The 51,847-nt window shown below is 65.9% G+C and carries 54 protein-coding genes and 1 riboswitch (1 of these 55 only partly in view); of the genes, 29 read left to right on the plus strand and 25 right to left on the minus strand.

Annotated elements, in window-relative coordinates; genetic code table 11:
• Nucleotides 1-2,139: the 5' portion of a serine/threonine-protein kinase gene (locus ACFYOW_RS34405; protein ID WP_387294229.1), read on the minus strand. 99 nt of this gene lie to the left of the window's left edge; 2,139 of the gene's 2,238 nt are visible here — the first part of the coding sequence; the start codon lies at nucleotides 2,137-2,139; its stop codon lies beyond the left edge, outside the window.
• Nucleotides 2,136-4,697 (minus strand): serine/threonine-protein kinase, encoded by a 2,562-nt coding sequence (locus ACFYOW_RS34410; protein WP_387294230.1) that lies wholly within the window; start codon nucleotides 4,695-4,697, stop codon nucleotides 2,136-2,138. Before ACFYOW_RS34410 ends, ACFYOW_RS34405 begins: the two co-directional genes overlap by 4 nt.
• Before the next feature lie 410 nt (nucleotides 4,698-5,107).
• Between ACFYOW_RS34410 and ACFYOW_RS34415 the strand changes: the two genes are divergently transcribed.
• Nucleotides 5,108-6,478, plus strand: a complete 1,371-nt coding sequence (locus ACFYOW_RS34415) for an amidase (protein WP_387294280.1) — start codon at nucleotides 5,108-5,110, stop codon at nucleotides 6,476-6,478.
• On the opposite strand, the gene ACFYOW_RS34420 is transcribed toward ACFYOW_RS34415, so the two are convergent.
• The 3 genes from ACFYOW_RS34420 to ACFYOW_RS34430 all read right to left on the minus strand — a co-directional run bounded on the left by ACFYOW_RS34420 (nucleotide 6,475) and on the right by ACFYOW_RS34430 (nucleotide 10,264).
• Nucleotides 6,475-7,365: a LysR substrate-binding domain-containing protein gene (locus tag ACFYOW_RS34420; RefSeq protein ID WP_063042803.1), complete on the minus strand. Its 891-nt coding sequence runs from the start codon at nucleotides 7,363-7,365 to the stop codon at nucleotides 6,475-6,477. The two genes, ACFYOW_RS34415 and ACFYOW_RS34420, sit on opposite strands and share 4 nt — an antisense overlap.
• Before the next feature lie 437 nt (nucleotides 7,366-7,802).
• Entirely contained in the window at nucleotides 7,803-8,744 is a 942-nt protein-coding gene (locus ACFYOW_RS34425; RefSeq protein ID WP_387294231.1) for an SDR family oxidoreductase, read from the minus strand.
• A complete protein-coding gene (locus ACFYOW_RS34430; protein WP_387294281.1) occupies nucleotides 8,741-10,264 on the minus strand; it encodes an aldehyde dehydrogenase family protein in 1,524 nt (507 codons plus the stop codon). Before ACFYOW_RS34430 ends, ACFYOW_RS34425 begins: the two co-directional genes overlap by 4 nt.
• Before the next feature lie 299 nt (nucleotides 10,265-10,563).
• On the opposite strand from ACFYOW_RS34430, the gene ACFYOW_RS34435 reads away from it, so the two are divergent.
• Nucleotides 10,564-11,856 carry a PucR family transcriptional regulator gene (locus tag ACFYOW_RS34435; RefSeq protein ID WP_387294232.1) on the plus strand — a complete coding sequence of 431 codons (1,293 nt, stop codon included), beginning with the start codon at nucleotides 10,564-10,566 and terminating at the stop codon, nucleotides 11,854-11,856.
• An 11-nt stretch (nucleotides 11,857-11,867) separates the two neighbouring features.
• Here the strand turns inward: ACFYOW_RS34435 and ACFYOW_RS34440 are convergent, their stop codons facing one another.
• The gene (locus tag ACFYOW_RS34440) at nucleotides 11,868-12,119 is read right to left on the minus strand and encodes a DUF2277 domain-containing protein (protein ID WP_387294233.1); all 252 of its coding nucleotides are present in this window, start codon (nucleotides 12,117-12,119) and stop codon (nucleotides 11,868-11,870) included.
• 108 nt (nucleotides 12,120-12,227) lie between these two features.
• On the opposite strand from ACFYOW_RS34440, the gene ACFYOW_RS34445 reads away from it, so the two are divergent.
• Entirely contained in the window at nucleotides 12,228-13,061 is an 834-nt protein-coding gene (locus ACFYOW_RS34445; RefSeq protein ID WP_387294234.1) for a DUF1266 domain-containing protein, read from the plus strand.
• On the opposite strand, the gene ACFYOW_RS34450 is transcribed toward ACFYOW_RS34445, so the two are convergent.
• Nucleotides 13,041-13,988 (minus strand): hypothetical protein, encoded by a 948-nt coding sequence (locus tag ACFYOW_RS34450; protein WP_387294235.1) that lies wholly within the window; start codon nucleotides 13,986-13,988, stop codon nucleotides 13,041-13,043. The genes ACFYOW_RS34445 and ACFYOW_RS34450 overlap by 21 nt on opposite strands.
• Nucleotides 13,989-14,344: 356 nt before the next feature.
• Between ACFYOW_RS34450 and ftsH the strand changes: the two genes are divergently transcribed.
• The 17 genes from ftsH to ACFYOW_RS34535 all read left to right on the plus strand — a co-directional run bounded on the left by ftsH (nucleotide 14,345) and on the right by ACFYOW_RS34535 (nucleotide 29,786).
• Nucleotides 14,345-16,726 carry an ATP-dependent zinc metalloprotease FtsH gene (ftsH, locus tag ACFYOW_RS34455; RefSeq protein ID WP_387294236.1) on the plus strand — a complete coding sequence of 794 codons (2,382 nt, stop codon included), beginning with the start codon at nucleotides 14,345-14,347 and terminating at the stop codon, nucleotides 16,724-16,726.
• Nucleotides 16,727-16,925: 199 nt separating this feature from the next.
• Nucleotides 16,926-17,516 carry a GTP cyclohydrolase I FolE gene (gene folE, locus ACFYOW_RS34460; RefSeq protein WP_387294282.1) on the plus strand — a complete coding sequence of 197 codons (591 nt, stop codon included), beginning with the start codon at nucleotides 16,926-16,928 and terminating at the stop codon, nucleotides 17,514-17,516.
• 80 nt (nucleotides 17,517-17,596) lie between these two features.
• The gene (folP, locus tag ACFYOW_RS34465; RefSeq protein ID WP_387294237.1) at nucleotides 17,597-18,424 is read left to right on the plus strand and encodes a dihydropteroate synthase; all 828 of its coding nucleotides are present in this window, start codon (nucleotides 17,597-17,599) and stop codon (nucleotides 18,422-18,424) included.
• Nucleotides 18,425-18,447: 23 nt separating this feature from the next.
• Entirely contained in the window at nucleotides 18,448-18,855 is a 408-nt protein-coding gene (gene folB, locus ACFYOW_RS34470) for a dihydroneopterin aldolase (protein WP_387294283.1), read from the plus strand.
• Nucleotides 18,856-18,928: 73 nt separating this feature from the next.
• The gene (folK, locus tag ACFYOW_RS34475) at nucleotides 18,929-19,465 is read left to right on the plus strand and encodes a 2-amino-4-hydroxy-6-hydroxymethyldihydropteridine diphosphokinase (protein ID WP_387294238.1); all 537 of its coding nucleotides are present in this window, start codon (nucleotides 18,929-18,931) and stop codon (nucleotides 19,463-19,465) included.
• A gap of 2 nt (nucleotides 19,466-19,467) precedes the next feature.
• Nucleotides 19,468-19,938, plus strand: a complete 471-nt coding sequence (locus ACFYOW_RS34480) for a DUF3180 domain-containing protein (RefSeq protein ID WP_387294284.1) — start codon at nucleotides 19,468-19,470, stop codon at nucleotides 19,936-19,938.
• 70 nt (nucleotides 19,939-20,008) lie between these two features.
• A complete protein-coding gene (locus tag ACFYOW_RS34485; RefSeq protein ID WP_387294239.1) occupies nucleotides 20,009-21,064 on the plus strand; it encodes a DUF6779 domain-containing protein in 1,056 nt (351 codons plus the stop codon).
• A 335-nt stretch (nucleotides 21,065-21,399) separates the two neighbouring features.
• Nucleotides 21,400-22,344, plus strand: coding sequence for a Rossmann-like and DUF2520 domain-containing protein (locus ACFYOW_RS34490; RefSeq protein ID WP_387294240.1), 945 nt, complete (start codon nucleotides 21,400-21,402; stop codon nucleotides 22,342-22,344).
• A 125-nt stretch (nucleotides 22,345-22,469) separates the two neighbouring features.
• Complete coding sequence (panC, locus tag ACFYOW_RS34495; protein ID WP_387294241.1) at nucleotides 22,470-23,447, plus strand: pantoate--beta-alanine ligase; 978 nt, start codon at nucleotides 22,470-22,472, stop codon at nucleotides 23,445-23,447.
• A 14-nt stretch (nucleotides 23,448-23,461) separates the two neighbouring features.
• Entirely contained in the window at nucleotides 23,462-23,881 is a 420-nt protein-coding gene (gene panD / locus ACFYOW_RS34500; protein ID WP_040686161.1) for an aspartate 1-decarboxylase, read from the plus strand.
• Nucleotides 23,881-24,675: a type III pantothenate kinase gene (locus ACFYOW_RS34505; RefSeq protein ID WP_387294242.1), complete on the plus strand. Its 795-nt coding sequence runs from the start codon at nucleotides 23,881-23,883 to the stop codon at nucleotides 24,673-24,675. Before panD ends, ACFYOW_RS34505 begins: the two co-directional genes overlap by 1 nt.
• Before the next feature lie 179 nt (nucleotides 24,676-24,854).
• Nucleotides 24,855-25,487: a cysteine dioxygenase gene (locus ACFYOW_RS34510; RefSeq protein WP_387294243.1), complete on the plus strand. Its 633-nt coding sequence runs from the start codon at nucleotides 24,855-24,857 to the stop codon at nucleotides 25,485-25,487.
• Between the two features lie 8 nt (nucleotides 25,488-25,495).
• Nucleotides 25,496-25,918 carry a rhodanese-like domain-containing protein gene (locus ACFYOW_RS34515; RefSeq protein WP_364489266.1) on the plus strand — a complete coding sequence of 141 codons (423 nt, stop codon included), beginning with the start codon at nucleotides 25,496-25,498 and terminating at the stop codon, nucleotides 25,916-25,918.
• 309 nt (nucleotides 25,919-26,227) lie between these two features.
• On the plus strand, nucleotides 26,228-27,694 hold the full coding sequence (gene lysS / locus ACFYOW_RS34520) for a lysine--tRNA ligase (protein ID WP_387294285.1): 1,467 nt from the start codon (nucleotides 26,228-26,230) through the stop codon (nucleotides 27,692-27,694).
• Between the two features lie 115 nt (nucleotides 27,695-27,809).
• Entirely contained in the window at nucleotides 27,810-28,169 is a 360-nt protein-coding gene (locus ACFYOW_RS34525; protein WP_040686163.1) for an Lsr2 family protein, read from the plus strand.
• A gap of 251 nt (nucleotides 28,170-28,420) precedes the next feature.
• Nucleotides 28,421-28,981, plus strand: coding sequence for an FHA domain-containing protein (locus tag ACFYOW_RS34530; protein WP_245672443.1), 561 nt, complete (start codon nucleotides 28,421-28,423; stop codon nucleotides 28,979-28,981).
• A gap of 136 nt (nucleotides 28,982-29,117) precedes the next feature.
• Nucleotides 29,118-29,786 (plus strand): DUF1772 domain-containing protein, encoded by a 669-nt coding sequence (locus tag ACFYOW_RS34535; protein WP_387294244.1) that lies wholly within the window; start codon nucleotides 29,118-29,120, stop codon nucleotides 29,784-29,786.
• A 71-nt stretch (nucleotides 29,787-29,857) separates the two neighbouring features.
• Here ACFYOW_RS34535 and ACFYOW_RS34540 read toward each other — a convergent pair whose 3' ends face one another.
• The 4 genes from ACFYOW_RS34540 to ACFYOW_RS34555 are packed head-to-tail and all read right to left on the minus strand — an operon-like array spanning nucleotide 29,858 to nucleotide 30,972.
• A complete protein-coding gene (locus ACFYOW_RS34540; RefSeq protein ID WP_387294287.1) occupies nucleotides 29,858-29,989 on the minus strand; it encodes a hypothetical protein in 132 nt (43 codons plus the stop codon).
• On the minus strand, nucleotides 29,944-30,525 hold the full coding sequence (locus tag ACFYOW_RS34545; protein ID WP_387294245.1) for a DUF6545 domain-containing protein: 582 nt from the start codon (nucleotides 30,523-30,525) through the stop codon (nucleotides 29,944-29,946). Before ACFYOW_RS34545 ends, ACFYOW_RS34540 begins: the two co-directional genes overlap by 46 nt.
• A 48-nt stretch (nucleotides 30,526-30,573) precedes the next feature.
• On the minus strand, nucleotides 30,574-30,828 hold the full coding sequence (locus ACFYOW_RS34550; RefSeq protein ID WP_387294246.1) for a hypothetical protein: 255 nt from the start codon (nucleotides 30,826-30,828) through the stop codon (nucleotides 30,574-30,576).
• A gap of 12 nt (nucleotides 30,829-30,840) precedes the next feature.
• On the minus strand, nucleotides 30,841-30,972 hold the full coding sequence (locus ACFYOW_RS34555) for a hypothetical protein (protein WP_387294247.1): 132 nt from the start codon (nucleotides 30,970-30,972) through the stop codon (nucleotides 30,841-30,843).
• A 129-nt stretch (nucleotides 30,973-31,101) separates the two neighbouring features.
• Between ACFYOW_RS34555 and ACFYOW_RS34560 the strand changes: the two genes are divergently transcribed.
• The 3 genes from ACFYOW_RS34560 to ACFYOW_RS34570 all read left to right on the plus strand — a co-directional run bounded on the left by ACFYOW_RS34560 (nucleotide 31,102) and on the right by ACFYOW_RS34570 (nucleotide 35,629).
• On the plus strand, nucleotides 31,102-32,040 hold the full coding sequence (locus ACFYOW_RS34560; protein WP_387294248.1) for an esterase/lipase family protein: 939 nt from the start codon (nucleotides 31,102-31,104) through the stop codon (nucleotides 32,038-32,040).
• A gap of 252 nt (nucleotides 32,041-32,292) precedes the next feature.
• Nucleotides 32,293-34,854 carry an ATP-dependent Clp protease ATP-binding subunit gene (locus ACFYOW_RS34565; protein ID WP_387294249.1) on the plus strand — a complete coding sequence of 854 codons (2,562 nt, stop codon included), beginning with the start codon at nucleotides 32,293-32,295 and terminating at the stop codon, nucleotides 34,852-34,854.
• Between the two features lie 127 nt (nucleotides 34,855-34,981).
• Nucleotides 34,982-35,629 carry a VWA domain-containing protein gene (locus ACFYOW_RS34570; RefSeq protein WP_387294250.1) on the plus strand — a complete coding sequence of 216 codons (648 nt, stop codon included), beginning with the start codon at nucleotides 34,982-34,984 and terminating at the stop codon, nucleotides 35,627-35,629.
• A 110-nt stretch (nucleotides 35,630-35,739) separates the two neighbouring features.
• Here ACFYOW_RS34570 and ACFYOW_RS34575 read toward each other — a convergent pair whose 3' ends face one another.
• The 5 genes from ACFYOW_RS34575 to ACFYOW_RS34595 all read right to left on the minus strand — a co-directional run bounded on the left by ACFYOW_RS34575 (nucleotide 35,740) and on the right by ACFYOW_RS34595 (nucleotide 38,840).
• Nucleotides 35,740-36,582: an LLM class flavin-dependent oxidoreductase gene (locus ACFYOW_RS34575; protein ID WP_387294251.1), complete on the minus strand. Its 843-nt coding sequence runs from the start codon at nucleotides 36,580-36,582 to the stop codon at nucleotides 35,740-35,742.
• Nucleotides 36,583-36,681: 99 nt separating this feature from the next.
• The gene (locus tag ACFYOW_RS34580; protein WP_387294252.1) at nucleotides 36,682-36,969 is read right to left on the minus strand and encodes an SHOCT domain-containing protein; all 288 of its coding nucleotides are present in this window, start codon (nucleotides 36,967-36,969) and stop codon (nucleotides 36,682-36,684) included.
• A 132-nt stretch (nucleotides 36,970-37,101) separates the two neighbouring features.
• Nucleotides 37,102-37,542, minus strand: coding sequence for an OsmC family peroxiredoxin (locus tag ACFYOW_RS34585; protein ID WP_040686169.1), 441 nt, complete (start codon nucleotides 37,540-37,542; stop codon nucleotides 37,102-37,104).
• 293 nt (nucleotides 37,543-37,835) lie between these two features.
• The gene (locus ACFYOW_RS34590; RefSeq protein WP_063042772.1) at nucleotides 37,836-38,156 is read right to left on the minus strand and encodes a multidrug efflux SMR transporter; all 321 of its coding nucleotides are present in this window, start codon (nucleotides 38,154-38,156) and stop codon (nucleotides 37,836-37,838) included.
• 39 nt (nucleotides 38,157-38,195) lie between these two features.
• Complete coding sequence (locus tag ACFYOW_RS34595) at nucleotides 38,196-38,840, minus strand: FMN-dependent NADH-azoreductase (protein WP_387294253.1); 645 nt, start codon at nucleotides 38,838-38,840, stop codon at nucleotides 38,196-38,198.
• A 102-nt stretch (nucleotides 38,841-38,942) separates the two neighbouring features.
• On the opposite strand from ACFYOW_RS34595, the gene ACFYOW_RS34600 reads away from it, so the two are divergent.
• Nucleotides 38,943-39,548, plus strand: coding sequence for a TetR/AcrR family transcriptional regulator (locus ACFYOW_RS34600; protein WP_387294254.1), 606 nt, complete (start codon nucleotides 38,943-38,945; stop codon nucleotides 39,546-39,548).
• A 53-nt stretch (nucleotides 39,549-39,601) separates the two neighbouring features.
• Here the strand turns inward: ACFYOW_RS34600 and ACFYOW_RS34605 are convergent, their stop codons facing one another.
• Together ACFYOW_RS34605 and ACFYOW_RS34610 are read right to left on the minus strand one after the other, a co-directional pair.
• Complete coding sequence (locus tag ACFYOW_RS34605; protein ID WP_387294255.1) at nucleotides 39,602-40,462, minus strand: ABC transporter permease; 861 nt, start codon at nucleotides 40,460-40,462, stop codon at nucleotides 39,602-39,604.
• Nucleotides 40,459-41,361 (minus strand): ABC transporter ATP-binding protein, encoded by a 903-nt coding sequence (locus tag ACFYOW_RS34610; protein ID WP_387294256.1) that lies wholly within the window; start codon nucleotides 41,359-41,361, stop codon nucleotides 40,459-40,461. Before ACFYOW_RS34610 ends, ACFYOW_RS34605 begins: the two co-directional genes overlap by 4 nt.
• A gap of 269 nt (nucleotides 41,362-41,630) precedes the next feature.
• Between ACFYOW_RS34610 and ACFYOW_RS34615 the strand changes: the two genes are divergently transcribed.
• Complete coding sequence (locus ACFYOW_RS34615) at nucleotides 41,631-42,923, plus strand: sensor histidine kinase (protein ID WP_387294257.1); 1,293 nt, start codon at nucleotides 41,631-41,633, stop codon at nucleotides 42,921-42,923.
• The gene (locus ACFYOW_RS34620) at nucleotides 42,920-43,612 is read left to right on the plus strand and encodes a response regulator (protein WP_387294258.1); all 693 of its coding nucleotides are present in this window, start codon (nucleotides 42,920-42,922) and stop codon (nucleotides 43,610-43,612) included. Before ACFYOW_RS34615 ends, ACFYOW_RS34620 begins: the two co-directional genes overlap by 4 nt.
• A gap of 76 nt (nucleotides 43,613-43,688) precedes the next feature.
• Here the strand turns inward: ACFYOW_RS34620 and ACFYOW_RS34625 are convergent, their stop codons facing one another.
• The 4 genes from ACFYOW_RS34625 to mhuD all read right to left on the minus strand — a co-directional run bounded on the left by ACFYOW_RS34625 (nucleotide 43,689) and on the right by mhuD (nucleotide 45,769).
• Nucleotides 43,689-44,159 (minus strand): hypothetical protein, encoded by a 471-nt coding sequence (locus ACFYOW_RS34625; RefSeq protein ID WP_387294259.1) that lies wholly within the window; start codon nucleotides 44,157-44,159, stop codon nucleotides 43,689-43,691.
• 36 nt (nucleotides 44,160-44,195) lie between these two features.
• Nucleotides 44,196-45,020 (minus strand): CbtA family protein, encoded by an 825-nt coding sequence (locus ACFYOW_RS34630; protein WP_387294260.1) that lies wholly within the window; start codon nucleotides 45,018-45,020, stop codon nucleotides 44,196-44,198.
• Complete coding sequence (locus tag ACFYOW_RS34635) at nucleotides 45,011-45,205, minus strand: CbtB-domain containing protein (RefSeq protein WP_040686176.1); 195 nt, start codon at nucleotides 45,203-45,205, stop codon at nucleotides 45,011-45,013. The genes ACFYOW_RS34630 and ACFYOW_RS34635 overlap by 10 nt, the downstream gene beginning before the upstream one ends.
• A gap of 30 nt (nucleotides 45,206-45,235) precedes the next feature.
• Nucleotides 45,236-45,389, minus strand: a riboswitch (cobalamin riboswitch).
• 65 nt (nucleotides 45,390-45,454) lie between these two features.
• The gene (mhuD, locus tag ACFYOW_RS34640; RefSeq protein WP_040686177.1) at nucleotides 45,455-45,769 is read right to left on the minus strand and encodes a mycobilin-forming heme oxygenase MhuD; all 315 of its coding nucleotides are present in this window, start codon (nucleotides 45,767-45,769) and stop codon (nucleotides 45,455-45,457) included.
• A 249-nt stretch (nucleotides 45,770-46,018) separates the two neighbouring features.
• Here mhuD and ACFYOW_RS34645 point away from each other — a divergent pair, with 249 nt between their 5' ends.
• Entirely contained in the window at nucleotides 46,019-46,771 is a 753-nt protein-coding gene (locus ACFYOW_RS34645) for an alpha/beta fold hydrolase (RefSeq protein WP_387294261.1), read from the plus strand.
• 174 nt (nucleotides 46,772-46,945) lie between these two features.
• Here ACFYOW_RS34645 and ACFYOW_RS34650 read toward each other — a convergent pair whose 3' ends face one another.
• Nucleotides 46,946-47,830, minus strand: coding sequence for an A/G-specific adenine glycosylase (locus ACFYOW_RS34650; protein WP_387294286.1), 885 nt, complete (start codon nucleotides 47,828-47,830; stop codon nucleotides 46,946-46,948).
• A gap of 147 nt (nucleotides 47,831-47,977) precedes the next feature.
• On the opposite strand from ACFYOW_RS34650, the gene ACFYOW_RS34655 reads away from it, so the two are divergent.
• Nucleotides 47,978-48,601: a carbonic anhydrase gene (locus tag ACFYOW_RS34655; protein WP_387294262.1), complete on the plus strand. Its 624-nt coding sequence runs from the start codon at nucleotides 47,978-47,980 to the stop codon at nucleotides 48,599-48,601.
• Between the two features lie 121 nt (nucleotides 48,602-48,722).
• Nucleotides 48,723-49,403 carry a hypothetical protein gene (locus tag ACFYOW_RS34660; protein ID WP_387294263.1) on the plus strand — a complete coding sequence of 227 codons (681 nt, stop codon included), beginning with the start codon at nucleotides 48,723-48,725 and terminating at the stop codon, nucleotides 49,401-49,403.
• A gap of 26 nt (nucleotides 49,404-49,429) precedes the next feature.
• Here the strand turns inward: ACFYOW_RS34660 and radA are convergent, their stop codons facing one another.
• Nucleotides 49,430-50,836, minus strand: a complete 1,407-nt coding sequence (gene radA / locus ACFYOW_RS34665) for a DNA repair protein RadA (RefSeq protein ID WP_387294264.1) — start codon at nucleotides 50,834-50,836, stop codon at nucleotides 49,430-49,432.
• Between the two features lie 103 nt (nucleotides 50,837-50,939).
• Nucleotides 50,940-51,662, minus strand: a complete 723-nt coding sequence (locus ACFYOW_RS34670; RefSeq protein ID WP_387294265.1) for a hypothetical protein — start codon at nucleotides 51,660-51,662, stop codon at nucleotides 50,940-50,942.
• Nucleotides 51,663-51,847 lie beyond the last annotated feature (185 nt).

The following is a 51,847-nucleotide window of genomic DNA, read 5'->3' on the forward strand; positions in this document are numbered from 1 at the left end:
CACGCTGAGCACCCGCACCGAAACGATCACCAAATCCAGATCGGCGGGCTCGACGAAGGTCGCACTCGCCACCCCGAGCAGCGGAACCGATGCGGCGACGCCCAGATAGAAGTTGCCGCGCTTGGCGAGTTTGCGCAACTGCTGCTCGTCCTCGGCGCCGATACCACCGCGCACAAGCAGCTGTGGATAAATCGAACGCACCGCGTAAACCATGATCGGGAAGAACGGATACGCCAGCGCGATCGCGGCGCACACCACCTGCGCGGCGAAGAAATGCAGAAAGGTCGCGCGTGGTAGCTCGACCCCGAAGAAGACCGGCGCCAAAGGCCACACCAGCCCGGCGAGCAGCCAGAACCCGAACGGCACCCAGACCGCCCAGTCACCCATCTGCAGGGTGTCGCGCCGGGCGGCGGCCAGCGTGCGCGGGGAGTATTCGCGACCGCGGGCCAGCCGGAATCCGATGGTCAGCGGGCGGCGGGTGAGGAAAAGCAGCAGCAATCCGGCGATCGGAAAGGCGATGAGATTTGTGATCAGGCCGCCCGTGGCGAACCGTTCCTGGTCGGCCGCCGTCATCCGATCGATGATCAGTGAGTTGTTCAGGTTGATGTTGTAGACGCTGGCGAGGAAATTCGGCACGCCGACGCACAGCGTGAGGATCGGTATGAGCCAGCCTCGCGACCGGTACGCCAGGCTGGACGGTGCCGGATCGACCAGTTCCCTGGCGCGCTCGTCGAGGCACAGATCGAGTTGCGCGGCTAGTTCGGTGCCATTGCGCCAGCGGCGCTGCGGATCGGCCCGCAGACACTCCAGCAGCACCCGTCGCAGCGCATTAGGGGTGTCCGTGGGCAGTTGCTCCAGCGTCTCCGCGGTGACGCCGCGCTCGCGCAGGACGACCATGGTCGCGATGGTTTCGGCGCGGGCGTCCGGATCGGCGGGCATCGGCGGATCGTCGAACGGCATCGCGCCGGTGAGCATTTCCCAGAGCAGCGCGCCGAGGGAGTAGATATCGGTGCTCGAGCCGGGCGGCGGTGCGGCTGGATCGAGGAGTTCGGCGAGTTGTTCGGGGGACCGGTACGGCAGCGAATCCGGTTCGGCGGCCAGCGGATTCGCCGCCGTGCGAGGTGCCGCCGTGCGCGCGGCGAAATCGGCGAACTTGGGAATACCCTCCGCGGTGAACAGCACATTCGCGGGTTTGATATCGCGATGCAGTACGCCGTGCTGCTCGGCGTAATTGAGCGCGTCGGCCAGTCGTCTGCCGATCCAGGCCACCGTCTCCGGCCAACTGAGTGCGGCGATTTCGGCGCGCACACTCGAATCCGACGGCCGGATCTCGCCCTTAGCCTCCATGGCGGCATCGACGGCGCGCAGCAGCAGGGCGCCGCCCTCGGATTCCGGGCCGCGCCGCCGCTCGGCGAGCACTCCGGCAGCCGTACCGCCGGGCAGGTACTGCATGTAGACCAGCCGGGTCGATGCGGGGGCCTCCGGTGTCGCGGCAGTGACCAGGCGCTGATCGAAAACCCGCACCAGATGTGGATGATCCAGTTGCGCCATGCTGTGCCCGCCGGCCGCGCGGCCCGCCGAAAGCCGCACGGCGACAAGACGTTGCATGGAGCGCTGCCTCGCGAGGAAGACCCGGCCGAGGGTGCCGGTGCCCAGATCGGTGAGCAGATCGAAGTCATCGATCCGATGACCCGGTGTCAGACCGGCGACCAGCGCGGCGGCTCGTTCGGTATCGGCCGCGGTATCGTCGTCGGCGTAAACGGCCAGCCGCGCGCGCACATCCTGGGCCAGCTCCGGATATTCGGCGAGGAAATCCGCCAGTTCCAGCGAGCCGTACCGGCGTCGAGCCAGGAACTCCTCGCAGAGCAGATCGACCAAATCCGCACTGTGCTCGACCTCGGGAAATTCCTTGCGGTACTCGGCGATGCGTTTGCCGAGGCCCTCCCGATCCCAGCGGTGGCGCAGATCGATGCGAACCAGATCGGTGAGTACCGCCACCCGCACCTGGGTGCCGTCGGGGATGTACTCCGCGATAGGAGGTGGTTCGGTCCGCTCGCCACGCAGGCAGTGCTGCCAATCTTCGGTGAATCTGGTTATGGGGTCGGTCTCGCCTCGATGCGCGAAATCGGCGGCTGTCACGATCGCGGCTCCGGCACGGCCGGCCTGCCGCGCTCCCGGTCCGCCGAAACATGATCGCGGTCAAGGGAATCCGCTGGCGCGACGACCCGCTCCAGTGCACGCAGATCGGCCTCCAGTGCCCGGAAGAGCAGGTAGGAGCCGATGAACGCGATGATGCCGCCCACACAGAGCACGCGCACCGCGGCGATCACCATCGGAATATCGCCGGGCGGCAGGAAGGTCACGCCCGCTACCGCGAGCAACGGCACCGAGGCCGCGACCGCCAGATATCCGTTGGCGCGGCGATCCAGGCCGCGCAGCCACACCGCGTCCTCGGTACTGATTTCTCCGTGCCGCAGGAAGATCGGATAGATGCAGCGGACCATGAAGAAGCACACGAGGAAGAATGGGTACGCCATCGCGATCGCGCCGCACACCACGATCGAGGTGAGGAAGTGCACCACCGCGCGGGCGGGCACATCCCCGGCCGCCAGTTGCAGCGCGATCGGGAAGGTGAATCCGGCGAGCACCCACAGCGAGAAGACCACCCACACCGCTCGGTCGCCGAACAGCAGGGAATCCGCCCTGGCCAGCCGCAGCGTCTCGGCATCGTAGCGGCGGTGGCGGCGCAGCCCGTGCGGCACTGTGAGCATCCTTCGGGACATATAGAGGATCAGCGCCGCGCCGAGCGGGAAGAAGATTCCGTTCACCGCGGTGGTGATGATCATGAAGGTGCGCCCGGCGTCCTCGGGGAGCCGGTCCACGATCAGATGCTGGTTGTGCTGGATGTTGTATGCCGAGGCGAGGATATTCGGGATGCCGATGGCCAGCGACACGATCACCAGCCGCCACGACCGCAACTTCAGCCGCCAACTGCCGGGCGGCGGGTCGACCAGATCCCGGGCCCTGGGGTCCATGCACAGGTCGAACTGTTTGGCCAGCACCCCGCCATTGGCCCAGCGCCGCGTCCGATCCGATTCCAGACAGGTCAGCAGCACCCGCCGCAGCGCCGCCGGGCAATTCGCCGGAACGCGTTGCAGCGCAATGTCGTCCACGCCGGCGGTGCGGCGTTCGAGCATGCCTTCCAGCGCCGTATCGTCGCCTTGTTCGGTCGCGGTGGCATCGTCGAACGGTTTCGCGCCGGTGAGCAATTCCCACAGCACCACGCCGAGGGAGTAGATATCGGAGCGGGTGTCCAGATCCTCGGCCGTGCGCTCGCGGCCGGGATGGCAGGCCTCCAATTGTTCGGGCGACATGTACGCCAGCGAGCCACCGAAATACGCCACCGGACTGGTGCCCGCCACATTGCGGCTGAAGCTGATATTGAAATCGGCCAGTTTCGGCACCGCCTCGGCGGTGAGCAGGATATTGGCCGGTTTCACATCGCGGTGCAGTACGCCGTGCGCGGAGGCGTATTCCAGCGCCTCGGCCAATCTGCGGCCCAGCCAGGCCACGGTTTCGGGCCAGCTCAGTCCGGCGATCTCGGCGCGCACGCTGGAATCGGTCGGGCGGATTTCGCCCTTCTCCTCCATGGCCGCGTCGACCGCGTCGAGCAGCAGTTGTCCGCTGCGTTCGGCGGTTGGGGTCGCGCGTACCCAGCGCAGCACGCCGAGCAGGGTGCCGCCGGGCAGGAACTGCATGTACAGCAGCCGGAGTCGGCGCATGGCCGGATCGCGGGCGTCATCGGAGCCGAGCAGCCGCTGATCGAAGACGCGCACGATGTAGTCGTGGTCGAGTTGGGCCAGAGTCTGCGGTTCGGTGCCGTGGTCGGCGGAGATCTTCACCGCGACCAAGCGCTGCAATGATCGCTGCCTGGCCAGGAATACCCGGGCGAAGGCGCCGCTGCCGAGTCCGGTCAGCAGGTCGAAGTCGTCGATGGATTGGCCGATCTCGATCCGGTCGAGGGCGTCGAATTTCCCCGGACCGGTTCCGCTCGTGGTCGGAATGGCGGTCGCCGTCTCGGTCGGATCGACGGTCGTGCGCGTCACGTCAGTATTACGAACGGACTGCTGGGTTCGGTTCAGTCCGACGGTTTGATCGGCTTGCACGGTTCGGCTCAGTTCGGCCGCCGCGCGGGTATTGGCGAACTCGGTCAGCACCGAATCCTCGAGCGCCGCCCGGCGGGTGCTCTGGTCGATGTCGTCGGCATTGAGCAGCGCGCGCAATTCCGCCGCTTGTTCCGGATATTCCCGCAGATAATCCTTCGGATCGACACGTTCACCGCTGTGTCTGCGGATGACGAACTCTTCGTACACCAAACCGGCCGGAATCCCGCCCGGTTCGAGTTCCGGAAACTCGGCGCAGTAGTCGAAAAGCCGTTTGCGCGGCGTCGGCGTCTCGGGCAGCCGGATCCAGCGATGTCGCAGGTCGACGCGGATCAATTCGATCAGGGCGGCCCGGCGCAGGGATTCGGCATCGGGCAGAAAGTCAGCGATCTCGGGTGGCCGGCGCGCCGATTCCCATGCGGTCGAGAAGGCCTCGACCACATCGTTCTCGGTATGCGACGCCGACTCGCCCCAGTCTCTGGTCGGCTCGGTGTCGAGATCGGTTCGGTGCGTATTTTCGGGATCAGCACTCATTTTCGGACCTACCTGCTGAGCGGATGTCGAGTATCCGCAGTGGCCGTTCGGTGGATGTGCCGCTGAATTTCCGCCACACCCGACGACATCGTCCCCCGAGCAGTAATCGAAATGATAACTTGCGCCACAACAGCGGATCACCCGATTTCGACAACGATGCGACGGGGAAGAACCAGCACATGAACAACACTGCGGCGCGAGCGACGGGCGCGGAGGCGGTAGCGGAGCGTGACCACGGAAAAACCCGGGAACAGCGCCGTAAATCGAATACCGTGACGGCCGCGGCGGGTGGCGTCGCGGCGGCCGATCCGACAGCGACGGATTCGACCGCTCCGGAGGCTGCTGAAGCCCCGGAGGTGCAGGCCGCCCGTGGGGTCGCGGTGGGCGGGACCGACGCCGTACATGCTTCGATGGATTCCAGCATGCCACGCGAAACCAGCCTGTCACGAGGTCCGGCGGCGGCAATCGCGGCGAGTGTGCGTGACGGCTCGCTGACGCCGACCGAAACCGTCGATACCGCCCTGGATCTGATCGCCGCCGAGAACCGAAAGACGAATGCGTTCACGGTCGTTCGCTCCGCTAAGGCACGGGCCGAAGCACTCGCGCTGGAACAGCGTTCCGATCTGGATCTGCTGCCGCTGGCGGGGGTGCCGATCGCGATAAAACACAACATCGCGGTCGAGGGTGAATCGATCCTCGCCGGTTCCACCGCGACCGATACCCGCCCGGCAACCACCGACCATCCGGTGGTGTGCAGGCTGCGGGCCGCGGGCGCGGTGGTGGTCGGGCTTACCGCGGTCCCCGAACTGGGCCTGTGGGCGACGACCGAGAGCGAGGGCCGCATCGGTCGGAACCCGTGGAACTCCGCCCACAGCTCCGGCGGCTCCTCCGGCGGTTCGGCCGCGGCCGTGGCGGCCGGGTTGGTGCCGGTGGCACACGGCAACGACGGGTTCGGTTCGGTGCGCATTCCCGCGGCCTGCTGCGGGGTGTTCGGGATCAAACCGGGCCGGCATACCGTACCGGCCGAGGTAGGCGTCGATTCCTGGTCCGGGATGGTCGAAAACGGTGTGCTCGCAACGACAGTCGGCGATGCCGCGCTCATGCTGTCCGTGCTGGCCGCGCGCCCGGACCTAGCCGAGTTGGAGGCGCCGGGCCGACTACGCATCGGGCTGGCCGTGGCGCCACCGTCCCGGATGTTCCGGGTCGATCGGCACTGGACCGCGGCGGCCCGCACCGCTGCTTCGGCCGCCGCCGCGGCCGGGCACCTGGTGGAAGCGGTGACACTGCCCTACGGCGAATCGCTCGTTTCGGTCGGCCTGCGCTGGTTGGCATGCGGCGCGCGGGAGGCCGTGAATCTCATCCGCCCCGAACGTCTGCAGCGGCGCACCCGCCGCCACATCGCACTCGGTCGGCTCGTCCAGCGGCTGCGGCTGGTGCGACCGGCGCAGGTGGACCGGGTCGAGGCGCAGCTGCTGGATTTCTTCGAGCGCTACCACGTGGTGATCACCCCGACGCTCGCCGCGCCGCCACCGCGGGCCAGGGCCTGGCACACTCTCGGTTGGCTCGCGAATGTTGTTGTCAGCGCTCGGTATTCACCGTTCACACCGCTGTGGAATCTGGTCGGCTGGCCCGCCGCGTCGATCCCGATGGGAATGCACCCGAGATCCAAAACGCCCGTCGCCGCCCAACTCACGGCACCGCCCGGCAGTGAATCGATCCTGCTGCGCCTCGCGGCTCAACTCGAGTCGATCCACCCCTGGAAGCGAACGGTGAACGACTAACCCGCGATCGCGGGCTGATGCTGCACTGCGAAACCACCGTCCACCGCACGTGCGGCGAACTCGAGAATGGTGGGCCGATTGTCGTCGGCGCGCCAGGCCACCGCCAATTCGCACGGGGCGAGTCCGGCGAGCGGTCGGGCGGTCAGACCCGGCCAGCGGTACATCGGCACATTGTTCTCGGCCAGCAGGCAGACGCCGAGGCCGAGGCTCACGGCCTCCAGCTTGTCCTCGGGGGTCGCCGCCTCGGCACCGATCTTGGGCTGACGGCCGTTGCGGGCATCGTTGCCGAGCCAGAAGTCGCGCACCGCACCGGCCTCGGTGGGCAGTGCGATGAACGGTTCGTCCAACAGGTCGGCGAAGTCGATGGTGTCGTTCTCGGCCAGCGGATGGTTCTCCGGCAGCAGCACCCAGCGCGGCTCGGTGCGCAGCACCTGCCAGCGGTATCTGTTCGGATCGGGTAGCGGAAGCCAGACCAGGGCGAGGTCGGCCTGTCGACCGGCCAGACCACTGGACGGGTCGGTCCAGGAGGCGGCGTGCAGCGCCAAGCGGTGCCCGCTCGCGCTCTCCAGATCGTTGAGCAGCCCGCGGCCGAGCGCGGATTGGATGCCGACGCGCAGCACCTCACCCGCCTCCTGCAAGGAGACGTTGGTGACCTCCCACAGCTCCAGGATCTTGCGGGCGCCTTCGAGCAGTTCCTTACCCGCGACGGTCAGCGCGACGCTGCGCTGGTTGCGGTCGAACAGGACCACGTCGAGCTGACGTTCCAGCTGACGAATCTGACGCGACAGGGTGGGTTGAGCGATGTGCAGCCGCTGAGCGGCGTTGGTGAAGTGCAGTTCCTCAGCGACGGCGACGAAATACCGCAGGTCGCGCAAATGCGGGTCCATAGCCCCTTGCTATCAGAATCAGTCCTGAATTTCCAGCCTATTAAGGCCGGAAAGTCTGGATATGGCAGCCGAAACAGTCGGCAGGTTTGTTAGACACAGCATATGGCTTGTCATGGTCATTTGCATCATCGACTCCGCGAATCTCCAGCACTCGCGACCCGTACTGCCGCGCGCAAGTTAATTGGGCATATGACCAGCAACGATGCGGCGACGACTTGGTCTACGGACCGCGCCGTGGAGGTGCTGAAGTGTGGCCGGTCACTGTGGGGAAACCGGCCCGCAACGAGGGCGATGCGGTTACGGGCGGGTGGAGTGATGTTAGTCACAATTGTGTTTGCTGTCTCGCTCGAACGGTCCGGGGGACGGCAGTCGCGGGGTGTTCGAACGCGCGAAGGCGCCGTGGTCGATAACCCGACCACGACGCCTTCATCGACCGCTCAGAGGCTGCGTGCCCGATCCTCGTAGGCCTTGCGCTTGGCCACGTCCACATCGTCGAGGAAGGCATTGCTCGAACCCAGCGCCCTGGCCAGTCCATCGGCCACCGGCTCGGGCAGCAGATTCACCAACTGCGACAGGAACCCGGCCACCGCCGTGACCCGGACCTTGGACTTCGGCTCGGCGATCAGCGCGACGATGGCATCGGCGATCTCCTCCGGTTCGGCCGGGCGCAGCAGCTTCGGGCCGCTCACACCGGAGCCGAGTTCGGTATTCGTCAGCGTCGGCAGCACCGAGGAGAACGTGACACCCGAACCCCGGTACTCCTCGCGCAGGGTGTCGGTGAAACCGAGCACCGCATGCTTGCTGGCGTTATAGGTCGCCAGTCCCGGGATATGCGTCTCGCCGGCGAGCGAGGCGATATTGATGATGTGTCCGCGCTTGCGCGCGAGCATGCGGGCCAAGCCGAGCTTGGAGCCGAGGATCACGCCGTAGACATTGATATCCAGAATGCGACGGGTGATCTGATCCGGCTCATCGGCGAATCTGCCGGTCGGCATGATGCCCGCGTTGTTGATCAGCACGTCGATCGGGCCGACGGTGCGCTCGACCTCGTCGAGGAAGCTCTCGAACGAGCTGGGATCGGTGACATCGAGCCGTCCGTAGAGCTCGAAATCGCGGGCCGTGCCGGACTCTTTGACGGTGGTCTCGTCGATATCGCCGATCGCGATCTTCGCGCCGAGCGCCTGCAGTGCGGTCGCCGTGGCCAGTCCGATGCCGCGTGCGCCACCGGTGATGACGACGACCTTGCCGCGAACCTTCGCCGCATCTGTGTTCGATTTGCGGAGCTCCCTGTGCCCTCCATGCGCGCGTACTCCTTGCGGGGTGCCGCTCTGACGGCCCCCAGCTTGTGCCTCCGGGCCCTTCGCTCGCTCCGGGGTCACTTGTTGTCTCCCTTGAGTTTCAGAATTGCCGCAATGTCGATGCGCCGCAGTCCGCGAGCTCCCGCGGCACGCATCGCGCCGAGCCCGAACAGCACCTTCGGCATCTGGTACGGGAACCAGAGCAGTTCCTTCTGCTGGGTCGGCAGGATCGGCGTGGTGATCGCCTTCTGCCTGCAGTACTTGCGAACTCCGTTCGGACCGCCCCAGCGTGCGCCGACGCCGGACTGTCCCCAGCCGCCCATCGGCAGCGCGAAGCTGAACAGGTTGACGAAGACGTCGTTGATATTCACGGCGCCGGCTTCGAGGGCACGGGCCACGCGTTCGCCGCGCTCCTTATCGCCGGTCCACACCGAAGCCGAGAGGCCGTAGATCGAATCATTGGCCAGCCGAACGGCTTCGGCCTCGTCGGCGACCTTGATCACCGGCAGGGTCGGGCCGAAGGTCTCCTCGGTAATGCAGGACATGGTGTGGTCGACATCGACGAGCACGGTCGGTTCGAACAGGGTGCCGACGCCGGTACGCTTGCCGCCGGTGGTCACCTTGGCGCCCGCCGTGACGGCCTCGTCGACATGGCGCTGCACGATCTGGACCTGGTTCTCGTTGGCCAGCGCGCCCACATCGTATTTGGACTCGCGACCGTCGAGACCCTGGCGCAGATTCTCGACCGCATCGGTTAGCTTGGCGACGAATTCGTCGTAAACCGGAGCCTCGACATACACCCGCTCCACCGAAATGCAGACCTGGCCCGAGTTGAACATGCCGCCGAAGGCGATGCCGTGCGCGGCCCGATCCAGATCCGCGTCGGCCAGCACAATGGCCGGATCCTTACCGCCCAATTCCAGGCTGTAGGGAATCAACCGCTCGACACAGGCCGCCGCGATCTTGCGCCCGGTCGCGGTCGAACCGGTGAACTGGATGTAGTCGGCATTCTCGACCACCGCGGCACCTGTCGCACCGGCCCCGGTGACCACGGCGAAGACCGGCGGCGCACCGATTTCGGCCCAGCCCCTTGCCAATTCGATCGCCGAAAGCGGAGTCACCTCCGACGGCTTGAGGATCACCGCGGCGCCGGCGGCCAGCGCCGGGATCACATCGATGACCGGCATGGCCAGCGGGAAGTTCCACGGCGTGATCACGCCGACCACCGGATACGGCTTGTACACCGTGGTCAACTTCTTGACCCGGGCCAGCGGGCTGTGCGGTGAGGGATGGTCGTCGGCGAGGAACTTGCCCGCCCGGCGCGCGTAGTAGCCGATGAGATCGGTCGAGAAGGCCGGGTCGATCAGCGCGTCCACCCGGGGTTTGCCCGCCTCGGCCTGCAGCACATCGGCCAGATGCTCGGTGTTGTCGATGATCCAGTCCTGCAGCTTCAGCAGCCATTCCTTGCGCCCGTCGGGGCCGATGGCCTCCCATTCCGGCTGGTACAGACGCAATTCGCGGATCTTGGCCGCGACCGCGTCGGCACTCTCGTCCAGCACGGACCCCACCACCGCCCCGGTGCCCGGATTGCGTACCTCGATCAGTGCCGGAGCGGTTTGCGATTCGCGGCGCTCCCGGGGCGCTCCGTGGTCACCCTCCGCTACCGCCTCCGCGCCCGTCGCTCGCGCCGCGTCTTTTTTCGCCGTTGACTTACGCGCAGTTTTCTTCTCGGCCGCGCCGGGCACCGTATCGGTCACGCTGTTCTCCCACTGACGTTGTGCTGAACACTGTGAATCAGTTCACTGACCTATGATCGTGACACAAGGTTCCCGGACTTTCTTGGCCCGATTTGTCAACGAATGAGGCTGTTTTTGTTCTCTGAGCACAATCTGGAGATTTCGTGACCACCGGCCGCCCGGCGGCGATCAGCCCGAATAGCGCAGTGGTCCGCGATTGGCTGGCCGAATACGTCTACGAGACCATGCGCACCCGGGCTCTCGAACAGGTCGTCGACCGTCTCGACAACGCGATCATCGCGCATATCCCGGAGCTCGCCGATCGCGATATGCGCCGCGACCTGGCCGCGAGCACCCGCGCACACGCGCGGGTGGTGCTGGCCAATCTCACCAGCGACACCATCGAATTCGCTCTGCCGGAGGAGGCGCACGCCTTCGCCCGAACCCTCGCCCGACGCGGTTACGACCTGCGGCTGCTGCTACGGACCTATCACGTCGGGCAGGAGGCGGTACTCGACTACATGACCGACGCAGTCGACGAACGGCAGCCGCCGCCCGAGATCGAGCGGGCGGTAATGCTGCGGCTGTTCGAGCGTTCCACCAGATGGGTCAGCATTTCGGTGGAGACGCTCACCGACACCTACATGGAGGAACGCGAGCGCGTCATGCGCGCCGCGCTCAACCGGCGCACCGAAATCGTGCGCGCCCTGCTCGCCGGCGACGAACTCGATATCGACCAGGCCTCGGTCCGGCTCGGCTACCGACTTGCCAAGCAGCACTTGGCATTTGTGCTGTGGACCGATGAGACCACCGGTGAGCCGGACAGCGAGTCGAGCGGGCTGCTGGATCGGGTCGCGACGCGATTGGGCACGGCGCTCGGCAGTGGCCACGTGCTCACCGTGGCCTCCGGCGCGAGCGGCATGTGGGCCTGGGCGGGCTTGGACGATGACGCGCATGCCGCCGGATTGGCGTTGCCCGGGGAGATCGAGCAGATCGTGCTCGGTCAGGTAGAGCCGCCGGTGCGGGCCGCGTTCGGAGTGCCCGCGCCGCAGGCCACCGGGTTCCGGCAGAGCCATCACGAGGCCGTCGCGGCCAGGCACGTCGCCGAGCGCGGTCCGGCGGATCGAGCGCGGGTCACCGCATATCGCGAGGTGGAGATCGCCTATCTGGCGGGCGCCGACGACGCGGCCATGCGCGGTCTGATCAGGCGCGAATTACGCGCGCTGGCGGGCCGTGATGTCAATGCCACACGACTGCGCGAAACACTGCACGCATATCTGAAAAGCCATCGCAGCCCGGAGGCCACGGCGAAATTACTCGGTGTGCACAAGAACACGGTCCGCTATCGGATCCAGCGGATCGAGGAACTGCTCGGCCATCCGATCGAAGCGCGCAGCCTGCCGCTCGAGATCGCATTGGCCTGCGTCGCCACCTACGGCGCAGACGCCCTACCTTGAAACGCTACGAACTATTCCGCCTCCGCGCCCTGGCGTAGAGGCGGTTCGGTGACCGGTGCGACCCGCACATCCGGCAAATCCGCGAGCAATTGCGTGGTCGCCGCCGCAATGGCATTCACCGCCTTGTCGACGGCTGCCTTGGTGGTGGTGCTCAGGCCGGACACGCCACCGACCGTACGCACATACTGCAGTGCGGCAGCATAGATTTCCTGCTCGGTAGGCGCAGGATCCAGGCCACGAAGGAGGGTGATGTTGCTACTCATGGGAGCACACTACTGCCCATTGTCGGGGTAAGGCAGGCCAAGAAACAGATCCGATAAAGCCGAGCGATTACACAGGTCCATCCAAGATCGATGGGGAACAATCGGAGTATGCCTGCCCGCGGTGTACCCACCTTGACAACATTCCCCTACGACGAGCTCGACAAGCGGGAAGAGGACCACTGGTCCGGCGCGGCGGTATCGGATGACGAGCTGCGAGCGCTCGCACTCGGCGGCTTCTATTCGGCGCGCTGGGACGCCTTCCACGACGCGCTGCTGCTCGGTCCCGAGCGCGACCATCCGCTCGGTGACCGGCGTGAACTCGCCATCGATACGCTCACCGGCGCATGGGGCATCACCGACGGCACCGAGGCGCAGGCCTCCATGGAGCAGCTGCTCGAAGGTATGCACGCGCCGCTGTACGCGATGGTGCATCCGCTGGTGATGGCATCGATCAATGCCAGTGAACGCGACCGGTTCGGTGAGCGGGCCGATCGGCACCGCGCCTTCCTGCGGCAGGTGGGCTCGTTCCGGGGGATGGACAATCCGGAGGCGCTGGTCCGCGATTACGACATCTGGTCGCAGGCGATCAAAATCGGTTTCACCGATCATCTGGCCCGCCCGCTGCCGAGCGATATCCATGCCTGGGATCTGGCCCGGGTGGTCGCGGTGGCCCGAATGGCCTTTACCGCGGGTTATCTCGACGCCGAGGTGGCTTGGGATTATCTGATGCGGGCGCTGCCGCTGGCTCAGCGCAAATACCAGAATTGGCGCCAATTCGGCGATGCCTACCTGACCGGCTGGACCTACTGGCAGGCCTGTGAGGATCTGGCCGAACTCAAGAACGGCGGCGTGGATCGGCGCATGGAACTGCTGCGCCTGTGGTTGCGTCCGACCAGCCCGTGGCGGCGGATCACGCTGCAATCAGTGTCCGTCGGGGAGTGAGCGCAGAATCCCGCGGCCGTAGCGCTGGAACTGTCCGTCATCGACCATGCCGAGGGAATGCCGCTCCACCAGCAATTCCCATTCGGAATAGAGCTGGGCGACGCCAGGATCGGCCGGACCGGCCGCGCCGTCGGCCGAATCGCGCCGGACGGCGAAATTCACTGCGCAGGTGACGCGCTCGGTATCGGCCCGATCGGTGCCGGTGAAATGCAACGTGACGTTTCCGTCGTGCACATCGATACCGGTCTCCCCGCGCACCGGGCCGATCTCACCGGGTGTCGTCACGGCGCCGTCGGTGGTGCGCGCCCACATGACGACCGGAATGGGTAGCTCGTGGGCGTACCTGTCGCCGGGGCCGATGGAGATGAACAGCAGCCGTCCGGTGGTCGCGGCCAGCAGGCCGGGGCCGGTGCCGGCAGGCGGATGCGCGACGACGATGGCGGTCTCCAGCACGTATTCGTCGATGGTGACGTAGCGATGCAGAGCGGCTATCGCCGCCTTGGCTTCGCGTTTGGGGGCCATCCGCCGCACGGCTCGATCGACATCGGCTCTGGTCGGCCCGCTTTTACCCCACTGCGGGGCGGGCGGCTGCAGATCGGGTGCGGCCACATCGATGCGCTGGCTGGCCAGGATCTGACCGTTGATGCGCTCGACGATCTCGGCGGCCGCGGGGAAATCGTGTTCGGCTATCAATACCGGTAGCGGGGTGCGGTCGGCGGGTACGCCGGTGAGCACGGGCGTGGGATAACGCAGATAGATCTCGATGACGACGGCATCGTCGGCACGGCGGTTCAGGCGAACCTTGAGCAGATCGGTGACCGGCACATCGAGGACGCGCTCGCCATCGCTGCCCGGGCGTAGAACGATCAGTCGTCCACGGCCGTGCCGCAGTATCGCTGTGGGTGTCCGTAGCTCAACTATGTCCATACCCCCTGCGCTCTGTTTGATTCGCGGTGCTCCCGGGGCCCTACGTGGTTACGCAAGCTACCGCCTTCGGGCCCGTCGCTCGCACCGCGGCTATGTGTCGTCGCTCACGATAGGCCGAACATGACATGATTGTGACCACTTGGCGTAACCCGACCGGAGACTTCGGGAACCACGGACGTTCCCCGACCGTTTACCTGTCGAACTACACCAGCTGCCGAACTGCGCGATGTATCGACTAGACCGTACGCGGTAACGTGGCATGTCCGCATCCGAACCACCGGACGGGACGCGCCCGACGCCACGCTAGGCATGCACCGGAGACACCCGGAAAGGACTGGCCGCCCGGCCTAAGCTCTATGAACCGCAAGACTGTGTTTCGCACCCTGGCCATAGTCTCGGGCATTTTGCTCGTGATCTATGCGTTCAGCTATTTCGGCAACGACACGCGCGGCTGGAAGAGCGTCGATACCTCGGTGGCGTTGAGTCAGCTGAACGACAAGAGCAACGTCAAGAACGTACAGATCGACGATCGCGAGCAGCAGCTGCGCATCGAGCTGAACAACGGGAACGACGCGACTTCCGGCTCCAAGAAGATCATTGCCAAGTATCCGGGCGGCAGTGAGACCTCCAACCAGGTCTTCGACACCGTGCAGAAGTCCGGCGCACCGTTCAACACCGTGGTCAAGCAGGACAGCTGGTTCACCCAGATCCTGCTGTTCGTGCTGCCGATGGTGATCTTGTTGGGCCTGTTCATCTTTGTGATGTCGCGCATGCAGGGCGGTGGTCGCGGCGGCATGATGGGCTTCGGCAAGTCCAAGGCCAAACAGCTGTCCAAGGACATGCCCAAGACCACCTTCGCGGATGTGGCCGGCGCCGACGAGGCCGTCGAAGAGCTCTACGAAATCAAGGACTTCCTGCAGAACCCGGTCCGCTACCAGGCACTGGGCGCGAAGATCCCGAAGGGCGTGCTGCTCTACGGCCCGCCCGGTACCGGTAAGACCCTGCTGGCGCGCGCCGTCGCGGGCGAGGCCGGGGTGCCGTTCTTCACCATCTCCGGTTCGGACTTCGTCGAAATGTTCGTCGGTGTCGGCGCCTCCCGCGTGCGCGACCTGTTCGAACAGGCCAAGCAGAACAGCCCGTGCATCATCTTCGTCGACGAGATCGACGCGGTCGGCCGCCAGCGCGGCGCAGGCCTCGGCGGCGGCCACGACGAGCGCGAGCAGACCCTGAACCAGTTGCTCGTCGAGATGGACGGCTTCGGCGATCGCACCGGCATCATCCTGATCGCCGCGACCAACCGCCCCGACATCCTCGATCCGGCGCTGCTGCGGCCGGGCCGCTTCGACCGGCAGATCCCGGTCAGCAATCCGGATCTGGCCGGACGGCGCGCCATCCTGCGGGTGCATTCGCAGGGCAAGCCGATCTCGCCCGAGGCCGATCTCGACGGCCTGGCCAAGCGCACCGTCGGCATGTCCGGCGCGGATCTGGCCAATGTCGTCAACGAGGCCGCCCTGCTCACCGCGCGTGAGAACGGCGCGGTGATCAGCGGCGAGCAGCTAGAGGAATCGGTGGACCGCGTTATCGGTGGTCCGCGCCGCAAGAGCCGCATCATCAGCGAGCACGAGAAGAAGATCACCGCCTACCACGAGGGCGGCCACACCCTGGCCGCCTGGGCGATGCCGGATATCGAGCCGGTCTACAAGGTCACCATCCTGGCCCGCGGCCGCACCGGCGGTCACGCCATGACGGTGCCCGAGGACGACAAGGGCCTGATGACCCGCTCGGAGATGATCGCCCGCCTGGTCATGGCGATGGGCGGCCGCGCGGCCGAGGAACTGGTGTTCCACGAGCCGACCACCGGCGCGTCCTCGGATATCGACCAGGCCACCAAGATCGCGCGCGCGATGGTCACCGAATACGGTATGAGCGCGCGGCTGGGCGCGGTGCGCTACGGCCAGGAGCAGGGCGACCCGTTCCTCGGACGCTCGATGGGCATGGGTTCGGATTACTCGCACGAGGTTGCCGGTGCCATCGACGAGGAGGTGCGCAACCTCATCGAGGCCGCGCACACCGAGGCGTGGGCCATCCTCAACGAATACCGCGATGTGCTCGATGTGCTCGCTACGGCGCTGCTGGAGCGGGAGACCTTGCACCGCAAGGATCTCGAGGAGATCCTCGCGGCGGTGGAGAAGCGTCCGCGCATCACCGCGTTCAACGATTTCGGTGAGCGCGTGCCGTCGGATAAGCCGCCGGTGAAGACCCCGGGTGAACTGGCCGCCGAACGCGGCGAGCCGTGGCCCCCGCAGGCGCCGGGCCTGCCGAAGCTGCCGCAGCGCGAACCCGCCGCGGCCAATGGCTATCCGGACGGCGGTTATCAGGAACCGCGCTACGGCGGCGGTCACCCCCAGCAGCCCGCGTCCGGCTACCCGTTGCCGCAGGCGCCCTCCCCGGCTTATCCGCGACAGGGCGCGACGCACGGCTCGCGGCCGGATTACGGTGCTCCGGCCGGTTGGTCCGCCCCGGGCTGGCCGCCGCGCGACGAGCCGCAGCAGCAGTCGGGTCAGCCGGGCTACGGCGGCTGGCAGGGTGAGCCGCAGCCGCGCCACGGCTACCCGCAGCCGCAGCAGCCATGGGGTCAGCCGGGCCGCGGCAACGAACCCTATGACGAGCCCGCCAACGGCACCGGGAATAACGAGGGCGAGAACCACGATTGGGATGGACCGAACGGTCGGCACTGATGCGTGCCGATTAGGCTCGACCATCTGGGTGCGGGGAGATTGCTCACGCCCGAGATTTTGGAGGTGTCCTCGATTGTCGGCCAACAATCACGTCGGTGGGCCCGGGCATGTGAGCGGCGGTGCCGTTGCGAATGCCAAAGCTTTCGACGAATTCGACGAACCGGTCAAGTACAACGGTGCGGGCCCGGCCGAGCCGGATCTGATCGCACTGGAGACCGGCCGCCCGTTCGATCAGCCCCGCGCCGAGGCCGCGATCCGAGAATTGCTGATCGCGGTCGGTGAGAATCCGGACCGGCCCGGCCTGATCGATACGCCCGCGCGGGTCGCCCGCGCCTATCGGGAGATGTTCGCCGGGCTTTTCACCGAGCCGGATGCGGTGCTGAACACCACCTTCGACGAGGGGCACCAAGAACTGGTGCTGGTTCGCGATATTCCGCTGTATTCGACCTGTGAGCATCATCTGGTGTCCTTCCACGGCGTCGCGCACGTCGGCTACATTCCTGGCCCGCACGGCCGGGTGACCGGTCTGTCCAAACTGGCCAGGCTGGTCGATCTGTACGCCAAGCGTCCGCAGGTGCAGGAGCGGCTGACCAGCCAGATCGCGGATGCCGTCATGCGCAAGCTGGATCCGCGCGGTGCCATCGTCGTGATCGAGGCCGAGCACCTGTGCATGGCCATGCGCGGTATCCGCAAGCCCGGCGCCAGCACCACCACCTCCGCTGTGCGCGGTCTGCTGCAGTCCAACGCCGCCTCGCGAGCCGAGGCCCTCGATCTGATCCTGCGGAAGTGAGGCACCGCGCGGTGTCGACCCATGCCCCCGATCTCCTCCGGAGCAGTGTCGCGCCGCGCGATAGTCGCTCCTGTGTGGTGATGGGCGTCGTGAACGTCACCAGCGATTCGTTCTCCGATGGCGGCCGCTACCTCGATCCGAGCCTGGCCATCGCACACGGCATCGAACTGTACGAGGCGGGCGCCGACATCATCGATATCGGTGGCGAGTCGACCCGGCCAGGTGCGGTGCGGATCGACCCGGAAACCGAGGCCGCGCGGGTGGTTCCGGTCATTCGCGGCTTGGTAGCTGCCGGTGTGCCGACCAGTGTGGACACCATGCGGGCCGGTGTCGCCGAGGCGGCGATCGCGGCCGGAGTTTCGGTCGTCAACGATGTCTCCGGCGGCCGCGCCGATCCGGATATGGTGAAAGTCGTTGCGGCAGCCGAGGTTCCGTGGATCCTCATGCACTGGCGTGCGGGCGCGGACTATCGGCACACCGGTCCGGCCGACCACTACGACGATGTGGTCGCCGAGGTGCTCGCCGAATTGACCGCACAGGTGGACCTGGCCGTAGCGGCCGGTGTGGATCGGTCCCGGCTGGTACTCGATCCCGGCCTCGGTTTCGCCAAGAATGCCGAACACAATTGGGCGCTGCTCGGCGCACTGCCCGAATTGGTCGGCCACGGGCTGCCGATTCTCATCGGCGCCTCCCGTAAACGATTCCTCGGCGCCCTGCTCGCCGATGCCGAGGGGCCGCGCCCGCCAGACGGCCGGGAGACCGCCACCGCGACGGTGTCGGCGCTGGCCGCCCTGCACGGCGCCTGGGGGGTCCGCGTCCACGATGTGCGCGCCTCGCTGGATGCTATTGCCGTGACCGACGCCTGGCTGCGTGCCGCCCGAAACAGCACCCGAGGAGCCGATCTATGACCGCAGCATCGCGCAGCGATTCGATGAGGGGTGGTGGCCGGGAGGCGAGTCGGCCCGAACAACTGGACCGGATCGAGCTGCGCGGTCTGCGCGCCTATGGCTATCACGGCTGCTTCGACTACGAACGCCGCGACGGCCAGGAGTTCCTGGTCGATCTGACGGTATGGACCGATTTCGCCGCCGCCGCGGCCACCGACGACCTCGCGAACACCATCGACTACGGCGCCCTCGCCGAGCGTGCCGTGCAGATCATCCAGGGCCCGCCCCGCAATCTCATCGAAAAGGTGGTCGCCGAGATCGCCGACGATGTGATGACCGATCCCCGCATCCAGTCGGTCGAGGTCGTCGTGCACAAACCGTCCGCGCCGATTCCACATGCCTTCGCCGATGTCCGCGTGGTCACCTCGCGGCAGCGGGGAGTGGAGCCATGAGCGAGCGCAGCGAGCAACTCAACAACACAGCCTCCCCGACGATGGCGGAACCGAGCGCCGGCGAGGTGCAGCCATGAGTCGCGCCGTCTTGTCGATCGGCTCGAATCTGGGCGATCGGCTCGCACATCTGCGCAGTGTCGTCGAGGGGCTGGGGGATCGGGTGGTCGCGGTTTCGCCGGTGTACTCGACTGCGCCGTGGGGCGGGGTCGAACAGGATGACTATCTCAATGCCGTTGTGCTGGCTGATGATCCGGAGTTCGGCGCGCACGATTGGCTGCGCCTCGGGCAACGGTTGGAGCAGGCCGCCGGGCGGGTGCGCGAGGTGCGTTGGGGGGCGCGCACTCTCGATGTCGACGTGGTGTGGTGTGCCGAGGACGGCGCGGTCTGCCGCAGCGACGATCCGGAATTGACCCTGCCGCATCCGCGGGCGCACAACCGGGCCTTTGTGCTCATCCCCTGGCTGGATGTGCAGCCGGACGCGGAACTCGATGTCGATGGAACCGTGCGGCCGGTGCGCGACTGGCTCGCCGAACTCGACGCGGCCGAACGCGCCGGGGTCCGACCGACCGAATTCGTGCTGTCGGCTGCCGCGGAGGGATCGGCGTCGTGAAACTGAAGCCGACCCGGATACTCGATCTCATCGCCAATGTCGTTATCGCGGCGCTCATCGCTTGGGTGCTCACGCGGATGGCCTATGGCAGTTTCCCGCCGATCTCGATTTACGCGGGTGCATCGCTTTATCCGGTCGCCGCGATCGAAGTTGCGCTCGGCTTCGTAATTCGCGGAAGGGTCAGTGAACATCAGATCGGCGACGGCAGCCACCAGTTGCATCCGATCACCGCGGCCCGCGCGGTCGCGTTGGCGAAGGCTTCCGCTCAGGTCGGCTCGCTTGCCGCCGGTGTCTGGCTGGGTTTTCTATTCTGGGTTTATCCGCAGCGCGACACCTTGAATGCGGCGGGTGCGGATAGCCCCGGCGCCATTGTCGGGATGCTGGCGGGGGTGGCTTTGGTAGCTGCGGCGCTGTGGCTGGAGTATTGCTGTCGGGCTCCCGAGGACCCCTCGGATGATCCGGCAACTACATAGCAAATAAACTCGTCGGAATCACCGCGCGGGAATCTGGGCGCGGCTGGCTGATCAAGCTACCCTGGCGTGCATGGTTTCACCCTCCCGTAGCAGCACCTCTCGTCGACGGCGGGACGACGCGGGAAAATTGTTCATCGGCGTATTGATTCTGCTCGGTCTGGTTGCCAGCGTTTTCCTGGTTTTCAGTGACCGTCTGCAGTTTGTTCGGATCGGCTTGGTGGCGGCGCTGTGGGCGGCCGTTATCGGCGCTTTGGCCGCGACGCGGTACCGCAAGGAAGCCACGATCGATAAGGCCAAGGTCCGTGACCTGCAGACGGTGTACGAACTCCAGTTGGAACGCGAGGTGACCGCCCGGCGCGAATACGAGCTCGGCGTCGAGGCGCGGGTGCGCGCGGAAGTGGGTGCCGATGCGGCCGAAATGGCCGCGCTGCGCGCCGAACTGACCGTGCTCCGCGAGAGTCTGCAGCGGCTCTTCGACGGTGATCTGCCGATGGATCGACCCGCATTGCGCGCCGACGCGACCCGGATTCAAGAGTTGCCGAGCGCATTCGGAAATTCGGCCAACAATAGCTCGGCGAATGCCGACACCTGGCTGGACATGGCGTTCCAGCAATCTCCCAGCAGCTTTACCCCGGTCTTCGAATCGGATCATCCGGAGCCGCCGCGGTTCGCCAGTCCCTTCGACGATCCGGTGACCGCGGAGACCGCGATCGTCTCCGTCGACGATCTCGATGATGCGGATATCGACGACGCCGAGGTCGACGACATCCACGACTACGACCCGCTCACCACCACCGGCGGCTGGGCCGACGCGTTCACCGAGGATCCGGAAAAGACCGGTGTCCCCCCGCGGCTGCAGCCGTTGGAGTACACCGTGCCGCCGCGCCTGGCGGAGCCGGAGCCCACCGCGTCCGAAGCCGAGCCGCAGGAGCCGTCCACTCCGACCCCACATCCGGAGCCCGCCCCGCACCCGACGACCACTGTTCCGCCGCTGGGGACCGCCACCTCCCGCCGCCGTCGCCGCGTCGATCCGGACGCCGACTCCGGCAACTCCTCGCGCCGACTTTCGGTGGCCGAGATCATGGCGAACCTGCAGTCCGAAGAAAAAGGACGCACCGGGCGCTGATACCCGACGAGCGGTGACGGTTACGCACCTCCCGGCCACGACGGTGCGAGTCTTGCGAGCGAGGAGTTCGCGGCCGAGTGGCCGAAGCGCATGCGACGAAGTCGCGAGTCTCTGCCGCGCCGCTAGCGACTGCTTGCAGGTCGCTCGCAAGGGTCGGACGCGAGACACCAGGGGGCCGCGAACACGCCGCGCCGCGGGCGCGGCAATCAAACACAGGCACTGCGTTGTAAATCACGCGGTGCCCCGTGGCATCGGCGAGCCATGGGCCGATATTCTCGGTGCGGAACGTCTGGTACCCGGCTGTCCGGGACTGGAACGACATCGAGAGGACAACGTTGACCTCGAGAAGCGTCAACCCTGACAACGCTGCTTCGGGTGACCCCGCGCCTGCACGCTTGACGGTGGGAATCGTCTCGGCGGGACGCGTCGGCTCCGCACTCGGCGCGGCGCTCGAGCGCGCCGGACACGTGGTGTTCGGCGTGGCCGCCATTTCCGATGCCTCGGTGCATCGGGCCCGCACTCGACTGCCCGAGTCCGAGATCCTGCCGGTCGAGGAGGTGGCCGCACGTAGCGAACTGCTGCTGCTGGCCGTACCCGATGCCGAACTGGCCGGGCTGGTGCGCGGACTCGCATCCGCGGGTGTAGTCCGGGCAGGCACCATCGTCGCGCACACCTCCGGCGCCAATGGCGTCGGCGTGCTTGCTCCGCTGGTCGAGCGCGGCGCACTGCCGCTGGCCATCCATCCGGCCATGACCTTCACCGGACACGACGAGGACGTCGCCCGGCTCGGCAATGCCTGCTTCGGCGTTACCGCCGCCGACGAAATCGGCTTCGCCATCGCGCAATCGCTGGTGATCGAAATGGGCGGCGAGCCGGTTCGGGTGCAGGAGGAAAATCGCCAGCTCTATCACGCCGCGCTCGCACACGGCAGTAATCACCTGGTCACGGTCGTCCTGGACGCGGTCGACGCACTGCGTGCCGCACTGGCGGGTCCCGGCCTGCTCGGCCAGCAGATCGTCGACGATCAACCCAACGGTCTGGCCGAACGCTTGCTCGCCCCCTTGGCCTCCGCCGCACTCGACAATGCCTTGCGCCGCGGTCAGTCCGCGTTGACCGGCCCGGTGGCGCGTGGCGACGCGGATGCCGTTGCCGCGCACCTGTCCGCCCTGGAAGCGGTCGATATCCGGCTGGCCGCGGGCTATCGCGCCATGTCGCTGCGCACGGCCGAACGCGCCAAGACCAATCCTGCTCTGATCGAGCTGCTGGAGGGAGGCCGATGATGGATCCGAAATTGCCCGCCGCGAGCGAGCGCAGCGAGGGAGCCGAAGACACAGCGCGCATCGCGCACTCCGGAGCCGAGCGTCAGCGAGGCGCAGGAGTGAGCGACGGGCCCGGAGGAGGCAGCTTGCGTAACCACGGAGGGCCCCGTGAGCGGCGTATCGGGTCCAGCGCTTACCGGCGCGGCGAGCTGACCGTGCACCACGATCCCGAGGTGATCGCCGCGGTCTCCAAGGCCCTGCGCGGCGTCGGCCGTACCGTCGGCCTGGTGCCGACCATGGGCGCACTGCACGAGGGGCATCTCGAGATCGTGCGTCGGGCCAAGCGGACCAATCAGGTGGTCATCGTCTCGATTTTCGTGAATCCCCTGCAGTTCGGTGCGAACGAGGATCTGGACAAATATCCGCGGACCCTCGACGCCGACGTCGAGTTGCTGCGCAACGAGGGTGTGGAGCTGGTATTCGCGCCGAGCGCGTCGGATATGTATCCGGACGGGCCGCGCACCACCGTGCATCCGGGCCCGATCGGCGCCGAACTCGAAGGAGCCAGCCGCCCGACGCATTTCGCAGGCATGCTGACCGTGGTCGCGAAGCTGCTGAATATCGCGCGCCCGACCGAGGCGTTCTTCGGCGAGAAGGACTATCAGCAGCTCACGCTGATCCGGCAGATGGTGCGCGATCTGAATATGGACGTCAAGATCGTGCCGCTGCCGACGGTTCGCGAACCCGACGGTCTCGCACTGTCCTCCCGCAATCGGTATCTCGATGCGGCACAGCGCGAATCGGCGCTGGCCCTGTCGGCGGCGCTGGCCGCGGGTCGGCATGCGGGCGCGCTCGGCGCCGATGCGGTGCTGGCGGCCGCCCGCGCGGTGCTCGACGCGACCCCAGGTGTCGATGTCGACTATCTCGAATTGCGGTCGTCCACGCTCGGCCCCGCCCCCGCGAACGGCAATGCGCGACTGCTCATCGCCGCCAAGGTCGGCTCGACCCGCCTGATCGACAACACGGCCGTCGCACTCGGCGCCCCCGTCGATGGTGGCCACCCCACACTTCCCGATTCGCGCACCGCCGCGACCGACTCCCAGCCTGCCCAGGCCAATATTTAGGAAGGGCGACAGCGATGTTGCGCACCATGATGAAGTCGAAGATCCACCGCGCCACGGTGACCCACGCCGATCTGCACTATGTCGGCTCGGTGACCGTCGACCAGGATCTGCTCGACGCCGCCGATCTGCTCGAGGGGGAGCAGGTCTGCATTGTCGATATCGATAACGGCGCCCGGCTGGAGACCTATGTGATCGCCGGTGAGCGCGGTTCGGGTGTCATCGGGATCAATGGCGCCGCCGCCCATCTCGTGCATCCCGGCGATCTGGTCATCCTGATCGCCTACGGCATGATGGACGAGGCGGAGCTGAAGGAATACGCCCCGAAGGTCGTTTTCGTCGACGAGCACAATCGTGCGACCGATCTCGGTTCCGATCCGGCGCATGCCCCGGCGGGTTCCGGTCTGGTCACCCCGCGCTCACTGACCACCGTCTGATGCTGCTGGCCATCGATGTCCGAAATACGAGCATCGAGCTCGGATTGTTCTCGGGCAGTGGTAATCACGCGAAGTTGGTGCGGCACTGGCGGATGCATACCAATCCGCTGCTGACCGCGGACGAATTCGCCATGCAGGTGCGCGGATTGGTCGGTGATCAGGTGGAGGAGATCGTCGGAGTTTCGGCGTTGTCCACCGTGCCGCCGGTACTGCGCGAGATCAGATCGATGCTCACTCGCTATTGGGATCATGTGCCGCATGTGGTGGTGGAACCCGGTGTGCGAACCGGTATTCCGCTGCTCGTCGACAATCCCAAGGAAATCGGCGCGGACCGCATCGTGAACACCCTTGCCGCACATCATCGTTTCGGCACGGCCGCGATTGTCGTGGATTTCGGCACCGCCACCACCGTTGATCTGGTATCGGCCAAGGGCGAGTTTCTCGGCGGTGTGCTCGCACCGGGTGTGGAGATCTCCAGCGAGGCGCTCATCGAGCGTGCCGCATTGCGCCGGGTGGAGTTGGCTCGGCCGCGTTCGGTGGTCGGCAAGAACACCGTCGAGGCCATCCAATCCGGCGCGATATTCGGCTTCGCCGGTTTGGTGGACGGTCTGATCGATCGGATTCGCGATGAATTCGACGCATTCGCCGGTGACGATGTCGCGGTGGTCGCGACCGGCGCCACCGCACCGTTGATCGTGCCGGAATCGGAGACCATCGACCACCACGAGCCGCATCTCACATTGACCGGATTGCGCCTGGTCTACGAGCGCAATCAGCGCCGTAAGGGTAGTTGATATGCCCACCCGGAGTGCTCACGCATGACCAGGCGCTTTGCCGCCGGTTTTCGCGCTGCTACACTCGCACCCGTGTATTCCCGCGTGAGCACCCAGGAGTGTTGTCGAGGCTGACCTGCCTCGACCGTTCGAGGCTGACCAAGTCCCTCGACCGTTGACATACTCCTGGAGATTCGCTGATGCGTTCTTCTGTTCTTTCCCTCGATTCCGCACGTAATGCCCTTTCGGCCACCCCGCCGCTGGATCGTGCCGTCTCCTCCGCATTACCCACCCGCCTGCGTCCCGCCGATCTGCTCCGGCTGACCGACGAGGGCGCCGAGGACGTACTCGCGGGACGCTACGACCATCTGTTGCCGGCCAATGGAATTTGGCCGACCGATGAGCGCTGGGCCACCCGGCTGCTTTCCGACGACGAGGTCGATGTCTGGCTGATCAGCTGGACTCCGGGCAAATCCACCGAATTGCACGACCATGCCGGTTCGCTCGGCGCATTGACCGTGCTCAGCGGCGCGCTCTCGGAATTCCGCTGGAACGGAACCGAACTGCGCAACCGCACGCTGACCGCGGGAGACCAGGCCTCGTTCCCGATCGGCTGGGTGCACGATGTGATGCGCGCGCCGGCCGCTGGCGACGGCTTGCAGGTCGCTCGAAACGGCACTGCCGTGGAATCTGTCGGGCCGCTCGATCCGACGCTCAGCGTGCACGCTTATTCACCGCCGCTCACCGCCATGTCCTATTACGAGGTGACCGGCCACGGCACCCTGCGGCGCTCCCGAACCGTCCTCACTGACCAGCCCGAAGGTGATATGTGATGACCCGTTTGTCCATCGATCAGATGCTCGAGAACGCGCGGGCTCGCCTGAATCGGATCTATGCCTTCGAAACGCCGCAGGCGCTCGATCGGGGCGCGATTCTGGTCGATATCCGGCCGCAGGCGCAGCGCGCACGTGAGGGCGCACTGCCGGGCGCGCTGGTGATCGAACGGAATGTCCTGGAATGGCGTTTGGATCCGTCGAGTTCGGCCCGGCTGGCACTGGCCACCGATCACGATGTGGAATGGATCGTCGTCTGCTCGGAGGGCTTTACCTCCAGTCTCGCCGCGGCCGCGCTGCAGGAACTCGGTCTGCATCGGGCCACCGATGTGATCGGTGGCTATCAGGCATTGAAGGCGGCCGGCCTGCTCAGTGTCGGGGTCCGGGCGCCGCACTTCGCCCGCGAGGTCGAGGCGCTGGCAACACTGTAAATTCGGGCCGAACCACTTCCATCTCGAAACATACGGGCGCGCAATGGCTTTCGGATGATTGCCGGAGCGCGCCCGCTATTCGGCGTGCCGGAGAAGGTCGCGAAACAGGACATGACGGACTGTTCCGGGCACGGCTGATTCGTTAGTGGTCGGTCGTGCCCGGGCGGCCCGCAAATCGATTTCCGGTGCCCGCTAGTGTTGTTGAACGTGAGCAACCCGAACACGCCTTCATCCGGTCGCTCCGCGGGTTCGGTTCCTGCGGGGCAAGCCGGCCGTCCCGCGCCCGCCGCGGACGATGTTCCGGAGCAGATGCGGATTCGGCGCGAGAAGCGCGAGCGGTTGATCGCCGATGGCGGTGATGCCTATCCGGTGGTGGTGCCGCGCACACATACTCTCGGCGAAATTCGGGCCGCCTATCCGGAGCTCGAGCCGGACACCCGGACCGGTCTGCAGGCCGGTGTCGTCGGGCGCGTCATTTTCCTGCGTAATACCGGCAAGCTGTGTTTCGCGACGCTGCAGGAGGGTGACGGCACCAAACTGCAGGCGATGATCAGCCTCAACGGTGTCGGAGCCGACGCGCTGGCGGCCTGGAAGGCCGATGTGGACCTCGGAGACTTCGTATTCGTGCACGGCGAGGTGATCTCCTCACGAACCGGTGAATTGAGCGTTATGGCCGATTCCTGGGCCATGTCGGCCAAGGCCCTGCGGCCGTTGCCGGTGGCGCACAAGGAGATGAACGAGGAGTCGAGGGTTCGGCAGCGCTATGTCGATCTGATCGTGCGCCCAGAGGCCAGGGAAATGGCCAGGACCAGGGTCGCGGTGGTGCGCGCGATGCGCAACGCGCTCGAGCGCCGAGGCTTCCTCGAGGTGGAGACGCCGATGCTGCAGACGCTGCACGGCGGTGCCGCGGCGCGACCGTTCGTCACCCATTCCAATGCCCTCGATATAGATCTCTACCTGCGAATTGCGCCCGAACTGTTCCTCAAGCGCTGTGTGGTGGGCGGCCTGGAACAGGTCTTCGAGATCAACAGGAACTTCCGTAACGAGGGGTCGGACTCCACGCATTCCCCGGAGTTCGCAATGTTGGAAACCTATGAGGCATACGGCACCTACGACGACTCCGCACGGATGATTCGAGAATTGGTGCAGGAAGTTGCCGAGGAGGTCTTCGGCACGCAGGTGGTAACCCTTGCAGATGGCACCGAATACGATCTCCGAGGCGAGTGGGCGACGGTCGAGATGTACCCCTCGCTGTCGGATGCACTGGGTGTATCGGTGACTCCGGAAACGTCGATCGAGGAATTACTTGCACTCGCTGATCGGGTCGGACTCGAAATTCCCGAGGACAAGGGCTATGGCCACGGCAAACTTGTCGAAGAACTGTGGGAGCACCAGTACGGTGACAAGCTCTACGCCCCGACTTTCGTGCGTGACTTCCCGGTCGAGACATCACCGCTGACCAGACAGCATCGCAGCAAGCCCGGAGTTACCGAGAAGTGGGACCTCTATGTGCGCGGCTTCGAGTTGGCAACTGGCTATTCGGAGTTGGTCGATCCGGTGATCCAGCGCGAGCGGTTCGTGGATCAAGCGCGGCTTGCCGCACAAGGTGATGACGAGGCTATGGCACTCGACGAGGACTTCCTCGCAGCGATGGAGCACGGCATGCCACCGACAACGGGGACGGGTATGGGAATCGATCGCTTGTTGATGGCACTCACGGGATTGGGAATCCGGGAAACGATACTGTTCCCAATTGTGCGTCCAGTCACTCGCTGACGATCGGATTGCATAGTTCGGCCCTCGTCTTGGAATTTTTCGAATTCGGGGTATTCTTGCCTCGGGTAATCGGCCTAGTATGCGGGTCGCACGATTTCGAGAGGACGTTCATCTCATGGCAAAGAAGGTCACCGTTAGCCTGATCGACGATGTCGATGGTGAGTCCATCGCGGACGAGACCATTGAGTTTGCGATCGACGGTGTGTCGTACGAGATCGACCTGTCGTCGGCAAATGCGGCGAAGCTGCGCGACGGCTTGGAAGAGTGGGTTTCGAGTGCTCGGCGGGTGAGTGGTCGGCGGCGGGTCAAGGCTGCGGTCGCTGCTCCCGGAGCTGCAAAGAGCCGGGTCTCGATCGATCGTGAACAAAGCGCTGCAATTCGCGAGTGGGCGCGCCGGAATGGGCACAAGGTGTCCGCGCGCGGTCGTATCTCGGCCGACATCACCGATGCGTACAACAAGGCCGCGAAGGGCTGAGTTCTTATTTATTTGGGCTGCCGCCCGGGCGAATCGTGCGACGCCCGGGCGGCGGCTCGTTTGTGATAGGCCTTCGATATGGGGAAGGTTCGGAGTCGACTCGATCTTGCTCGCGGTACCAGGACGCGGCACCATGGAACTGTGCGAAGAGCGTCACTGGCGGTATGGAGAGATGAGGTATCGGCGCAGTGACTGGTTTCGTCGGATCGCTATTGCGATTCACTGATGACTCGGGTCGGCAGCAGGAGTTCATGCTCACCCCGGACCAGCAGCGCGTCACCATCGGGCGTTCCCCGCAGGCCGATCTGGCGCTGCGCTGGGACGCGGAGGTCTCGCGCCTGCATGCGGCCGTCGAATATCTCGGCGCGCACTGGACGATCGTCGATGACGGCCTGTCCCGCAACGGCACCTTCGTCAACGGTGAGCGACTTGTCGGGCGGCGGCGGTTGATGGCGGGCGATCGGATCCGGGTCGGTACCTCGCTGGTCTCGTTCCACGATTTCGGCGGCGTTGTCGATGATGCGACGCGGACCTCGACCGGCACTATTCCCACGCTGCGCTCACTGACCGATACCCAGCGCGCGGTGCTGGTCGCGCTGTGCCGTCCATATAAGAACGGTGCGGGTTTTGCGACCCCGGCTTCGAATCAACAGATCGCCGAGGAATTGTTCCTCAGCGTCGATGCGATCAAGACACATCTGCGGGCGCTGTTCGCCAAGTTCGGTGTGGAAAATCTGCCGCAGAATCAGAAAAGAGTCCGACTGGCCGGTTTGGCCATGCAAAGTGGGTTGATCTCCGACCGAGACTTGTGACGCGGGCGGGCGTGGACTCTCGCTTAGGTGGCCGAGCGCTTGAACCATGGATGGTCGCGACGGTTACCGATGTACTTGAAACATCGCCGGACCGAGTAAATCGGACCAGGTCCGGGTTTCGAGGCAGGAGAAATTCATGTTCGCGCTACGACTCGCCGCGCTGGTGGCGGCCACCCTCGCAACCGGCTTGCTCGCGGGCGTTTTTTACGCTTACGCGACATCGGTGATGCCCGCGCTGAACCGCACCGATGATCGCGCGATGATCGATGTGATGCAGAAGATCAACGTGGTCATCATCAACCCGTGGTTCATGCTCGGATTCCTCGGCACCGTCGGCTTCACCCTGCTCGCGGCGGCGCTGCACCTGGGCAAGGAACACCGCACCACCTTGATCTGGCTCGGCGTGGCCCTGGCCCTCAATGTGATCGCTTTCGCGGTCACCTCCGGATTGAACGTTCCACTCAACGACCAACTCGCGGCGGCAGGCGACCCGGCCCAGATCGGTGACCTGGCAAAGGTGCGCGCCGATTTCGAATCCGCTTGGGTCCGTTGGAATATCCTCCGCGCTATCCTGCACACACTTGCCTTTTTGGTGCTGACCGGCGCGCTGTTCGTGGCCGGTATTCAGCACGGCCGCACCCAAGCCGCGGGTTCGGTTGGTACACAGCAGGTTTCGCAGGCTCAGCAGATACCGAATGTCGGTCCGCAATACGCCGGTCAGCCGTACCGGGCGCCGATCATGGCTCAGCACTACGGATTCGGACAGACCGGCTCGCAGCCGATGGGTGCGCATTCCCTGGCGTAGGAACGCCACCGCTAGTTCTCTGCCGCCGTCGGCGAGTCGATCAGTGATCGACTCGCCGACGGCGTTTGGCCTCACGTCGGCACACCGGGCAGCGCAATTCCACGTCCTTCGCCCGCGGCAATCGCGCGAGCGCGGGGCCAGCACGCCGCGAGGGCCGTCAATTCGGTGATTTCCGCATCCACATCAGCCGCCTCCGAGGGCATGGCGAGAACATCGTCGCGCGGGGCGGCGCCACCGATCCTTGTCGCACACGCGTGTGCGAGCCGGCGTACCGCAACCGAACGGTGTCCGGCGTTTCGCTCGATGTCATCGCCCCCTGCTCGGGCGGCGCGTATCGGGACAGGATCCGCAAACAGTCACGGATCTCGATCACGGTGCGGTGCAGTAGGAATCGGCTGCCCAGTCCGGTAGGTGAGACGTCGCTGTAGACGATTTCAGGACAGGCCGCAGTAAGGTCGGCCCACAGCGGAAGCAACTGTTTTCGACTGCGCGCGAAGGTGTCATTCCGAGCCGTTGGGTGAGACGCAATAGCATCGGAACGCTCAGTGCCGCTGCGAACATCAGTGTTTGGAACAACATGATGTCGCGGTCGGTCGCGGCCAGGATGCGAGCGGATACGGTGTGCGCGCCGACGATCTGGAAGGCCGCCGAAATGGGGGCACAACCGAATGCGATCATTGCGCGCGCTCGTGCCGTAGGCCAGCGAAATGGTCGCGCATATGATCGCCACACCGTGCACGACGAGGGGGGGAGTAGTTGTGGCCCAGCGCTTTTGACAGCGTGAGAATCATAACACCGGCGGTTGCCGCGACCAGGACCAGACCGAATTGGAACAGCAGTGCGTTCGACAGATGCCCCTGCCGACGGCATCCTGCACGACCCGCTCGCGGACCGTCGCGGCAGCGGTCAGCGCGGCGAACACGAAGGTCGCGCGGCGTTCGATCGCAGTTGCGCGGAAGGTGAAGGCGCGAATGGCGACCAGGGTCCACGCATAGGCGATCAGTGGTAGTGCGATGGCGCCCGGCCAAGACGAACGCAGCATGCGTTCGGCGGCTCAATCCGGAAATATGGCGTGGCGCAACAGCGAACCCTGAGGTTCGGCGCGAGATTCCGACATGACCAGTGAGGCGAATAGTTCGGCCTGACGTTCGGCGTTGTCGTCATGCTCGACGCCGGTAACTCGCACCGTACGAACACGGTCGAAACGCTACCGGATGCATAGCCGGTGATTCGCACGCGGACTTGCCCGAACTGCCCTCCGGGTGAGGATAAGTTGCGCTACGTTCTGGAACACGTTCCAGATTTGGAGGTCTCCATGCGGCGTGTTTCCGGGTCCGCAATCGTCGTGGCCGTGCTGGCCGTGCTGTGGGTTGGTGCGGGTGGTAGTGCGCAGGCCGAATATCCGGTCGACTACAACTTCTTCGCCGGCATCCCGAATGAGCTGGTGAATCATGGTGGCTCGCTGCCGGGTTCGAATGATTGGGGGTGTCGGCCCAGTGCGGCGCATCCGAATCCTGTTGTGCTCGCGCACGGTACGGGTGGTGGGGCACAGACGAATTGGGGGCTGTACGCGCCGCTGCTCGCGAACGAAGGTTACTGCGTCTTCTCGCTGACCTACGGTGCCTACGATCTGCCGTGGCCGATCTCAGCGGTCGGCGGGATGCTGCCGATCGAGCAGAGCGCGGTGCAGTTCGCGGCGTTCGTGGATCGGGTGCTCGCGGCGACCGGGGCGAGCAAGGTGGACGTGGTCGGGCATTCGCAGGGCACGGTGCTGCCGAACTACTACGCCAAGCGGCTCGGCGGTGCGGACAAGATCGACAAATATGTATCGATCGCACCGGCCTGGCGCGGTACCAATGCGGGCGGCGGGGCGGATGTGGCCGCATTCGCCGACCGGCTCGGCGTCGGGCCGTACTTCCAGGCCGCGGCGGGTTCGCTGTGCCAGGCCTGCACCGAGTTGTTACGCGATTCAACCTTCCTGCGGGATCTCAACAGCGACGGCGTCTACGTTCCCGGCATCACCTACACCAACATCATGGGCAGCCTTGACGAGATCGTCGTCCCGTACGACTCGGGCTTCGTGCCAGGGCCGAACGCGACGAATATCGTGGTCCAGGACGGTTGCGCGACCGACTTCTCCGAACATCTGGCGATCGCGGGCAGTCCCCGCACCGCCCGCTTCGTGCTCAACGCCCTCGATCCGGCGCATGCGCGCGAGGTGCCGTGCGAGTTCGTCCCGCCGTTCACCGGGTGACACCCACGGCTGGGAAGCGGCGCGGCGGCGATTTCGCTGAGGGCAAAACCTGAGCGGAAACGTATCCCGCAACTAGCACGTTATGAGTGAATGACCGTGCTGTCGCTGGTCCCCAATAGGGTGGACTAGAGGCGGCGTAATCCCCTGCCAACTAGAGTGGAGGCCGGGGCCGCAACCCCCGGGCTTCATGGCAGGCTGACGCCAGCGGAAGCGTCGGATGCCAGAATTTCGGAGCAGGAGAGTGAGGGAGCGATGTTCGAGAGGTTCACCGACCGCGCGAGGCGCGTCGTTGTCCTGGCCCAAGAAGAGGCCCGGATGCTCAACCACAACTACATCGGCACCGAGCACATCCTGCTTGGGTTGATCCACGAGGGCGAGGGCGTAGCGGCGAAGTCGCTGGAATCCCTTGGTATTTCGCTGGAGGGTGTGCGCAGCCAGGTGGAGGAGATCATCGGCCAGGGCCAGCAGGCTCCGTCCGGTCACATCCCGTTCACCCCGCGTGCCAAGAAGGTGCTGGAACTGAGCCTGCGCGAGGCGCTGCAGCTCGGCCACAACTACATCGGCACCGAGCACATTCTGCTCGGCCTGATCCGTGAAGGTGAGGGTGTCGCGGCGCAGGTGCTGGTGAAGCTGGGTGCGGATCTCAACCGGGTGCGCCAGCAGGTCATCCAGCTGCTGTCCGGATACCAGGGCAAGGAGCCGGTGGAATCCGGTTCGCGCGGCGAGGCCGGTACCCCGTCCACCTCGCTGGTGCTCGACCAGTTCGGCCGCAACCTGACCCAGGCCGCCCTCGAGGGCAAGCTCGACCCGGTCATCGGCCGCTCGAAGGAAATCGAGCGCGTCATGCAGGTGCTGAGCCGCCGCACCAAGAACAACCCGGTCCTCATCGGTGAGCCCGGTGTCGGTAAGACCGCCGTGGTCGAGGGTCTGGCCCAGGCCATCGTCAACGGTGAGGTCCCGGAGACGCTGAAGGACAAGCAGCTCTACACCCTCGACCTGGGTTCGCTGGTCGCGGGCAGCCGCTACCGCGGTGACTTCGAAGAGCGCCTGAAGAAGGTGCTCAAGGAGATCAACACCCGCGGCGACATCATCCTGTTCATCGACGAGCTGCACACGCTCGTCGGCGCGGGTGCCGCCGAGGGCGCGATCGACGCCGCGTCGATCCTGAAGCCGAAGCTGGCTCGCGGTGAGCTGCAGACCATCGGTGCGACCACCCTCGACGAGTACCGCAAGTACATCGAGAAGGACGCCGCACTCGAGCGCCGGTTCCAGCCGGTCCAGGTCGGCGAGCCGACGGTCGAGCACACCATCAATATCCTCAAGGGTCTGCGCGACCGCTACGAGGCGCACCACCGGGTGTCCATCACCGACGGCGCGCTGGTGGCCGCGGCCACCCTGGCCGACCGCTACATCAACGACCGGTTCCTGCCGGACAAGGCGATCGACCTGATCGACGAGGCCGGTGCGCGCATGCGCATCCGTCGCATGACCGCCCCGCCGGACCTGCGCGAATTCGACGACAAGATCGCCGATGCGCGTCGGGAGAAGGAAAGCGCCATCGACGCGCAGGACTTCGAGAAGGCGGCGCGGCTGCGCGATAAGGAAAAGCAGCTGGTCGCCAAGCGCGCCGAGCGCGAAAAGCAGTGGCGCTCCGGTGATCTGGATGTCGTGGCCGAGGTCGACGACGAGCAGATCGCAGAGGTGCTGGCCAACTGGACCGGTATCCCGGTGTTCAAGCTCACCGAGGAGGAGACCACCCGTCTGCTCCGCATGGAGGACGAGCTGCACAAGCGGATCATCGGCCAGGAGGACGCGGTCAAGGCCGTGTCGAAGGCGATCCGCCGTACCCGCGCCGGTCTGAAGGATCCGAAGCGTCCGTCGGGCTCGTTCATCTTCGCCGGTCCGTCCGGTGTCGGTAAGACCGAGCTGTCCAAGGCGCTGGCGAACTTCCTGTTCGGCGACGACGACGCGCTCATCCAGATCGATATGGGTGAGTTCCACGACCGCTTCACCGCATCGCGGCTCTTCGGTGCCCCGCCCGGGTACGTGGGCTACGAAGAGGGCGGCCAGCTCACCGAGAAGGTGCGCCGCAAGCCATTCTCCGTCGTTCTGTTCGACGAGATCGAAAAGGCACATCAGGAGATCTACAACACCCTGTTGCAGGTCCTCGAGGACGGTCGTCTCACCGACGGCCAGGGACGTACGGTCGACTTCAAGAACACCGTGCTGATCTTCACCTCGAACCTGGGTACCTCGGACATCTCCAAGGCGGTCGGCCTGGGCTTCACCCAGTCCAACGCCGAGGGTTCGAACTACGAGCGGATGAAGCTCAAGGTCAACGACGAGCTGAAGAAGCACTTCCGGCCCGAGTTCCTCAACCGCATCGACGACGTGATCGTCTTCCACCAGCTCACCACGGATCAGATCGTGGAGATGGTGGATCTGATGATCAACCGCGTCGCCACGCAGCTGAAGAACAAGGACATGGAGATCGAGCTGTCCCCGCAGGGCAAGGCACTGCTTGCCAAGCGCGGCTTCGATCCGGTGCTCGGCGCCCGGCCGCTGCGCCGGACCATCCAGCGTGAGATCGAGGACCAGCTGTCGGAGAAGATCCTCTTCGGCGAGATCGGTCCGGGACAGACCATCGTGGTCGACGTCGAGGGCTGGGACGGCGAGGGCTCCGGCGAGAACGCCAAGTTCACCTTCACCGGCAAGGCGAAGCTGACCAAGGCGGCAGCCACCGAGGACAAGCCGGAGGTCGTGCTCACGGGTGCGGGCGAAGGCACCACCACGGCCGAGGCCGCCGGCGAGTAATCGCAACGGCTAGAAGATGCCGCCCACCGGATTTCCGGTGGGCGGCATTTTTTTCTGGAATTCGCACGCTCGAGCGGCGGCGTACCGTGGGGAGCGGTCATTCGGACAACTATCACGGGGGTGCTAGGTGACAAATTCAGATCTGACATCGATCGCGGTTCTGCTGGATCGGTCGGGTTCCATGCAGGCGATCAAAACCGATACCGAGGGCGGCTTCGATGCCTACATCGAAGAACAGCGCAAGGTGCCGAAGACGACGCTGGTGACGCTCGCGCAGTTCGATACCGAATACGAACTGGTCTATGCGAATCGGCCGATCGCCGAGGTGCCGCCGCTGAGCCTGCAGCCGCGCGGCGGAACCGCACTGTACGACGCGGTGGGGCGGCTGGTCACCGATATCGGCCGGGAACTCTCGGCTCGACCAGAGCACGAGCGGCCGGGCACGGTGATCGTCGTTGTACTCACCGACGGGCACGAGAATTCCAGCCGGGAATGGACGCATGCCGCGGTCCGGGCGCTGATTACGCAGCAGCAGGAGGTGTACTCCTGGGATTTCGTATTCCTCGGCGCGAATATGGATGCGGTGGCGGTGGGGTCCGAATTGGGATTCGATCCGCGGCGCTCGCTGACCTACGGCGCGACGCCGGCCGGAGCGGCCGGGGCATTCGCGTCGGCCGCGGCATATTCGGCGCGGCGCAGTATGGCCGCGCCCGGACAGGCGGTGGATGGATTCACCGATGCCGAACGGCAGGCGGCCAATCCGGACGCGCAGTAGTTTCGCAGGCTGACGGGCGCGCATGTCAGCACAGCGCCGCGCGCATATCAGACAGCGCCGCGGTCGCGAGAATTGCGACCGCGGCGCTGTGGCGGGTTCAGGGCTTCCGGTCAGACAGACGAGTTCGTGAACAGGGCGAGTACTGGGGCGAAGGCTTGGCCCAGTTCGCCGGGGACGATCAGTTCATCGATGCCGTACTTCTCCCTGCGGTATTCGAGCACCTCGGCGACCGTGGCCGGATCGCCGTCGAGCACACCCGCCGATCCGGCCGCGCGCAGTCCGTCCGCGGTGAGTCCGAGCCGCTTGCTCAACCAGAACGGCAGTTCGTCACCGATGCCGACCAGTTGATGGGTGAAGCGCACATCGCGATCGGTATTGTCGCGCACGATCCGGACCATCTCGGCGAGATCGGCCTCGGTCGCATCCGGTCCGGCGGCAAGTAGCACTCGATCGGCGAAACCTGCTGCGATAGTGAGCATTCGTGGTCCATTCGCGGCGACGATGATCGGTGGTGCCGGATCGAGGTGTTCGCGAACGGCCTGCACGGTGGCGATGAGTTGCTCGCGCCGCTGGGCCGGTGAACCCCAAGGCATGCCGAGTTGTTCGGCCTCGGCGTTCGCATCGGGACGCCCCGACCCGATGCCGAGTTCGAATCGTCCGTCCGAAAGCAGTTGCAGTGCAGCGGTTTCCCGCACGGTGGCGGCCGGATTGCGCAGGGGAGCGGCCAGGACGTTCGGGCGGAGTCGGACGGTGGTGGTCACCGCGGCGGCGGCCGCGAGTGCGGGGAAGGGGGACGGGGTGTTCAGGGTGTCCGGAAGGAGGATCGTCTGGTAGCCCTGCTGTTCGGCGCTTTGTACCGCACGTGCCCATTCGGAGCCCGAACGCGGTGTGATGATGATGCCGAAGGTGATGGTCATGGTGCGGTCTCCCGTGATTCGGGTCGAATTAGTCATTGCATCGTTCCGGAGCTGGCGGCCGATAGATTTCGGGCAAACGCCCGGTGCGGTACCCGCCGCCCGTGGGATGTGGGCGGCGGCCTTTGTGGAAAGCGCTCAGGTGGTCGAAGTTTCACCACCGCGCGGCTTCCCTCCGCGTTCGCGCAGCACCGCCAGTCGACTCCGATATTGATCCTCGGTGATCTCGCCGCGCGCGAATGCGGTACGCAGCGCACCGATTCCGCTCTGGTGACCCCAGAGCCGCCGCCGCGCGAATACGAAGAAGACGATGACGGTGGCCCAGAACAGCAAGGGGAAGATCCAGAAGAACGGCCAGGGATGCCATCCGCCGTCATAGTGATCGGCCAAGAAGGTCATGGCCTCGGGTTGAGTAAGAATGTTCATGCCCCAACCCTGCTCCCGATACCCCTGTCCGGGCATCGGCCTGCCGACGACATTCGCCATACGCCTGTGCGCGTACGCGGCGCTCGCATAACCACTGGGCTCCTCGCACAGGCGGTGCGAGGAGCCGGGAAGTCAGGCGAGGGCGGCGTCGAGGGTGATGTTGTCCACCCCGGCGAGGGCCTTGCTGACCGGGCAGCCCGCCTTGGCGGCGGCCGCCGCGGCGGCGAAGCCGTCGGCGTCCAGGCCGGAGACCCGGCCGCGGACGGTGAGTTTGATGGCGCTGATGCGGAAGCCTCCGTCCGGATCCGGGCCGAGGGTCACATCGGCGGTGACGTCCAGGCTCTCGGGTGTGCCACCGGCATTGCCGATCTGGGCCGAGAGGGCCATGGCGAAGCAGGAGGAGTGCGCCGCCGCGATCAGTTCCTCGGGGCTGGTGGTGCCGTCGGCGTCGTCGGCTGCACGCTTGGGGAAGGAGACGTCGTACTTGCCGACACCGGAACTGGCCAGCTCGACCTGGCCGGAGCCGTCCTGGAGGCCACCGGTCCAAGCGGTGCGCGCGGTACGTGTGGGCATCACGGTCCTTTCGAAGATGTGTGAATCACAATTCGCAGTCGAACCTACCCCCGCCGCCCCCGCGGCGCGTGCGAAGGCGGCAGTCCGAATCGAGTGCACCAGCAGGTAATGGTCAGGCGGGCTCGGCCGTGCGCTGATCGAGCTGTTCGAAGTACCGGCGGCCAGGCCTGTGAATGCCGGTCGCGGGTCGCTTTATCGGCAAATCCCGCGTGCGCCAAGGGAAATCGAGTACCGAAGTAGATCGGGTACCCACACTGGTTCGATCATGCGCCGGACTGTACCGCCGGACCTACTCACTCCGGATTGGTGACGCGTGCCAGCACGATGCCGCCGAGAATCAGCGATAGCGCTAGCAGTCGTCCGGCGCTCATCGGATCCTTGTTGATCACGACACCGAGGCTGATCGCGCCGACCGCGCCGATTCCGGTGAAGACCGCATAGGCCGTACCGACCGGCAGCGTCTGCATGGCCCGCGACAGCAGGTACACCGCGACCGCGCCGAGTACGAAGCAGATGACGGTCGGGACGAGGCGGGTGAAGTTCTCGGTCGGCTTGATGCTCTGCGACCAGATGATCTCCACCAGTCCGGCGATGCCGAGAATGATCCAGTTCATCAGTATTGGCGATCCTTTCGAACGACCTGAAAGCAGTCGTCAGCGGCCGGCCGAATTGCGCGCGGATTCCAGTGCGGCCGAATAGGACTCGTCATGCTTGCCGCGCAGATGCGCGAGTGCCGGGTCCTGCCGCGAATTGGCGAGTTCCGCATTGACGAAGACGGTGTCGGTGACGCCGAAATGGCCCGCGAAGAAATCGCGCAGATAGCGCTCTTGATAGTCGAAGGCGGCCTTGGGAGCGCCGGGTGCGTACGACCCGCCGCGTGCGGAGACGACCACGAATCGCCTTTCGCCCAGAGACATTCGCGGAAAGGTCACCTGATCGAGCCAGGCCTTGAGCGCTGCCGGGATCGAATAGTTGTACATCGGGGTGCCGATCAGAATCACATCGGCGGCCAGCAGTTCGATCAGCAGCGGCTCCGCTATCGCCCAGGCGGCGGCCTGTTCCGGTGTGCGGACCAGTTCGGCGAGGCGGTTCAGATCAGTGCTGGGTTGGGCGAGGACGGCATCGCATAGTTCGGTCCATGCCTCGTCGATGAAGGGCACCGGCTCGGCCGCCAGGTCGCGATGGATGTAGCCGCCCTCCGGATTCTCGGCGCGCCACGCCTCGGCGAATGCCGCACTCAGTTCCCGGCTGATGGATCGACGCCGTGCGCTGGCATCGAGGTGCAACAACGTGCTCATGATCTCTCCTGTGAATCTAACTGGACATTATGTCCGGTTGAAACCGTACAGGTAAGCGGACGATGTGTCCACTTGCTTGGAAAGTCGAGTACAGTCGAGGTGATGAACAGCGATATGGACCTGCTCGGCGGGCATTCGGAACCCGCAGTGCCGACCGAGCGCGCGGACGCGGCCCGCAACCGGGCCAAGGTACTCGCCGCGGCCGCCGAACTGTTCGCAACGCGGGATCCGCGCACCGTCACGATGGACGACATCGCCAAGGCGGCGGGGGTCGGTCGCGGCACGCTCTATCGCCGCTATCCGGATAAGAATTCGATCGCCGTCGCACTGCTCGACGAACACGAACGCGCACTGCAGGAGCAGCTGTTGCGCGGCGAACCACCGCTCGGTCCCGGCGCACCGCCCGCCGAACGGCTCGCCGCCTTCTACGCTGCCATGGTCGAATTATTGGACGGGCACGCGGATTTGGTGCTCGGCGCGGAGACCGGCGGCGCGCGGTTCGCCACCGGTGCGTACGGCTTCTGGTTCCTGCACGTCCGGTCACTGTTGGTGGCCGGTGGCGTCGGGGAACCGGACGCCATGGCCGATTCGCTGCTCGCACCGTTGGCCGCCGAGGTCTACCGGCATCAGCGGGCGCGTGGTCTCACTTCCGCGCAGATCGCGGCGGCGCTGGCCGAACTGGCCCGTTCCGTGCTGTCCGAGCCCTGAACGCAGCGAACCGTTGGCGAACTGTTGTCCGCCAACGGTTTCGGTGCCAGGGATCAGACCATGTCGCGCCGCTGCACCAGCCACATCGTGCCCGCCGCGAAAAGCGCCACGTACACCACCAGCGCGATGAGCGACTGAGTCCGCGACAGGATGTCGAGCACCCCCGGCGTCGACGGCCCATCGACGGTCCGCATCGCACCGGCCATCGAACCCGCTGCCGTCCCGGGCAGATGATCGGTGAGCACCTTGATCGGGCTGAAGATCGCCGCGACACCGCGCAGCAGATTCTCCACCACCAGTACCCATACCAGTCCGAGCCCGACGGCCAGTGCGGGGCCGCGCGCGATCGCCCCGATCAGTGCGCCCGCCAGCGTCCACATCCCGAGAATCGCTGTGCCGGTGATGATTCCGTTCAACGCCTGGCCGAGGCCTGGCAGTGCGAGCGACTGTGATTGGGTTGTCGCGATAATCGAGGCGACCCCGATATCCGCCACGAACGCGACGCACACCAGCCCGATAACCGTGACCGCAAGGCTGATCAGCGCACCGCCGATGGCATTGGTCCGCGACGGCCCCTGGGTGAGCACGGTCTTCCAAGTGCCCCAGCCATATCCGCTACCGATGGTCAATGCGCCCAGAATGAGCATCAGCGCACCACCGAACATCGCCATGCCCTGGGTGAAGACCTCCGGCACCGCGGCGGGCAACATCTGGTGCAGCAGAACGTCTTTGGGCACGCCGTTCGACATCGTCTTCATATCGCCGGAGGAGTAGGCGAGGTAGTTGAACAGGTAGGAGAAGGTGAGATTCAGCAGAATCCAGGTGCCGAGGATGATCCAGAATGCGGGCCACTTACGCAGTCGCAGCATTTCCGCTCTCGTGCTCGCCATCAGGTCTTTCATTGTCGCGTTCATTTCGCCGGCTCCAATTGGGTCATTTCGAAGAACACGTCTTCCAGGGACTTTTCATCGGTCCGCAGTTCCAGCAGATCCGCGCCGGATTCGACGACCGCACGCGCGACCACCGGCGCGCTGTCCGCACCGGCCTCGATCCGAATACCGCCCGCGGTCAACATGGCCGAGCGCTCGCCGACCGCTCGGCGCACCGCGGGAAAGGCCACCTCCAGCGGTTCGGCTCGCAGCAAAAGCGAGGACGCGCCGCGCAATTCGGTGACGGTGGATTCGGTGAGCAGTTGCCCGCCGGCGATCACCCCGACGCGATCGCAGATCTCCTGCACCTCGCTGAGCATGTGGCTGGACAGCAGCACGGTATGACCGTCACCGGCGAGAGTTGTGATGAGCTCCCGCATTTCGGCCATGCCCTGCGGGTCGAGGCCATTGGTCGGCTCGTCCAGGATCAGCAGATCGGGGCGGCCGAGCAGGGCCGCGCCGACGCCGAGGCGCTGCTTCATGCCGAGGGAGTAGGTGCGGAATTTGTCGTCGGCGCGATTGACGAGGCCGACGCGGTCGAGTGCGTCCTCCACATCGGCACGCGCTAGGCCGCGGTATTTCGCGAGTACCCGCAAGTTGTCGCGGCCACTGAGGTAGGGGTAGAAGCCCGGGCCCTCGATGAGGACGCCGATGCGGCGGACCACGGCCGGATCGCCCGGGGTATGTCCGAGCACGGTGGCGGAGCCCTCGGTCGGACGGATCAATCCGACCAGCATTCGCAGCGTGGTCGTCTTGCCCGCGCCGTTCGGACCGAGGAAGCCGTAGATCTCGCCGGGTGCGACATGCATATGCACGCGGTCGACGGCGGCGTGGGTGCCGTAGCGTTTGGTCAGCCCTGCGGTGACGACGATGGAATCTGTCATGCACCGAGAATCTGCCCCCGACCAGGGGTGGCACATCCGTCGCGCGGCGGAGTTCGACGTACGTACCGCGGCCTACCAAGCACCGTGACAGCGGGCGCGACGACTGATTTCGGAAGCACGTGGGTGAACGCCCATACCTGGCTGTCACCTCGACCGACGGCCCGCGACGCGACCGTTGAGGCACCAATGCTCGACAAATATTCGGGTAGGCGGGGAGCATACGTAGCGCGGCGGACGTCGTGACCCGTCCGGGCTAATAGGCTGCAAGTGTGACAGCGCCAGGGGAATCGAAACGTGGCCCGGTCGTTCAGGACTGGGTGCTCGCGCTCGTCGTCGCGGCGATCCAACTCGTCGGGGGACGCAATGCCAACCTGCGCCAGACCGGAGTGCACTCACTCGACGCATTTGGCTATGTGCTGTTGCTCATCGGACCGGTGGCGTTATTGCTACGCCGTTCCTACCCGCTGCCGGCGCTGCTCGTGACGATCGCGTCCTGCGCGGTGTACCTGCTGCGCGGCTATGGCTACGGCCCGATCTTCGTCTCGCTGGTGATCGCATTCATCAGCGCCGCGATCGTCGGATCGCGCTGGTGGACATATCCGCTCGCGCCGATCGGCTATCTCGCGCTGCTCTGGCCGCTGCCCGCGCTGGTCGGGCATCCGGCCGACCCGTGGCTGGCCTTCGGAATGATCGCCTGGCTGGGTGTGCTGGTCGCGATCGCGGAGGGGATCCGCCAGCGCCAGGCGGTGCTGGTGGCACGCAGGCAGCGGGCCGAGGCGGCACGCCGCGATGAGGAGGCGCAGCGCGAACGGCGGGCCAGCGAGGAACGGCTCGCGATCGCGCGCGAGCTGCACGATGTACTGGCACATAGTCTTTCGCTGATCAATGTGCAGTCCTCGGTGGCACTGGAGCTCTTCGCCAAGAAGCCGGAACAGGCCGAATCGGCGCTCGCGGCGATCAAAACGGCGAGTAAGGATGCGTTGGCCGAGGTCCATACGCTGCTGCACTCGATCCGCAGCGGCAGTGCGGCGGAAGTGCGCGACTCGGAGCTCGAGCCGGAATCCGCGCCCGCATGCCCCGATTCCGAACGGGACCGAGACAGTTCGGATGCCCGCGGCGTCGAAGCCCCGCCGCCCGCCCCGCGGAGCCCGGCCCCGAGCATCGAGGACCTGGACGCACTGCTGCAGCGCACCCGCGCCGCCGGTCTCACGGTCGACACCCGCATTATCGGCACCGCGCACAAACTGCCCAGCGTCGTCGATGTGGCGGCGGCCCGCATCATCCAGGAATCGCTGACCAATGTGGTCCGCCACGCACCCGGCGCACCGGCCGCGGTGACCATCCGCTATGCCGCCGATTCGGTCGAGATCACCATCGACAACGCTCGCGCCACCGGCACACAATCGAAGTCCGGAGCGAGCGGCGGCAATGGCATTCTCGGCATGCGCGAGCGCGCACACGCCCTCGGCGGCCAGCTCATCGCGGGTCCGCGGCCCAGTGGCGGATTCCGCGTGGTGGCCCGGTTACCGTCCCAGGTGGGGGCTCAGGAGGAGGCGCGATGAACGGCGGCGGTTCGAGGGACGCGGGTGGGCCTGTCCGGGTATTGGTTGCCGACGACCAAGCCCTGGTGCGCGGCGGTTTCGTCGCCCTGCTCGATGCGCAGGACGGCATCGAGGTGGTGGGCGAGGCCGACAACGGCGAACAGGCCGTCCGCATGACCCGCAGCCTGACCCCCGACGTGGTCCTGATGGATATCAGAATGCCGGTCCTGGACGGCCTTGCCGCCACCAGGATGATCGCCGAGGATCCGAAACTCGCCGAGGTGAAGGTGGTCGTGCTGACCACCTTCGAACTCGACGAATACGTCTTCGAAGCAATGCGCGCCGGTGCGACGGGTTTCCTGGTCAAACACACCGAACCCGCCGACCTCGTCCGCGCCGTCCGAGTCGTCGCCGCGGGTGACGCCCTGCTCTCACCCGGCGTCACCCGCCGCCTCATCGCCGAATTCTCCGCGCACGCCAAACAACCCCCGCCCGCCGCCTTCACCGAACTCACCGACCGCGAGCGCGAGGTCATGACCCTGGTGGCCGAGGGCCTCACCAATGCCGAAATCGGCGAACGCCTCTTCATGAGCCCCGCCACCGCCCGCACCCACGTCAGCCGCATCCTCATGAAGCTGGACGCTCGAGACCGCACCCAACTCGTGGTCATGGCCTACGAATCCGGCCTGGTCCGGCCCCGGTGGCAGTGAGTCCGTCGCATACCTGGTGACTACTGCGCATACCGAATAGCCTGTGCGAGATAGCCACTGGGTATGCGAGGCGCATCTAGATGCGCCGGAAGTGGTGGCGCGCGGTCGGGTGGTACATGGCGGGGATGGCGACCAAGACGGCCAGGATGTGTCCGGCGCGGAAGGTTCCGGTGATCACCGCGGATGCGGTGAGGTTGTCGAATAGGTCGCCGATTTGCTTGGTGGACAACGTGGCTGCCAGTGGTTCGATGATCAGCGAGGCCAGGCCGATTACGCCGATGCCGAAGGTGAGCACCAGCCTGGCCCAGCGGGCACCGCGCGTCATCTGGACGGCAACGCCGAGAACCACCAGATAAATGCCGCCGCGAACGCCCAAACCTGTTGCGAGCGAGCCGATATCGGCATTCGAGCGGTCCAATTGCACGGCGGTGTAGGTGATGGCCTCGCCGAGGCCGCAGAGCAGCGCGATCACGAGGCCGGTGAATGCCACGGAAACCGAGCGCGGTGGGTCGGTTCGCGGCCGTACGGAAAAGGCAGTGCCGGTCATACGACCGACACTGCCCTTCGCGGTCCGAACTCCGGATCAGCCTGCGGTAGCGGCTGTTTCTCGTACCGGAGTGCTATCGCGCGTGGCGAATTCGGTGAGCGTCGCGAAACCGAGGCCGAGGCAGGCCCACAGGGTGGCCGTCTCGCCGAGCGATGTCGCACGGAACTGCCATAGCAGGACGGCCGGGAAGTCGTCCTTCACCTCGTTCACACCGGGCAACAGGACGTACCCGAGTACGACGATGAGGACGAACGCCGCGACCCCGGCGATCAGCCGGACCGTACCGAGTTGCGCGGCAAGCAGTTTGTAGACGTAGAGCCCGATACCCACGGCAGCCAGTCCGAGTAGCACCGCCGCCAACCACAGCAGGGTGCGCTGGTTGATGGTGTCCGGTTCACCCACGGCGGGAGGATTGGCCGGGTACTTGAAGAACGGCACCGCCACGATCGCGGTCCAGCCGGCCGATGCCAATCCCAGCGCGAGCTTCGGCCCCGACAAGGTGGTGTACCGGCGTGCGAAATGCGCGACCGAAGCGAAGATCGCCCCGAGCGCGAGCCCGGCGAGTCCGAGCGCAAGGAACTGCCCGAACTTCTGTCCGGACCGACTGACCAGCGGTTCTTCCTCGTCACCGTGCGTATGCCCGGCTGGTTCCTGGGCGTGCTCGGCGGCCTTGGCGGTATTGGCCTCTTCGATGGAGATGGCGGCGTCGATCTTGGGTTCGCCGACGAAATAGCCCACTGTCGCGGCCAGCAGACCGGCGATGAGGCCGGCCAGCAGGCCACGGAGCAGCAGGGTCTTGAGGGATCCGCCCAGGGGGACGGCAGCCGACGGAGTCGGCGGGGTGGGTGTACTCAGTGGCACGGCACACCGAGCAGGTGACGTCCGTCGTGCATGAGCTCATGCAGGTACATCCCGCTGCGCGAGATGACGCCCTGGTCGAAGCCGACCAGGTACAGCGTGAGCAATGCGAGAAGAACGACGCCCACTGCGATGAGCAGCGTGCCTAGTGAATCAGTTGCCCGACTCGGTGAATGCGCGATAGCCATTCGAGTCCTCCTAGGGATGCGCGTCCCGTGAGTTGTTCGGTGCAAGGGTGCCGGTGTCTGGCTTTCCGGCACCAAGGACTCGGTGCAAGAACACAGTGGCGCGACCGCTCCGGAATTTCACCGAATTACCGCGTCACCCTCGCGTTTGTCATTTCGAACTGTGACATCTGTGCACGCCCGCCGTCAACACGGCGGGTAACTTGCCCAGGCCGGGATGGGCGAGTCGCGCGCCGCGTCTGTCCAGCGGTTTCAGGAAGCGGACTTGGCCGCGACGTCCAGTACGACCTCGAATTCCAGCAGCGAGGCACCCGTCGAAACCGGCTTCTGCCGCTCGCCGGCGTGCGCCTCGCGCGCGGGTCCGTCCCGCCACGCTGCGAACGACTCCTCCGAATCCCACTGGGTGACAACGAAGTACCGGTTCTCCCCGGCCACCGGCCGCAGCAACTGGAAGCCGAGGAAGCCCGGCGAGCCCTCGACCGCGTGCGCGCGATGGGCGAATCGCTTCTCCAACTCGGGGCCCGCGCCCTCCGGAACCTCGATCGCATTGATCTTCACAACAGCCATGGGATCGACAATACGTTCGCCGATGAACTCGGCTACCACGGAGCGAGTCTTACGAGCGAAGTTCGCGGCCCGTCTCGCGTCCGCGCGAAGGCGCGGCCATCGTTACAGCCGAGCGGCCGAAGCGCATGCGACCAAGTCGCGAGTCTCGGCTGCGCCGCTAGCGACTGCTTGCAGGTCGCACGAAAGGGTCGGATGCGAGACACCAGGGGGCCGCGAACACGCAGCGCGCAGGCGCTGCAAAATGTCACAGTGTTGTACGACGAAGGCGGAGCAGGGGTGCCGATCCTGCTGCTGCACGGACTGATGGGCAGTGCCCGCACCTGGCGCGATCACCTCGACTGGCTGCGCAAGTTCGGCCATGTCTATACCTTCGACGCGGCCGGTCACGGTCGTCCCGCGCCCGTGGAACTGACCACCGAGGCCTTCATCGACGACCTCGCCGCGGCCACCGCCGAAATTTCCGAACCCATGGTGGTCATCGGACATTCGATGGGCGGTCTGCACGGCTGGGTTTTCGCCGCGGGATATCCGGAGCGGGTGCGCGCGCTGGTGGTCGAGGATATCGCCCCCGACTTCCGCGGCCGCACCGCCGCGAACTGGGCGGCCATGATCGAGTCCTGGCCGCAGCCGTTTCCGGATGCGGATGCGGTGCTGGACTACTTCGGCCCGGTCGCCGGTCGCTACTTCCTCGACTCCTTCGAGCACGGCCCCGACGGCTACCGCCTGCACGGTTCGGTCGCCACCTTCCGTGATATCTCCGAGGAGTGGGGGACCCGCGACTTCTGGGCGCAATGGCGCGCGGTCGAAGCGCCCGTTCTCTTGATCGAGGGCGAATTCACCATCACCCCCGAGGGCCAGATGCGGCAGATGGCCGACGTCCACCCGGACGCCGTCTACGTCCGCATCCCGGGCGCGGGCCATCTGGTGCACGACGACCAACCCGAGCGCTACCGCACCGAGGTCGAAGCCTTCCTTCGGAAAGTCCTGAACCTTCCCGGATGAGACTGTGTTCAGCCCCTCGCCGGTCAGGGGGAACGGCCCGTCGGTTTATTCGATGAGGCGCTCGATGACGCCGCATTAGGTTGTTCCAGCCTTGCCGCCCAGCGCGAGCAGTCCATAGGTGGAAAGTCCGATCGGGGCTTGTTCGATCTTGTTGGACTCGAAAACCCCGATTGTCTAGCCCTCACCGGCCAGCGCGAACAACCCGTCTGGGGTTTGTTCGACGAGGCCGTCGACCAGCAGCGAGTCCAAAGCTCGGTCGCGCTGGCCGGGATCGCGAGTCCAGGCCAGATCCAACCGGATTCGCTCGACCGGCCCGCTCGCGTCGCGTAATACGTCGAGCAGCCGACCGCGCGCCTGACGATCGGTGCCCTCGTACTTCTGCGTCTTACGAACCACATCCGAGACCGGTCTGCCCGCCGAAACCCACGCGCATTGCGGCAGCGGGCAACGCGAGCAGTCGGGCGTGCGCGCCGTGCACACCGTCGCGCCGAGTTCCATCAGCGCGGCGGAAAACATTGCGGCATGGTCGATTCGGCGCGGCAGCAGCGCTTCGGTCTCGGGCAGATCGCGCGACGACGGATTACCGGCCTCCGCGCGCCCGTGCACCGCGCGCGCCACCACCCGGCGAACATTGGTGTCCACCACCGGAACTCGCTGTCCGTAGGCGAAACAGGCCACCGCCCGCGCGGTATACGCGCCGATACCCGGCAAACCGAGCAGCACATCCACATCGGTCGGCACCTCGTCACCGTGTTCCTCGGTGAGCACCTTCGCGCATTCGTGCAGCCGCAACGCCCGCCGCGGATATCCGAGCTTGCCCCAGGCGCGCAGTACCTCGGCCTGCGACGAGGCCGCCATGGCGGAGGGGACCGGCCAGCGCGCGACCCACTCCCGCCAGATCGGTTCGACCCGTACCACCGGCGTCTGCTGCAGCATGATTTCGCTCATCAGGATCTGCCAGGCGGTGACGTCCTTGCGTCGCCACGGCAGATCCCGCGCGGTCTTCCGGTACCAGTCCAGCAACGATTCGGCATCCACCCGGTTGGTACCCGTCGTGATCTTGGGTTTTCCGCCTGCATGCTGTTGCGCTGCGCCGCCCTCCGACACTGCCCTCACCGTTCCTATTGTCCTGCGGCCGGTCGATATTTGCCGAGCCGTAACGAACCGGACTCGCTGGTAACCATTGCGATGTGCACAATGGTCGGTATGCCGGATTCCAACCCGATCAGTGCCTGGAAATCCCTTCGCGAGGGCAATGCACGCTTCGTGAACGGCAACCTGCTGCATCCTAGTCAGGGCGCGGCCGACCGGGCCAAGCTCGTCAGCGGCCAGCACCCGCACGCAATCCTGTTCGGCTGCGGCGACTCCCGCGTGGCGGCCGAGCTGATTTTCGACCAGGGCCTCGGCGATATGTTCGTCGTGCGCACCGCGGGCCATGTCGTGGACAGCTCGGTGCTCGGCTCGATCGAGTACGGCGTGCAGGTCTTGAATGTGCCGCTGATCGTGGTGCTCGGCCATGACAGCTGCGGCGCGGTGAAGGCCACCCTCGACGCACTGGACGGTGGCGAAGTGCCCGGCGGATTCATCCGCAGTGTGGTCGAGCGGGTCACGCCGTCGATTCTGATCGGGCGCCGGGAGGGGCTGTCCACCGTCGACGAGATGGAGGCCAGACATGTGGTGGAGACCAGCCGACTGCTCATGCAGCGCTCGATGATCATTTCGCAACGCGTCGCCACGGGTGAATGCGCGATCGCCTGCGTCACATACAAACTGGCCGAGGGCGAAGTCAAGTTGCAGCGAGTCGTCGGCAATATCGGTGAGCTGGCCTGATCCGGCCGAATCGAGACATCCAACGGTGGGAGCGGAATTTACCTGCCGTGCGCGGGTTTTCCGATCCGACACGCCGGGGTCCTGAGTCGCTGTACCGGATCGTGCCCTTACCGTTGACTCCGTGCTGGAACCGAATGGACCGCTGCCTCCGGAGATCTATTGGCGACGCCGCGCGCTCGCCGTAGGTGTCCTGGTCGTGGCGCTCGCACTGGTGATCTGGTTGGTATTGACGGTCACGCGCGGCGGCGATTCGCCCGGTACGACAAAAGCGGCCGCGACCAGTTCCGCGTCGGCGACGAATAAGCCCGCGGGCGCGTCCTCGTCGACGCCGCCGCCGACCACCGGCGAATCCAGCGCGAAGCCCACCGGTACTACCGCTGCGGCTGCGAGCGCCAGCCAGGTCGCCGCGGGTATCTGCCCGGATCAGTCGCTCGCGGTGAAGGTGACCGTCGAGCAGCCGACCTACAAGACCGGTGAGAATCCGGTATTCGGCATCGTGATCACCAATATCTCGTCCACGGCCTGTTCGCGCGATGTCGGCTCCGGACTGCAGCAGGTCTCGGTGACCAGCCTCGACGGCCAGCGCCGACTATGGTCGAGCACCGACTGCTACCCGGACGGCGCCCCCGACGTCCGCACCCTGAACCGCGGCGAGCAGGCGGCCTTCATGGTCACCTGGTCGGGCTCGACCTCCCAACCCAACTGTGCGGGTGACCGCGTCCAGGTTCCACCCGGCGCGTACGCCGTTGTCGCCCAACTGGGCTCACTCCGCAGCGCCGCCGAACCCTTCAACATCGCCTGACAGGTTGTCCGAGAGTCATTGTCGGCTCAGAAGTCGGGGGCGGTTTCGGTGGCTGCGGTGCGCTGTTTACGGAGACCGGCTAGGCGGATGGCCGACTTGACGTCGGTCACCTCGTGGATCTTCATGCCGCTCTTGGTGCGTGCCAAACCGGGTGGCACCAGCGCGGTGGTGAAACCGAGGCGTTCGGCCTCGGCGAGTCTGCGTTCCAGTCCGGTGACCCGGCGCACCTCGCCCGCCAGCCCGACCTCACCGAGAATGATCCAGCCGACCGGCAGCGCCTGATCGCGTTCGGCACTCGCAATGGCAAGTGCCACAGCGAGATCCGCTGCTGGCTCCAGCAGGCGCATACCGCCGACGGTCGCGGCGTACACGTCGTGCTTGCCGAGGAACACCCGCCCGCGGCTCTGCAGTACGGCGAGCACCATCGCGACCCGGTTGTAGTCCAGCCCGCTCACCGCCCGCCGCGGATTCGGGATCTCGGTGTGCACGGTCAGGCCCTGCACCTCGGCGACCAGCGGCCGCTTACCGTCCATCGCGACCGTGACCGCCGTACCCGATACCGAATCGGTGCGGTGGTGCAGAAACAGCCCGGACGGATCGGTGACGCAGGAAATCCCGTCGTCGTGCAATTCGAAACAGCCGACCTCGTCGGAGCTGCCGAAGCGGTTCTTGATGCCGCGCACCATGCGCAGTGTGGAGTTCTTGTCGCCCTCGAACTGCAGCACCACATCCACCAGATGTTCCAGCGTGCGCGGGCCCGCGACATTGCCGTCCTTTGTGACATGTCCGACCAGCAGCACCGCGATGCCACTCGCCTTGGCCAGTGACGTGAGCGCCGCCGCCACCGCGCGCACCTGGGTGACGCCGCCGATGGTGCCGTCCACCTCCGGGACGAGCATGGTCTGCACCGAGTCGACCACCAGCAGCGTCGGGCGCACCTGTTCGACATGGCCGAGCACGATCGACAGATCCGATTCCGCTGCGAGATATACCCTTTCGTGCACCGCATTGGTCCGGTCGGCACGCAGCCGAACCTGTCCGGCCGATTCCTCGGCGGTGACATACAGCGACTTCTCGTCGCGCTGAGTGGCCCAACGATGGGCGACCTCCAACAGCAGCGTCGACTTGCCGACGCCGGGCTCACCCGAGAGCAGTACTACCGATCCGGGCACGATGCCTCCGCCCAGCACCCGGTCGAGTTCCTCGACCCCGGTCGGCCTGGCCTTGGTGACCTTCGAGTCGATATGCGAGATGGGCGCGGCGGCGGTGCTCGGCAGCATGGCTTTTCGCCCGACTGGTGATGCCGCGGTGGCCGCCGATCCGGCTACCTCGTCGACGGTGCCCCATGAGCCGCAGTCCGGGCATTTGCCCACCCACTTGGCGACCTCGTACCGGCATTCGGAGCATCGGAAGATCGACTTGGTCTTGGCCACAGGCGCACCTTACGTACCACCCCCGACAAGCGGGCTCGACAGATACGAAAACGGCTGCCGCGCGAATGCGCGACAGCCGTACGTTGTCCGGGGCGTCAGCGGATCAGTGTCCGCCCTTGTGCTCGCCCTCGGTCGCGGCGGTCTGGCCCTCGTGCCGTTCGGCGACCGCACCGGCGTCGACCGGGACCTGCACGGTCACGGTGCCGTTCTGCTTGAAGTTGAACGTCACCGGGTAGGTGAGGCCGGGGATGATGTCCTTGGACAGGCCGGTGATCTCGATCAGACCCGGCTTCTTCTCCGGATCGACGGCGGTGGTCTTGTCGCCGGCTCCGTGCGAGTCGGGGGTGGCGCTGGTGGTCGGCGCGGCGGAGCTGCTCGGCGTCGCACCGTGCTCGTCGGACTTGGCGGCGGTTGCGGTGGTGGGCGAGGTCGCCGCGACGACGGTCTGCTGCGGGGCGATCCGGAAAGCCGACGCGCCTGCGGGCGGGGTGATCTTCACCGTGCCGAGGTCGGTGGTGATGCTGGTCAGCTCGTCGGTGACGGTCTCGCCGTTGTTGACGACCGACAGCGCGATGATCGCCTTGCCGCCCTTGGTGTTGGTGTAGTCGGTGCCCGTGGCCGGGAAGACGATGTGCACATTGCGCAGCGAGATCCGGTCGATGTCGGCGTGATTGCCGTTGACCGCGGCGACCTGGGTCGCGGTCTGCGAGATCTGGCCTGCACTACAGCCGGACAGCACGAGCGCTGCTCCAGCGGCGAGCACGGCAACCGAAACCATGCGACGACGCGCCCCTGTCGAGGCGGTCACAGCTTTCAGGGCAGTCACGGGTTGTCCCTCCATGTCGACCGGGCTCACTCCGCTAGGGAGAGTAATAACTAGGCAGCGTAGTAGTAGCCTCCGCGGCGCGGGCGCGCGGGCTCTGTGTCTTTGGCCGCGCCTTCGGCGCGGCGTGTTCGCGGCCCCCTGGTGTCTCGCGTCCGAGCCGTCGAGACTCGCGCCTGCGGCGCATG

Source organism: Nocardia sp. NPDC006982 (genome assembly GCF_042869435.1).
GTDB lineage: Bacteria > Actinomycetota > Actinomycetes > Mycobacteriales > Mycobacteriaceae > Nocardia.

What these genes read in the sequence shown, in the direction of transcription:
- ACFYOW_RS34560 (WP_387294248.1), top strand. Translation starts at nt 31,102, where the DNA reads ATGCGGCGTGTTTCCGGGTCCGCAATCGTCGTGGCCGTGCTGGCCGTG.
- ACFYOW_RS34605 (WP_387294255.1), bottom strand. Translation starts at nt 40,462, where the DNA reads ATGAACGCGACAATGAAAGACCTGATGGCGAGCACGAGAGCGGAAATG.
- ACFYOW_RS34415 (WP_387294280.1), top strand. Translation starts at nt 5,108, where the DNA reads ATGGATTCCAGCATGCCACGCGAAACCAGCCTGTCACGAGGTCCGGCG.
- mhuD (WP_040686177.1), bottom strand. Translation starts at nt 45,769, where the DNA reads ATGGCTGTTGTGAAGATCAATGCGATCGAGGTTCCGGAGGGCGCGGGC.
- ACFYOW_RS34590 (WP_063042772.1), bottom strand. Translation starts at nt 38,156, where the DNA reads ATGAACTGGATCATTCTCGGCATCGCCGGACTGGTGGAGATCATCTGG.
- ACFYOW_RS34620 (WP_387294258.1), top strand. Translation starts at nt 42,920, where the DNA reads ATGAACGGCGGCGGTTCGAGGGACGCGGGTGGGCCTGTCCGGGTATTG.
- ACFYOW_RS34550 (WP_387294246.1), bottom strand. Translation starts at nt 30,828, where the DNA reads ATGCTGCGTTCGTCTTGGCCGGGCGCCATCGCACTACCACTGATCGCC.
- ACFYOW_RS34600 (WP_387294254.1), top strand. Translation starts at nt 38,943, where the DNA reads ATGAACAGCGATATGGACCTGCTCGGCGGGCATTCGGAACCCGCAGTG.
- ftsH (WP_387294236.1), top strand. Translation starts at nt 14,345, where the DNA reads ATGAACCGCAAGACTGTGTTTCGCACCCTGGCCATAGTCTCGGGCATT.
- ACFYOW_RS34450 (WP_387294235.1), bottom strand. Translation starts at nt 13,988, where the DNA reads ATGGACATAGTTGAGCTACGGACACCCACAGCGATACTGCGGCACGGC.
- ACFYOW_RS34525 (WP_040686163.1), top strand. Translation starts at nt 27,810, where the DNA reads ATGGCAAAGAAGGTCACCGTTAGCCTGATCGACGATGTCGATGGTGAG.
- ACFYOW_RS34510 (WP_387294243.1), top strand. Translation starts at nt 24,855, where the DNA reads ATGCGTTCTTCTGTTCTTTCCCTCGATTCCGCACGTAATGCCCTTTCG.
- ACFYOW_RS34540 (WP_387294287.1), bottom strand. Translation starts at nt 29,989, where the DNA reads ATGCCCTCGGAGGCGGCTGATGTGGATGCGGAAATCACCGAATTGACG.
- ACFYOW_RS34625 (WP_387294259.1), bottom strand. Translation starts at nt 44,159, where the DNA reads ATGACCGGCACTGCCTTTTCCGTACGGCCGCGAACCGACCCACCGCGC.
- panD (WP_040686161.1), top strand. Translation starts at nt 23,462, where the DNA reads ATGTTGCGCACCATGATGAAGTCGAAGATCCACCGCGCCACGGTGACC.
- ACFYOW_RS34655 (WP_387294262.1), top strand. Translation starts at nt 47,978, where the DNA reads ATGCCGGATTCCAACCCGATCAGTGCCTGGAAATCCCTTCGCGAGGGC.
- ACFYOW_RS34580 (WP_387294252.1), bottom strand. Translation starts at nt 36,969, where the DNA reads ATGAACATTCTTACTCAACCCGAGGCCATGACCTTCTTGGCCGATCAC.
- lysS (WP_387294285.1), top strand. Translation starts at nt 26,228, where the DNA reads ATGCGGATTCGGCGCGAGAAGCGCGAGCGGTTGATCGCCGATGGCGGT.
- ACFYOW_RS34610 (WP_387294256.1), bottom strand. Translation starts at nt 41,361, where the DNA reads ATGACAGATTCCATCGTCGTCACCGCAGGGCTGACCAAACGCTACGGC.
- ACFYOW_RS34530 (WP_245672443.1), top strand. Translation starts at nt 28,421, where the DNA reads ATGCTCACCCCGGACCAGCAGCGCGTCACCATCGGGCGTTCCCCGCAG.
- ACFYOW_RS34595 (WP_387294253.1), bottom strand. Translation starts at nt 38,840, where the DNA reads ATGAGCACGTTGTTGCACCTCGATGCCAGCGCACGGCGTCGATCCATC.
- ACFYOW_RS34535 (WP_387294244.1), top strand. Translation starts at nt 29,118, where the DNA reads ATGTTCGCGCTACGACTCGCCGCGCTGGTGGCGGCCACCCTCGCAACC.
- ACFYOW_RS34585 (WP_040686169.1), bottom strand. Translation starts at nt 37,542, where the DNA reads ATGCCCACACGTACCGCGCGCACCGCTTGGACCGGTGGCCTCCAGGAC.
- ACFYOW_RS34440 (WP_387294233.1), bottom strand. Translation starts at nt 12,119, where the DNA reads ATGAGTAGCAACATCACCCTCCTTCGTGGCCTGGATCCTGCGCCTACC.
- folP (WP_387294237.1), top strand. Translation starts at nt 17,597, where the DNA reads ATGGGCGTCGTGAACGTCACCAGCGATTCGTTCTCCGATGGCGGCCGC.
- ACFYOW_RS34485 (WP_387294239.1), top strand. Translation starts at nt 20,009, where the DNA reads ATGGTTTCACCCTCCCGTAGCAGCACCTCTCGTCGACGGCGGGACGAC.
- ACFYOW_RS34505 (WP_387294242.1), top strand. Translation starts at nt 23,881, where the DNA reads ATGCTGCTGGCCATCGATGTCCGAAATACGAGCATCGAGCTCGGATTG.
- ACFYOW_RS34575 (WP_387294251.1), bottom strand. Translation starts at nt 36,582, where the DNA reads ATGACTAATTCGACCCGAATCACGGGAGACCGCACCATGACCATCACC.
- ACFYOW_RS34420 (WP_063042803.1), bottom strand. Translation starts at nt 7,365, where the DNA reads ATGGACCCGCATTTGCGCGACCTGCGGTATTTCGTCGCCGTCGCTGAG.
- ACFYOW_RS34410 (WP_387294230.1), bottom strand. Translation starts at nt 4,697, where the DNA reads ATGAGTGCTGATCCCGAAAATACGCACCGAACCGATCTCGACACCGAG.
- ACFYOW_RS34635 (WP_040686176.1), bottom strand. Translation starts at nt 45,205, where the DNA reads ATGGCTATCGCGCATTCACCGAGTCGGGCAACTGATTCACTAGGCACG.
- folK (WP_387294238.1), top strand. Translation starts at nt 18,929, where the DNA reads ATGAGTCGCGCCGTCTTGTCGATCGGCTCGAATCTGGGCGATCGGCTC.
- folB (WP_387294283.1), top strand. Translation starts at nt 18,448, where the DNA reads ATGAGGGGTGGTGGCCGGGAGGCGAGTCGGCCCGAACAACTGGACCGG.
- ACFYOW_RS34565 (WP_387294249.1), top strand. Translation starts at nt 32,293, where the DNA reads ATGTTCGAGAGGTTCACCGACCGCGCGAGGCGCGTCGTTGTCCTGGCC.
- ACFYOW_RS34445 (WP_387294234.1), top strand. Translation starts at nt 12,228, where the DNA reads ATGCCTGCCCGCGGTGTACCCACCTTGACAACATTCCCCTACGACGAG.